The organism is Variovorax sp. V15, from assembly GCF_041154425.1.
Classification (GTDB): Bacteria; Pseudomonadota; Gammaproteobacteria; order Burkholderiales; family Burkholderiaceae_C; genus Variovorax; species Variovorax guangxiensis.
In genome coordinates this window covers 5,927,069-5,982,999 of record NZ_AP028659.1, presented here as the reverse complement: position 1 = coordinate 5,982,999, position 55,931 = coordinate 5,927,069, and the positions used below count along the sequence as shown (strand labels likewise).

Genomic DNA, 55,931 nt, shown 5'->3' with positions numbered 1-55,931 from the left:
GCAGCGCGAGTGCTTCGGGGCCGTCTTGAGGGAATGACTTCGACGACGCGCCGGAGGGCGCAGCGGGTTCTTCGTTGGAATGAGGGAGCGAGGATGTGCGCGTGAATGCGCGAGCGGATCTAGCCATGAATGGCCTCCAAGAGCTTCGGTTTGCAAAAGCCGACGCACTCGCTGCTAAACGGGGGCGGCGGCTCGAACGGGTTAGCAGACCGGGAAGCTCTTGCGAGAACCGGCAGGGCGCGAGCCCTCCCATCCGAGCCGCCAAAAAGGAGGCGCGAACGACAAAGCCGCAGATCCTGCGGAAGAACCTGCGGCGTGCGTCGCAGAGCTTCGTCGGGCTGCTAAACCCGGTCACGCTTTTTTTGACGTGACGAAGGCAGTATAGCCAGCGGGCTTTTCGCAGCCGCCCATCGAGGTAGCGTGACATTTAGGAACGTTCTTCACCGTCCCGATGTGCGCCACACCGCGCAGTCAGGCGTTGGAAGCGCATCAGGGCAGCTTCTTGCCCTTCAGGAGATGAAAGAAATGGCTTTCCCCAAATCCACGCTCAAGCTGGTCGCCGCAGGTTTCCTCGCCGCCGGCGCCTTGTTCGCCGCCGCATCCGCCAACGCGGGCACGAGCTGGTCTGTTGGCATCAACGTACCCGGCGTGGTCGTGACCGAGCCCGCACCGGTTTACTACGAGCCGGCACCCGTGTACTCGCGGCCGGCACCGACCTACTACCAGCCGGCCCCGGTGTATTCCGCTCCGGCGCCTGTCTATTACGAGTCCGGACCCAGCTGGGAAGAGCGTCGTGCGCAGCGCTGGGAAGAGCGCCGCGAGTGGCGCCGCCGCCAGTGGGAGCGCGAGCAGCATCGCCGCTACTACGAAGACCGCTATTGAGATCGAGCGAATGCGCAGCCGCTGACGCGGCAGTGCACCTCAGTCGAGCACCAGCTGCGTCTGCGTGACGACAGCGCACAGCTTGCCGTCCGCGTTGGTCACCGAGGTCTGCCACACCTGGGTCGTGCGTCCGCGATGCAGCGCCACGCTGGTGCCGGTGACCGTGGTGCCCACGCGCGCTCCGGCGATGAACTTGGTGCTCGAATCGGTCGTCGTCGTTCGCTTGCCTTCGGGCAGGTTGACGATGGTGCCGACCGCGCCCAGCGTGTCCGCGAAGGCCATGTAGGCGCCGCCGTGGAGGATGCCGCCGGCGGTGCACAGGTCGGGCCGCACTTCCATTAGCGCGACCACGCGCTCGGGCGCCAGCTCGGTGAGCCGCACGCCCATGAGGCCGGGGAAGATGGTGTCCAGCAGCTTCTGCATCGCGGCGATGTCTGGCATGAATGTCTCCTTGCTTGTATCTAGGACCGAAGGCTCAGCCGGTGGTAGTAGCGCGCCGCAGCGCCGCGCGGGCCAGCAGACGTGTCGAGTCCAGCGTGGGCAGTGATGAGTTGCCGTCGTTCAGCACCAGCGGCAGTTCGGTGCAGCCCAGCACGACGGCATCGCAGCCGCGCGCCTTCAGCCCGTCGATCATTCGTCGCAGCACGTCGGTGGACTCCGGCTTCATCACGCCGCGCACCAGCTCGTCCATGATGATGCGGCCCATCTCCGAACGCTCCTCGGCGCTTGGCCGCACGGCTTCGAGTCCGGCTGCCGACAGCGCCTGCGGATAGACCTCGCTGTTCACCAGCCAGTGCGTGCCCAGCACGCCCACGCTGCGGAAGCCCCGCGACACCGCCTCGGCCGCAACCACCTCGGCGATGTGCAGCCACGGCCTCGGCAAGTGCGGAAGCACCAGGTGCATCGCCTGGTGGATGGTGTTGTCGGGGCAGATAAGAAAGTCGGCGCCGGCTGCGGCGAGCTTGCCCGCCGACGACAGCATCAGCTGCGCGACGCCGCCCAGGTCGCCGCGGTCCAGGCAATCCACGTACGCCGCGAGCGAATGCGTGTGCATCGAGACCTCGGGGTGTGCATGGGCCTGGCCCATGTGGCTGGCGCCTTCGACGCACAGCGTGCGATAGCAGAGCGCAGCGCCTTCGGCCGAGCAGCCGACGATGCCGATGTGAAGTGGCATGAAGCAGGTCTCCGTCTGGGAAATCAGCAGACGATGTTCTCACGCCCTGCGCGACACCGCCACGCCCGCATGGCGGTCGAGCCGCAGCATCATCAGCGTCGCGATGGCCATCAGCAGGCCGACCACGTACCAGGCGTGGTGGAAGTCGACCAACTCCACGGCCGCCGCGCCGCGCAGCGCCTGCGATGCGCCGAGCACCATCGCGCCCAGCGCCACGCCGAGCGCGAGCGACACCTGCTGCAGCATGGTGCCGAGCGTGCTGGCGCCCGCGCGGGTCTCGTCGGGCACGTCGGCAAAAGCCAGCGTGTTGATGGCGGTGAAGTTCATCGAACGCGCCATGCCCGCCACGAAGAGCAGCACGCACATCCACGGCAGCGGGTCGCCGGGCGACAGCAGCGCGCAGCCGAACAGCGTGGCGGCGCAGATCGCGCCGTTCACCGTCAGCACGCGGCGAAAGCCGAAGCGCCGCAGCACCGCGGTGGTGGCGCTCTTCATCACGAGGTTGCCGGCCATGTAGACCAGCAGCATTGAGCCGGCCTGGAAGGCGCTCATGCCGAAGCCGATCTGGAACATCAGCGGCAGCAGGAAGGGCGATGCGTTGATCGCGACGCGCGAGATGAAGCCGGCCGTCGCGGTGGCCAGCGCATAGGTCGGCACCGCCAGCGCGCGAAGGTCAAGCAGCGGCGCCGCCACGCGCCGCGCGTGGCGCACCGCGGCGATCGTGGCTGTCACGCCTGCGGCCAGCAGGCCGAGCGTGGCGGCCGAGCCCGGCTGTGGCCCGCCCAGCCGCGTGAGGCCCTCGACCAGCGCGGCCAGCGCGATGGCGGTGAGCACGAAGCCGGTGGCGTCGAAGCGCACCGGCGCCGTGTCGGCCCGGCGCGGAAAGAGCCGCATGATCAGCCACAGGCCGGCGAGGCCCAGCGGCACGTTCAGCAGGAAGATCCAGTGCCACGAGGCATGCGTGGCGATCAGCCCGCCCAGCGGCGGCCCGATCACCGGCGCGATGAGCCCCGGCCAGGTGATGGTGCCGATGGCCTCGATCAGCCGGTGCTTCGGCGTCTCGCGCAGCACCACCAGCCGGCCCACCGGCGACATGAAGGCGGCGGCCGCGCCCTGCAGCACGCGCGCCGCGACGAAGAACTCGAAGCTCGGCGCAAGCCCGCAGGCGAGCGAGGCGAGGGTGAAGGTGCCGACCGCCAGCGCGAACACACGCCGCGCGCCGAAGCGCCCCGCGCACCAGCCGGCGGCAGGCACCAGCGCCGCCATCGCGATCAGGTAGACCGTCACGCCCAGGCTCGCGTCCAGCGCGCCGATGCCGAAGGCCGCCCCGATGGCCGGTAGCGCCGTAACGATGACGGTGGCGTCCAGCGTCTCCATGAAGAAGGCGGCCGCCACGGTGAGCGCGATGCGCCTGGAGGCGCTTTCCGTGGCCGCGGCGGACGGGGCGTTGTCGTTCATGCGCCGAGTCTGACACCGCCGGGTGTTTAGGGTTTACCCGGAGTCAACGATCCGGAAGGTCGGACGGGGCCGGTCGGCGGCATCCGGATCGTCGGCGGGGCGCCTCGCGCCGCGTGAAGAAAAGCCCCGTGAAATCAAGGACTTAGGGCGCGCCCCAACCCTTGCCGGCCGTGGCATGTCGATTGCTGAATCACCGGCCGGCCGTGCGCCTCCGTCGTGGGGCCCGGTCACGAACCTGGAGACAAACCAATGAGCACCCCCATGGAACACCAGACCGCCCCCAAACCTTTTTACAAATCCCTGTACTTCCAGGTCATCACGGCCATCGTGCTCGGGGTGCTCCTGGGCCACTTCTATCCCGACACCGGCGCTTCGATGAAGCCGCTGGGCGACGGCTTCATCAAGCTGATCAAGATGATCATCGCGCCGATCATCTTCTGCACGGTGGTGGTGGGCATCGCCGGCATGGAGGACATGAAGAAGGTCGGCAAGACCGGCGGCATGGCGCTGCTGTATTTCGAGATCGTCAGCAGCATCGCGCTCATCGTGGGCCTGGTGCTGGTGAACGTGCTCAAGCCCGGCGCGGGCATGAACGTCGACGTGAGCCTGCTCGACACCAAGAGCATCGCGGCCTACACCGGCCCGGGCAAGATGCAGAGCACCACCGACTTCCTGCTCAACATCATTCCCAACACCGTGGTCGACGCCTTCGCCAAGGGCGAGATCCTGCAGGTGCTGCTGATCGCCGTGATGTTCGGCTTCGCGCTGCACCGTTTCGGGGGGCGCGGCACGCTGGTGTTCGACGTGATCGAGAAGGGCTCGCACGTGCTCTTCGTGATCGTCGGCTACATCATGAAGGTCGCGCCCATCGGCGCTTTCGGTGCCATGGCCTTCACCATCGGCAAGTACGGCGTGAGCTCGCTGCTGCAGCTCGGTCAGCTGATGGCGACCTTCTACGCCACCTGCCTGCTCTTCATCTTCGTGGTGCTGGGGCTCATTGCGCGCTTCCACGGCTTCAGCATCTGGAAGTTCATCAAGTACATCAAGGAAGAGCTGCTGATCGTGCTGGGCACCTCGTCCAGCGAATCGGTGCTGCCGCGCATGATGGCCAAGATGGAGAACCTGGGCGCGAAGAAGTCGGTGGTCGGCCTCGTGATTCCGACCGGCTATTCGTTCAACCTCGACGGCACCTCCATCTACCTGACGATGGCGGCGGTGTTCATCGCGCAGGCCACCAACACCGACATGACGCTGACGCAGCAGCTCACGCTGCTGGCGGTGCTGCTGCTGACCTCGAAGGGCGCGGCCGGAGTTACCGGCAGCGGCTTCATCGTGCTGGCGGCCACGCTGTCGGCGGTGGGGCACGTGCCGGTGGCGGGGCTGGCGCTCATCCTGGGCATCGACCGCTTCATGTCGGAAGCCCGCGCGCTCACCAACCTGATCGGCAATGGCGTGGCCACCCTCGTGGTCGCCAAGTGGACGGGCGACCTCGACACCGTGCGCATGAACCAGCACCTGAACCAGGAAAGCACGGCCGAGGCCGACGAGCCCGAGCGCGTGCTCGACGCCACCGAGACGCACATGCCCGCCAGCGGCGCGCGCCAGGCTTCCTGATCTTTTTTCCGCTCCCTCCGGCCCCGCCCTGGGGCCATCGGGCTGCCACTAATGCGGGCGGCCCGGCCTTGTGCAATAACGGGCCCATGAATCCAAGGGAGCCGGCCCGGCGTCTAGACCCACACTCCGACCAGGCGACGAGAGGATGGCGCGGCCTGCCCCGATGGGGCGGCGCGCTGGCCCTGGTGGCCGTGGCCGCCTTCGCGGGCTATCAGGTCGCGATGCAGACCGGCCTGGCCCGGCTGCGCGAAGCGGCCGACCACCGGCTCGACATGCTCGCCACCGGCCTGGACGCCGACCTCGCCCGCTTCGACTACCTGCCCGCGCTGCTGGAGATGACGCCCCTGGTGCCGGCCCTGCTCGGCACGCCGTCGGACATGCGGCTACGCGATTCGGTCAACCGCTACCTCGACGGCGTCAACGCCGCGGCCGGAGCGGAAATGCTCTACGTGCTCGACGCCTCCGGCACCTCGCTGGCGGCTTCCGACTGGGACAAGCCCGGCACCACCGTGGGCCAGGACCTGTCGTTCCGGCCCTACGTGATCGACGCGCTGGGGCAGGGCAGGGGCCGCTTCTACGGCGTGGGCATCACCAGCAAGAAGCCGGGCTACTACCTGTCGTATGCGCTGCGACGCGGGCAGGCCTCGCGCGGCGTGGTGGCGGTGAAGATCAACCTCGAGGAAGCCGAGCGCGCCTGGCGCAAGCTGCCGGGCGACGTGGCGCTGATCGACCAGCGCGGCGTGGTCATTCTCTCGACGCGCGAGGACATCAAGTTCAGGCCGCTGCTGCCGCTGGACGCACTGCAGCGCGCCGAGGTGCTGCGCTCGCGGCCCTACGGCGAGGCCGCGCTGCAGCCGCTGCAGTGGACGCAGAAGGAAGCGCTGGACCGCGACGTGCAGGTGGTCTCGCTCGACGGCGTCGATCAGCTCGCCTCCGCCCGCACCCTGCGCGGCGCGCCGTGGCAACTGGTGGTGCTCGACAACCTCGCGCCGCTGCATGTGGCGGCGCGCAACGCGGCCATCACCGCCGGCCTCGCGATGACGGTGCTGCTGCTGGTGGCCGTGGCGCTGTGGCAGCGGCGCCGCGCCGTGCGCCAGAAGCTTGCGAACCAGGCCGCGCTGCAGGCGGCGCACGACACGCTCGAATCGACCGTGGCCGCGCGCACCGCGCAGCTTCGCGCCGCGCAGGGCGAGCTGGTGCACGCCGGGAAGATGGCTGCGCTGGGGCAGATGTCGGCCGGCGTGGTGCACGAGCTCAACCAGCCGCTCACCGCGATGCGCACGCTCTCGGAAAGCGCGTCCATCCTGCTCGACAAGAACCGCCTCGAGGACGTGCGCGGCAACCTCGAGCGCATCCGCGGCATGGTCGACCGGCTCGCGCGGCTGACCTCGCAGCTGCGCACCTTCGCCTACAAGAGCGAGCTGCCGCTGGCGCCGGTGCTGTTGTCGCATGCGATCGCCGACGCGCAGGTGATCGTGGCCGAGGCTTCGCGCAAGCAGCGCGTCGCCATCGAGGTCGACGTGCAGCCGCCCGCGCTGAGCGTGATGGCGGAGGAGGCCGCGCTCGGCAGCGTGCTCGCCAACCTGATGCGCAACGCCATCGACGCGATGCAGGACGCGCCGGTACGCAAGCTGCGCCTGGAAGCACGGCCGAAGGAGGGCCGCGTGCTGCTGTCGGTGACCGACACCGGCCCGGGCATCCGCCCGGACATCCTGCAGCGGCTGTTCGAACCCTTCGTCACCGGCAAGGCGGCGGGGTCGGGGCTGGGACTGGGGCTCGTGATCTCGGCACAATTGGTGCGGTCCATGGACGGCACGCTGCGCGCGGCCAACCTGGACGGCGGCGGGGCATGCTTCGTCGTCGACCTGCCGGCGGCGATTGCCGTGATCCACGACAGCAGCAGCAACCCGCCGGTTGCCGACGCCCTTTCCATTGCACAACAGGAGTGATCCCCAAGTGAGCGAAGCCCCTGCCATCCGGGTGATGCTGATCGAGGACGACGAAGACGTCCGCGTCAGCACCACCCAGGTGCTGACCCTGGCCGGTTTCGAAGTCGAGTCCTTCCCGAGCGCCGAGCGCGCGCGGGCGCACATCTCGTTCGGCGTGCCGGCCGTCGTCATCAGCGACGTGCGCCTGCCGGGCCTGAGCGGCACCGAGTGGCTGCCCGAACTGCGCAATGTCGACCCCGAGCTGCCGGTGATCCTGGTCACCGGCCACGGCCACATCGCGATGGCCGTGCAGGCCATGCGCGAGGGCGCCTACGACTTCATCGAGAAGCCCTTCAGCTCCGAGCGGCTGGTGGCCATCGTTCGCCACGCCATCGAGCGGCGGCAGCTCAGCCTGCAGGTGCGCGCATTGCGCGACGCGCTGGAGAACTGGCAGGGCATCCAGTCGGTGCTGATAGGCCGTTCGGCGCAGATGCAGCAGGTGCGCCAGACGGTGAAGACGCTGGCCGAAACGTCGGCCGACGTGCTGGTCTACGGCGAGACCGGCACCGGCAAGGAGCTGGTCGCGCGCTGCCTGCACGACCACAGCGCGCGCCGGCGCCAGCATTTCGTGCCGCTGAACTGCGGCGGGCTGCCCGAGTCGCTGGCCGAGAGCGAGCTCTTCGGCCACGAGGCCGGCGCCTTCACCGGCGCGAGCCGCATGCGCGTGGGCAAGTTCGAATACGCCAGCGGCGGCACGCTCTTCCTCGACGAGATCGAGAGCATGCCTATGGCGGTGCAGATCAAGCTGCTGCGCGCGCTGCAGGAGCGCAGCATCGAGCGCATCGGCTCCAACAAGACCATTCCCTTCGACTGCCGCGTGGTGGCCGCGAGCAAGGACGACCTCAAGGCCATGAGCGACCAGCAGAAGTTCAGGGCCGACCTGTACTACCGCCTGGGCGTGGCCTTCATCGAGCTGCCGCCGCTGCGCGAGCGTCGGGAAGACATCCCGCTGCTGTTCGAGCATTTCACGCTCCAGGCCGCGACCCGCTACGACCGGCCCGCGCCGCTGCTGAGCAACGCGCAGCTGGCCGACCTGATGGCCTACGCCTGGCCCGGCAATGTGCGCGAGCTGCGCAACGTGGCCGACCGCTTCGTGCTGGGGCTCCTGGGGGAGCGCCTGACGCAGACGCATGGCAGCGCGCAGGGTGTGCCTGCTTTGCCGCGGGGTCTGCCCCAGCAGGTGGAATCGTTCGAGCGCGCGGTGATCGTCGAGGAGCTGCGGCGCCAGCGCGGCGACCAGCCCGCCACGGCCGCCGCCCTGGGCATCGCGCGGCAGACGTTGCACGACAAGGTGCGCAAGCTCGGGCTGACGGTCGACGAGTTCAAGTAGGGCTGCAGCCGCATCCTGCGGGCGGCCCGCTCTTGAGCTCAGGTCTGGAATTGGTAGCCGGTGCCTCTCACGGCATGCAGCGGCAGTGAAATGCCCGCCGCCGTCGCCTTGCGCCGCAGCCGGCTGACCACGGCATCGACGCGCTGCAGGTCGAAGTTCTCGAGATCGCCGCCGCCCAGCGCGGCTGCGAGCTGCGTCCGGTCGACGGGCTTGTTGCGCTGCTTGAACAGGCTGGTGACGATGGCGCGCTCCGACATCGTGAGGCGCAGCGCCCGGCCATCGGGGGCGTACAGGATCCAGTCGCCTTCCTTGAGCACCCAGCGCCCCGTGCCGCGCGGCGCCTCGGGTTGATGCGGCTGCAGCGCCCGGCCGGCGCTCGCCTCGGCTGCCTTGATGCGTCGGTAGATGGCTTCGATCGAGGCCGCGAGCTCCTCGGCATGCACCGGCTTCACGAAGTAGGCATCGGCGCCGCCGCGCAGGCCGCGTACCCGGTCGCTGAGGTCGCCGCGCGCGGTTGCGAAGACGATCCCGACATTGCTGGCGGAACGCAGGTGCTGGGCGATCGAAAAACCGTTCTCGTCCGGCAGTTCGATGTCGATCACTACCACGTCGCATCGATTGACCGCGTAGGCCCTGTAGAACTCCGCCGCCGTCGAGAAGCCGGAGGCCTTGAAACCCAGTTGCTCGAGGCTGTAGACCAGTGCTTCCTGAAGGTCTTCTTCGTCCTCGATCAGGTAGACGGTTATCTTTTTATCGGTATTGGAGTTCGGAATATTCATGATGCACCTCTCCTCGGTCTCGGCTGCGACGCGCTGCTGGCGCCGAAGATTCGCCGGACAATATCAACAACATGAAAAGAAATAGATGTCTTGTTTTGATCGCGGGGATGGCGCTGTGGCTGATTTCGCTTTGTTCACATGCTCTTGTGCTTCGCAGCGATCAAGGGCTGAAAGAACCCGTCTCGTTGCTCGGCCAAGAGGAAATATTCATTGATACATCCGGAAATACTTCCATCGAGGACATTATTTCAGCCCGCGGCGGCGTGGAGTTTATAGCCGGAGATACCCGCCTCGGCCGACTTCGGGCAGGCGAGATTTACTGGATCAGGTTTTCCTTGCAGCAGGAGCCCGGCACGCTTTCGCAATGGGCCATCCAGATATTCCCCAACTGGGTCGACGACGTGGAGGTCTACCGGCGCGATGCCTCCGGCAGGATTTCGGTCGAGCGGCTGGGCTGTTGATTTCCATCCAGAAGTGACCCAGTTGGCCCGGTGATTTCCATCTAAAACTGACCCACGTAGTAACCCTAACCTGCTGCTTTTAGCGGCAGGAGCACAGGAGTGATTGACGTGGCGACACTGAGTGTCATCAGACGTTGGGCATTGCGTGAGCAACTGTCCATCCGAGAGATAGCCCGGCGCACGGGCTTGTCTCGCAACACCATCCGCAAGTACCTTCGCGAGGGCGAGGCAGAGCCCAGCTACGCCAAGCGCATCAGCCCGAGCAAGCTCGACGCCTTCGCCGAGAAGCTCAGCGGCTGGCTCAAGAGCGAAGCGTCCAAGTCCCGTAAACAACGACGCACGCTCAAGCAGATGCACGCCGACCTGGCAGCGCTGGGCTATCAGGGGTCGTACAACCGCGTGGCGGCCTTCGCACGCGCGTGGCACGCGCAACGCCACGCGGTCCAGCAGACCACCGGGCGAGGCACCTTTGTGCCCCTGGCCTTCGGTCCCGGCGAGGCATTCCAGTTCGATTGGAGCGAGGACTGGGCGGTCATCGCCGGCGAGCGCACCAAGCTGCAGGTGGCGCACTTCAAGCTCAGCCACAGCCGCGCGTTCATCGTGCGCGCCTACCTGCTGCAGACCCACGAGATGCTGTTCGATGCACACAACCGGGCCTTCGAGGTGCTCGGCGGCGTGCCGCGACGGGGCATCTACGACAACATGAAGACGGCCGTGGACAAGGTGCGCCGCGGCAAGGAGCGCGATGTCAACGCGCGCTTCAGCGCCATGGTCAGTCACTACCTGTTCGAGGCCGAGTTCTGCAACCCGGCCTCGGGCTGGGAGAAGGGCCAGGTGGAGAAGAACGTGCGCGATGCGCGGCACCGGCTGTGGCAGCCCGTGCCGGCGTTTGCCACGCTGGCGCTGCTCAACGACTGGCTGGAGGAGCGCTGCAAGGCGTTGTGGGGCGAGATCATCCACGGCAAGCTGCCCGGCACGGTGGCGGATGTATGGGCGCAGGAGCGGCCCTTGCTCATGCCTGTGCCACGGCCCTTCGACGGCTTCGTGGAACACACCAAACGCGTCTCTCCGACCTGCCTGGTGCACTTCGAGCGCAACCGCTACAGCGTACCGGCCTCGTATGCGAACCGCCCTGTAAGCCTACGGGTGTACGCTGCCCGGCTGGTCGTCGCGGCCGAGGGGCAGGTGATCTGTGAGCACGAGCGGGTGTTCGAGCCGGGGCATCGCCACGGTGGTCATACCGTCTACGACTGGCGCCACTACCTGGCGGTCGTGCAGCGCAAGCCCGGGGCGCTGAGGAACGGCGCGCCCTTCAGCGACCTTCCGCAGGGCTTCCGTCGCCTGCAGGCGGTGCTGCTGAAGCAGCCAGGCGGGGACCGCGAGATGGTGGAGATCCTGGCGCTGGTGTTGCACCATGACGAGCAGGCGGTGCTGACCGCAGTCGAGCTGTCCCTGGAAGCTGGCGTGGCCAGCAAGACCCATGTGCTGAACGTGCTGCACCGGTTGCTGGACGCCAAGCCCGTGGCGCCTGCGCCGGTCACGGCGCCACAGGCGCTGCGCCTTGTGACCGAGCCGAAGGCCGACGTGCGGCGCTACGACACCCTCAGAGGCCGCGCAAGCGCTGCCAACACGATGATCACCCGGGAGGTGCGCCATGCGACATGATCCAGCGAGCGGGGCCATCGTGATCATGCTGCGTGAGCTCAAGATGCACGGCATGGCGCAGGCCGTGGCGGAGCTGGCCGAACAGGGATCGCCCGCCTTCGAGGCGGCCCAACCGATGCTCTCGCAATTGCTCAAGGCGGAGATGGCTGAGCGGGAGGTGCGTACGGTGGCCTATCAATTGAAGCTCGCGCGCTTACCCGTCTACCGCGACCTCGCAGGCTTCGACTTCGCCCACAGCGAGGTCAATGAAGCCCTGGTGCGCCAGTTGCATCGGTGTGAATTCATGGACGATGCACAGAACGTGGTCCTCGTGGGAGGACCGGGCACAGGCAAGTCCCACCTTGCTACGGCCTTGGGCGTGCAAGCCATCGAGCATCACCGTTGCCGCATACGCTTCTTCTCTACGGTCGATCTGGTCAACGCGCTGGAGCGGGAGAAGGCCAGTGACAATTCCGGGCGCATCGCGCACAGGCTGATGCATATGGACATGGTGGTGCTTGACGAATTGGGCTACCTGCCGTTCAGTGCTTCAGGTGGTGCGCTGCTGTTCCACTTGCTGTCCAAGCTCTACGAGCGCACGAGCGTGGTGATCACTACGAACCTGAGCTTCAGCGAGTGGGCCAGTGTGTTCGGCGATGCGAAGATGACCACTGCATTGCTGGATCGGCTTACGCATCGCTGCCATATCCTGGAAACTGGAAACGACAGCTTCCGGTTCAAGCACAGCACCGCGCAATCCGTTCAGCAAGTCCAACCAAAGAAGGAGAAAACCAAGAACTTATCCACATCGTGAGCCACCAGGCTCACAAAGAGGGTGGGTCAATATTCGATGGAAATGCCGGGTCAGGATTCCATGGAAATCAACAGCAGGAGCTTCCCGATCGTGCCCGGGATGATCGCCTCGGTGGACATCCACACCGGCAGCAAGTCGGTGCTCGACTACCTGATCAAGCCGCTCAACAAGGCGCGCGAAGCGCTTCGCGAGCGCTGAAGCCAAGCGACAACAGGAGGGCGACAATGGCCAGGAAGGGCACGACCAAGACGAAGGCACCGGTTCCGGCGCGCAGGCCGGCGATCACTCAGCAGGCGCTCGATGCGCTGGGCACGCGGTTCCGCGCGGCCTTTGCGCAGGGAGACTACGAGAAGGCGCGGGGCTTTGCGGCGCAGGCGTGGGAGGCCACGCACAGCCCGCAGCCGCTGGCCGACGTGGCGCTGTGCCTGCTGCGGCTCGGCCGGCCGCAGCAGGCCTACCACCTCTACCTGCGCATCGTCGGCGAACTCGGGACCGCCAATACCTGCGACGGCCTGGCCGAGGCGGCCGGGCAGCTCGGCAAGCGCGACGAGGTGCGCAGGTTCGGCTCCGAGTCGCTGCGCCTGAAGATGCTGGAGGCCGACAAGGAGCAGGCCGCCGCCACGGTGGGCCTGCCTGCGCCGCGCTGCTTCGACGAGCGCAACCGCCATCGCAACCTCATCGCCTTCAGTCTCTTCGGCGGCGACCCGCGCTACTGCGAGATGGCGGTGCTCAACGTGCGGGCCGCGCGCGAGTTCTTCCCGGCGTGGCTGTGCCGCTTCTACGTCGACGACTCGGTGCCGGCCGACGTCTGCGGCCGGCTGATGCGAGAGGGCGCCGCGGTGATCGACGTGCGCTCCATCGGCGGCCAGGACCTGCCGGGGACCATGTGGCGCTTCCTCGCGCTCGACGATCCCGCGGTCGACCGGGTGCAGTTCCGCGATGCCGATTCGCTGCTGTCCACGCGCGACCAGGCGGCGGTGCGCGCGTGGTGCGCGTCCGACCGCTGGTTCCATGTGATGCGCGACTATCACTCGCACACCGAGCTGATGCTCGCCGGCATGTGGGGCGCGTGCGCGGGCGTGCTCTGGGACATGGCGGGCGACATGCGCGCGTACCTGCGCAGCCGGCCTTTTTCGTCGCGTTATGCAGACCAGCATTTCCTGCGCCACCGGGTGTGGAAGGTCGCCCAGCGCAGCCTGCTCATGCACGACGAGTGGTTCGACCTGCCGGGCAGCCAGCCTTTTCCGCCCCACGTGCCGATGACGGTGGACGCGCGCTACGCCCACGTGGGCGCCAATATCGGCGCGCCCTCGATGCATGTGCTGCACGATGCACCCGACGGCACGCAGGTGCGCTGGACCCTGTACGACGCCGCGGGCCAGGCCGTCTGCAGCTACGACGCCGTCGTGCGCGGCAACGGCTACGAGGCCAGCATTCCGGCACCTTACGCCGCCGAGATCTCGGCCGGGCGCTGGAAAGTTGTCACGCGCTGACGCGGCGCGGCGAGGAGGGCGCCGCGGTCAGAAAGGCTCGACCGGCAGCGCGCGCTTGTGCGCGCTCTTGCGATGCGTGGCGAGGATGATGCGCCGCGCCTCGGCCGACACCGGCTTGCCTTCGAGGAAGTCGTCGATCTGCTCGTAGGTCACGCCGAAGGCGTCCTCGTCGGGCTTGCCAGGCACCAGCGATTCGAGGTCGGCCGTGGGCACCTTGTAGACCAGCGCGTCGGGCGCGCCCAGCAGCTGGGCCACGGCGCGCACGCGGCGCTTGTTGAGGCCGGTCAGCGGCGTGATGTCGGCCGCGCCGTCGCCGAACTTGGTGAAGAAGCCCATCAGCGCCTCGGCCGCATGGTCGGTGCCGATGACGATGCCGTCGTGCGCGCCCGCCACCGCGAACTGCGCGATCATGCGCTGGCGCGCCTTGATGTTGCCCAGCACGAAGTCTTCGTGCGCCGCGTCGCGGAACTTCAGGTCGCCTGCCTTCAGCGCCGCGAGCATGGCATCGGCGGCGGGGCGGATGTCCACCGTGACCGTGCGGTCGGGCTTCATCACCACGAGCGAGGCCTGCGCCTCGGCCTCGTCCTTCTGCACGCCGTAGGGCAGCCGCATCGCGATGAAGCTCGCGTCGTAGCCGGTGGCGCGCAGCTTCTCGACCGCGCGCTGCGCGAGGCAGCCGGCGGTCAGCGAATCGACGCCGCCGCTGATGCCCAGCACCAGCGTCTTCAGGCCGGTCTGCTTCAGGTAGTTCGCGAGAAAGTCGACGCGCCGCTCCAGTTCGCGGGCTGCGTCGAAGACGGGCGCGACATGCAGCGCCGCGATGATTTCGCGCTGCGTGTCGTCGACGGGAGACAGATCTGCACTCATGGGGTTTGCTCGTGTGAAAGGGATCAGAAGTCCACAAGGCTGAGGCCGATGCTCAGCACGGTGCGCTTGCGGTTGTAGTCCACCAGCGTGTCGCCGTAGCCCGAGAACAGCTGCGTGTGGAAGCGCAGGTTGCTCTTGGTCGGGTCGCCGATGGCCTTGAGCCACTCGAGGCGGATCGAGCCTCGGCCGCTGTCGCGCAGGTTGTTGCGCACGGTCACGGCGAGCTGGTTGTCGCGGTTGAGGTTCCAGCGGCCGGTGATCTCGGCGCGGCCGTAGTAGTCGGCGATGTCGGGGTTGTCGTCCTTGGCGGCGCTCTCGTTGATGCGCTTCCAGATGCGGCCGGTGATGGTGAAGCGGTCGTCCAGCTCGGCGCCGCCCATCAGGTAGACGCGGTTCCAGCTGCGCGACAGCGGCAGGCTCTGGCCGTTCGACTGGTGCACGATGCCCAGCCCCGAATAGCGCCAGCGCCAGCCGCCCGGCAGCTTGAAGTCGGTCGGGTAGACGTACATCAGCTCGGGCTCGTGGTCGGTGGTGCGGAAGGGGCGCGAGATGGAGCCGTTGAAGAGTTGCCAGGTCGACTGCTGGCTGTAGGCGAACCACAGCGAGTCTTTTTTCACCGGGTCGTTCTGCGTGAGCATGCCCTGCGCGAGCTTGGTGCGCACCGACAGGCCGATGCGCATCTCGTTGGCCTGATAGGCCACCGGGTCGGCGGTGTGGCCGGCCGAAGGCGAGGTGGGCGTGTCGGGCTTCCTGGTGGCGGCCGATGCCGACACGTTGAGCGGGCGATAGCCGCGGAAGCCGAAGGTGCCGCAGTCGGTGGCGTTCTCCAGTTCCCAGAAGCGCGAGAGCGCCGAGTACTGGCGGTCGCGGCAGCCCTCGGTGGTGGCCACCGAGACCACGCGCGTGGCGGGAACCGTTCCATCGACCGGCGGCTGCGTGCTCGCGAGCACCGGCGGGGCGGCCGGCACCGCCGCGGCGGGCAGCGTCTGCTGCTGCGCCCATCGGTCGAAGCAGGCCAGTCGCGCCTCGTTGTTGGCGCCCAGCGCGGCGCACTGTTGCCAGGTGAGCTGCGAATCCGCCAGCGGGCTCGCGGGCTTGTCCACCGCCTGCGCATGGGCCATGCCCGCCGCGCCGCCGAAGCATGCGGCCACGGCCGTGAGCATGTTGAACCTGAAGCGAGATCGCGGCGAGATGGTGGTCGTCTTCGTCATTGCTTCTTTCCTTCCTGTGACGCCGGCGGCGCCGTCTTGCTGAGCACGAACGGGTGCGTGCTCTCGTCGGCCGCATTGCGCCACGTGCCCCTGAATTCGCGACCGCACGATCCGGTCTGCAGCTTGCCCGACCACACGCCGCTGATGGCGCGGCCGTCCTGCGACTCGTCGATGGAAAGCGCGCCTTCGTCGTCCACGTCGCCCGCGAGCTGCGCGACCGTGGCCTTCGCCGCGTTGGCGCCGTTGCGCGTGATGGTGCCGCGCACGCCGTCGTAGTCGGGGTGCTTGCCCAGCTGCACGACGGCCACGGCGGGCAGGTTGTCGAAGCGCGCTTCCCATTTGCCGTAGAGCGATTCCAGCGGCAGGTCGCGAGCGTCCGCGGGGCAGTCGGCGCTGCCGCCGCGCATCGAGGCGCAGCCGGCCAGCGCGATGAGCGCGCCGGCCAGCAGCGCGGCGGTTGCGGTGGTCTTCTTCGTCGTCATCGTCTTCATCGTCGTCATGACCCCGCCGCGGCGGCGGCGGCCTTGGCAGCGCTGTCCTGCGCCTTGCGCGCGAACTCGGCGCGCAGTGCCTTGAGCTTCTCGCGCGGGTCTTCCTTGGTGGTGGTCTTGTCCAGGCCCATCTCGGCAATGAAGCGGCTGGGCACGCAGGGCACCATCTCGCGGCCCTGCTTGCGTTTCTTGGTCCAGCTCACGGCCAGGCTGCGCTGCGCGCGGGTGATGCCCACGTACATCAGGCGGCGCTCTTCCTGCAGGCGCTGCAGCGTGTCTTCGCTCACCTGCTGCTGGCGGCCGTTGTCGTCGTCGAGCTTGAAGGGCAGCAGGCCCTCGCTCACGCCGATGAGCATCACGTGCGGCCATTCGAGGCCCTTGGAGGCGTGCAGCGTGGAGAGCGTGACCACGTCCTGGTCCTGCTCGCGCTCGCTGATGGTGGACAGCAGCGAGATGGTCTGCGCCACCTCGAGCAGGCTCTTGCGCTCGCTCTCGATGCCGCCGCTGTCGGCGCCCGAGGCGTCGTCGAGCGTGCCGCCGGCGCGCTGCGACATCCAGTCGACGAACTCCAGCACGTTGGTCCAGCGAGAGGCCGCGGCGGCTTCGCTGTCCTCGCCGTCGTACAGGTGCTTCTCGTAGTCGATCTCCTTGAGCCAGTCGAGCATGAAGGTGCGCGAGTCTTCCGCGCCCATGGTGCGGCGCGCGCGGTATTCGAGGTCGTTGATGTAGCGGCCGAACTCGTGGATGCCCTCCAGCGTGCGCTTGGGCATCACGCTGGGCAGCGAGGGGCTGAAGAGCGCCTCGAACAGGCTCAGCTTGTACTGGCTCGCGAAGGTGCCGAGGCTGGCGAGCGTGGTGTGGCCGATGCCGCGCTTGGGCGTGGTGATGGCGCGCAGGAACGCGGGGTCGTCGTCGTTGTTGACCCACAGGCGGAACCAGCCGCACAGGTCCTTGATCTCGGCACGGTCGAAGAAGCTCTGGCCGCCGGAGACCTTGTACGGGATCTGCGCCTTGCGCAGCGCCTGCTCGAACACGCGCGCCTGGTGGTTTGCGCGGTAGAGGATGGCGAAGTCGCGGTACTCCTTGTACTGCTTGCCCTGCGTTGTGGCCTCGCCCGCGCGGATGCTCACGATGCGCGCCACCGCGCGCTCGGCCTCGTGCACCTCGCTGTCGGCGTCGACGATGCGCACCGGCTCGCCTTCGCCGAGCTCGGAGAACAGCGTCTTCGGAAAGAGCTTGGGGTTGGGCCCGATCACGTTATTGGCCGCGCGCAGGATGGCGCTGGTGGAGCGGTAGTTCTGCTCCAGCTTGATGACCTTGAGCGCCGGGTAGTCGACCGGCAGCTTGCGCAGGTTGTCCAGCGTGGCGCCGCGCCAGCCGTAGATGGACTGGTCGTCGTCGCCCACCGCGGTGAAGTGGCCGCGCTCGCCGGCCAGGGCCCTGAGCACGTCGTACTGCGTGGCGTTGGTGTCCTGGTATTCGTCGACCAGGATGTGGCCCATCATCGCCTGCCACTTGGCGCGCACTTCCGGGAATTCGTAGAGCAGCTTCAGCGGCATGCCGATGAGGTCGTCGAAGTCCACGCTCTGGTAGGCCAGCAGGCGCTCCTCGTAGCGGGCCATGATCTTCGCGGTGATGCGCTCGTTGTCGTCGGCGGCCTGCGCCTCGGCCTGCGCCGAGGTCAGGCCCATGTTCTTCCACTTGCTGATGGTCCACTGCCAGATGCGGGCGGTGGCCGCGTCGGTGGTGCCGCCGGCGTCCTTCAGGATCTTCGTCACGTCGTCGGCGTCGAGGATGCTGAACGCGTTCTTCAGGCCCAGCACGCCGCCGTCCTCGCGCATCATGCGCACGCCCAGTGCGTGGAAGGTGCACACCACCACCTTGCGCGCGTCCTTGCCGATGAGGTCTTTCGCGCGCTCGCGCATTTCGGCCGCGGCCTTGTTGGTGAAGGTGATGGCCGCGATGCGTTGCGGCTCGATGCCCGACTGGATCAGCCGGCCGATCTTGTGGGTGATGACCCGCGTCTTGCCCGAGCCCGCGCCCGCGAGCACCAGGCAGGGACCGCTCATGTAGTTGACCGCTTCGAGCTGCGCGGGATTGAGTCCGTGAGACATGGGAGAAAAAGAGAACCGAGGGAACCGGGAGAGCCGAGAAAAACGCCGTGGGGAACGGCTGGCGCAAAGCGGCCAATGATACGGGGCCGGCCCCACCGGGGTTGTAGGCCGGCGGCGCCGATCCGGCCAACCGGCGGTGGCAACGACAATGGGGCGTGCTGCCTGTATTCCTTGTTACTTTCCCTTTCTTCGCGCTGATCGCGGCCGGCTACGGCGCTGCGCGCGCCCGCATCCTGCCGCTGGACGCCATTCCCGGCCTCAACACCTTCGTGCTGTATTTCGCGCTGCCGTGCATGCTGCTGCGCTTCGGCGCGGGCACGCCCATCGGGCAGCTGCTGGACGGCAGCGTCGCACTGGTTTGGGGCATCTGCGCGCTGGCGGTGGTTGCGGGCGTCGTGGCCTTCACACGCAACGCGCGCGTGGGCTGGAACGACGCCGCGTTCGGCGCGCTGGTGGCGGCGTTTCCGAACACCGGCTTCATGGGCGTGCCGCTGCTGGTGGCCATCCTCGGCGCGCAGGCGGCGGGGCCGATCATCATCACGATCGCGTTCGACCTGGTCGTCACTTCGTCGCTGTGCATCGCGCTGTCGCGGCTCGACGGGGCCGGTGGCGCCGGGCGGCACGGCGCCATGCTGGCCGCGCGCAAGGCGCTGCGCGGAATTCTCGTGAACCCGATGCCGTGGTCGATCCTGCTGGGCGTGCTGCTGTCGGCCGCGCGCTGGCCGCTGCCGGGGCCCGTCGAGCGCACCATCGCCATGCTGGCCGACGCGGCCTCGCCGGTGGCGCTCTTCACCATCGGCGCGGTGCTGGCCCGCTCGGCGCTGCTGGCGCGCGAGCACGACGCCAGCGCGGCGGTGGCCGAAGCGATGGGCGCCACCGGCCGCATGGGGGCAGCCAAGGCGCTCAAGGCCCCCTGGAGCGACGTGCTGCCGGTGGTGGCGGTGAAGCTGCTCGCGCATCCGCTGCTGGTGTGGGCCCTGGGGCTGGGCGCCATCGCGCTGGGGCTGCCGCTCTCGCAGCCGGCGCTGGTCACCATCGTGCTGGTCGCGGCGCTGCCGAGCGCGAGCAACGTGTCGATGCTGGCCGAGCGCTTCGGCGCGGACAACGGGCGCATCGCCCGCATCATCCTGTGGACGACGGTGATTGCCTTCCCGAGCTTCCCGCTCGCCGTGAGCGCGCTACGGGGTTAGCACGCCGAGCTTGAAGGGGTCGGCATCGGCGAGCCGCTCGCACTTCGAGAAATCGCGGCCTTGCGTGCCGTCGCAGTAATAGGTGTTGTAGACGCGGCCGAAGAGCGTGGGGCTCGCGGTGAAGAGCACGCCGTGGTCGGGCTGCCAGTTGTCCCTGGCCGCCGCTGGCGCCGCGCTGGTCTCCATGGCCTTGGCGGAAGCCGACGTGGGCGTGAACTCGGCCAGCGTCTTGTGGGCCTCGTCGCCGCGCCAGCGTATTGCCAGCTCGGCGGGGGTGGGGCGCTGCGCCACGGGCAGCAGGATGCCGTTGACCTGCAGGCCGTAGCCGAAGCGGTGGGTCCTGCCGGCCAGGAAGGCGTAGGCGCAGGCCGCCATGCACTGGCCGCGCACCTCGGTCTGCACGCCGCTCGCGCGGATGGCGTCGGCGAATGCGCCGGCTGCTTCGGCGGTACCGCCGAAAGAGTCCTCGAAGACCACGGTATGGACTGTTCCGCTGCCGAGCTGCTCGGTGAACTCCTTGATCATGGTGCCGTCGAGCATGCCCGACACCACGAGGCGGCTGCCCTGCAGCTCCAGCTCGGCGGCCGGGGCCGATGGCACGGCGAAGGCAAGGACGAGGCCGGCGAGGCCCGATGCCAGCGAGAGGGACCAACCAGGGAGGAACGGCGGTTTCACGGTGACCTACCTTTGCAACCAGTGAGCGAGGCAGTTTGGAGTTCGCAATCCGCGGCGGGTTCGCGTCTTTACAGCTTGAGCAGCGCCGGGGTGCGTCGTCAACTCTTTTTTCACAAATTTGCGGTAGTTCCGGGCATGTCGTAAGACATAGCTATCCGCTACCACTTCAGATGAATGCTTGGGTTTGCAGGTGCGCTGCTACAGTGCTTCCAAGTCAAAGATGTGAATGGGGCGCGCGATGGCAATTCTGGTTCGCATCCTTCTGTGGCTGGCCTGGCTCTCGGCGGTCGGCTGGTTCTGGCATGCCGGCAAGTTCGGCACCGCCACGGCGATCGCGCTCGCCGCGCTGAGCCTTGTGGTGTTCGCATGGCCCGTGAGCGTCGCGCGGCGCAGGCACAACGAACTTCGCTACGTGGACATGGGCAAGGAGCCGACCGGCTACCACTGAAACCGCGGTCTGAGGGCCGACCGCGCCCGCACGCTCAGATGCTGTGCGGATCGACGTCGATCAGCCAGCGGATCACGCCCTTGCCCTGCGGCGTTCGCCTCAGTTCGTGCAGCAGCGGCTGCCACGCCGCAAGCAGCTTCTGCAGCGCGGCGCGCGAGGGGCTTTCGATCAGCATCTGCGCGCGCTCCACGTTCGCCACGCGCTGTATCGCCAGCGGCACCGCCGGATAGCGTGTGACCACGTCCGCGCCCGGCAGCGACTCGGACTGGTCGGCCGCCGTGTTCAGGAAACCCTGCGCCACCGACTGTTCGCGCGCGTCGGCCCGCAGCAGCGCCTGGAACGCGAAGGGCGGCATTCCGGCGGCGCGGCGCTCGTCGAGCTGCTGCGCGGCGAAGGCGGTGTAGTCGTGCCTGCGCAGCGCCATGAAGAGCGGGTGCTGCGCGTGGTGCGTCTGGATCCACATCTCGGCCGTTGCGCCCTGCGCCGCGAGGTACGCGGCGTCGCGGCCCGCGCGGCCGGCCGACTGCATCAGCAGGCTGAAGAGCCGCTCCGGCGCGCGGAAGTCGCTGGAGAACAGCGCGCCGTCGGGGTTCACCGCGGCCACCAGCGTGATGCGGCGGAAGTCGTGGCCCTTGGCGATCATCTGCGTGCCCACCAGCACGTCGACCTCGCCCGCGTGCACGGCCGCGAGCTGCGATTCGAGCGCGCCCTGCTTCTTGGTGCTGTCGGCGTCGATGCGCGCGATGCGAACCGCACTGCCGTCGGGCCGCTTCACCGACGAGAACAGCTCTGCCAGATGCTCCTCGAGCCGCTCGGTGCCGCGGCCCACGGGCGCGATGTCGGGGTTGCCGCAGGCCGGGCAGGCGCGCGGCACGCGCTCGGTGAAGCCGCAGTGGTGGCAGCGCAGCGTGCGGTCCATCTTGTGGAACACGCGGTACGCGCTGCAGTGCGGGCATTCGCTCTTCCAGCCGCAGTCGCCGCACGCCAGCACCGGCGCATAGCCGCGCCGGTTGAGGAAGATCATGCTCTGCTCGCCGCGCGCGATGCGCTGGCCGATCGCGTCGAGCAGCGCGCCCGAGATCACCGTCTTCGGCGGCTGCAGGTTCATGTCGACCAGCCGCACGGCCGGCAGCTCGCCCGCGCCGATGCGCGAGGGCATGGCCAGCCGCACGTAGCGCCCGCCGGGGTCTTCGCCCTCGGCGGGGCGGCTCTGGTGCCAGCTTTCGAGCGAGGGCGTGGCCGAGCCCAGGATCACCCGGGCCTTTTCGCGCTGGCCGCGCCACACGGCGAGGTCGCGCGCGGAATAGCGCGCGCCTTCCTGCTGCTTGTAGCTGGGGTCGTGTTCCTCGTCGACCACGATGAGCTTCAACGCCGGTATCGACGCGAACACCGCCATGCGCGTGCCCAGCACGATGCGCGCCGCGCCGCTGTGCGCCGCGAGCCAGCTCGCCAGGCGCTGCGGGTTGGTCATGCCGCTGTGCAGCGACACCACCGCCTCGTCGCCGAAGCGCGCCTTGAAGCGGGCTTCGAGCTGCGGCGTGAGGTTGATCTCGGGCACCATCACCAGCGCCTGAGCCCCGGGCTCGCGCGCGAGCAGGTCGGCCACGCAGCGCAGGTACACCTCCGTCTTGCCGCTGCCGGTGCTGCCGGCCAGCAGGAAGGTGCCTGTTCCCTCCTCGATGCGCGCCAGCACGGCGGTCTGCTCGGCGCTCAGCGCCACCGGGTTCGACGACTCGGCCGTCTGCGCCACCGGCCCGGCCGCGCTCTTGCGCTTGAGCCGGCGCGCGAGCTGCGCCGTCGACAGGTCGCGCAGCTGCGGCGGCAGGGCGGCCAGCGCGATCTCGCCGATGGAGCGCTGGTAGTAGCGCGCGGCGAAAGCCACGAGGTCGCGCCAGCCCTCTCCCAGCGGCGCGAGCGCGTCGAGCGCCGCGCCCACCGGCTTGAGTGCCATGTCGGGCTCGGCGCCCACGAGCGATACCGGCTCGTTCCAGACCACGCCCAGCACCTCGCGCTTGCCCAGCGGCACCCGCACCAGCGTGCCGGGCGGCATCGGCTCGGCGCCGGCGTAGCTCAGCAGGTCGCCGAGCGCGGCGTGCGCGGGCGTCTGCACGGCGATGTCGAGCCGCCACGGCAGCGCCGGCGGGGCGCCGTTCGTCGGCTGGAGGGGCTCGTCGAGAGGCAGTCCGGCGGTGGAGATGGGAAGTCCTTCTTGGGGCGGTTTGTTAAAAAGTCTTCGAGCAAGGGCGCTTAAGTCGTTGATTTTTCAGCGCTTTGGGCCTCATCCAGAGTTCCTGTGGATAACTTTGTTGACAAGCGGGCTGGACTCGCTGCCAAGCCTTGAAAATCAAGGCTCCGGCTGGATTGCCCGGAAAAAAAGCAAAGTTCAAACTCTATATAAATCAACGACTTAGCTTTGCTATCTCTTTGGAAGCAAGGAAGATGGGTAACCCGGAAATCTTGCGCACTGCAACACGTGTTTTGTGCATAAGTGCGGATGCATATACCGTTTTTGCGCTTGACAAACGGCCGCGGGCCGACTTCTCAAGGCTGCTGCGCCTGCGCCGACCGGTTCAGGCCGATAACAATTTCAGCCACGCATCGCCCGCGACTTCGCGTGCACCGCGGCCACCAGCGCCGCCACGTGCTCCGGCGGCGTGAACTGGCTGATGCCGTGGCCCAGGTTGAAGATGTGCGTCGGGCCCTGGGTCGTGCGGTCGGCATGCGGCTTGCCGAAGGCTTCCAGCACCTTGGCCACTTCGGCCTCGATCTGCGCGGGCGGCGCGAACAGCACGTTCGGGTCGATGTTGCCCTGCAGCGCCTTGGCCGTGCCGTCCGTGCCCTCTGCGACCCTGCGGCGCGCGGCGCCCAGGTTGACGGTCCAGTCCACGCCCAGCACCTCGCAGTCGAGCGCGCGCATGTCGTCCAGCCACAGGCCGCCGCCCTTGGTGAAGACGATGCGCGGCACCGGCTGGCCGTCGGCGCCGGTGCGTTTCAGGCCGGCCAGCACGCGGGCCGTGTAGGCGAGGCTGAATTCCTGGAAGGCGCCGTCGGCCAGCACGCCGCCCCAGCTGTCGAACACCATCACGGCCTGCGCGCCGGCGTCGATCTGGGCGTTGAGATACGCGGCCACCGAGTCGGCGTTGACCGCGAGGATGCGGTGCATCAGGTCGGGGCGGCCGTAGAGCATGCTCTTGACCAGCCGGTAGTCGCTGGAGCCCGCGCCTTCCACCATGTAGCAGGCCAGCGTCCACGGGCTGCCCGTGAAGCCGATCAGCGGCACCCGGCCGTTCAGAGCCTTGCGGATCGAGGCCACGGCGTCGAACACATAGCGCAGCTTTTCCATGTCGGGCACCTCTAGCGCCCCCACCGCCGCCTCGTCGCGCACCGGGCGCGCGAAGCGAGGGCCCTCGCCGGCCTCGAACGACAGGCCGAGGCCCATCGCGTCGGGCACCGTCAGGATGTCGGAGAAAAGAATGGCAGCGTCCAGCGGATAGCGCTCCAGCGGCTGCAGCGTGACCTCGGTCGCGTAGCCGGTGTTGGTGGCAAGCCCCATGAAGCTGCCCGCCTTGGCGCGGGTGGCCACGTACTCCGGCAGGTAGCGGCCGGCCTGGCGCATCAGCCAGACGGGCGTGTGGTCGGTGGCCTGGCGCCAGCAGGCTCGCAGGAAAGTGTCGTTTTGCAGGGGGGCGAAGGGCATCGGGCGATTGTCGCAGGGGTGTGTCCTGGCCTCCCAGGCGACCGATTTGGCCACTGCAACCCCGGATCGCCGTCGTGCGCGGCCTCCCACGGCAGCGACGCCTCGCAGGCCGGCGACTCGAGAACGGCTACACCACGGGGACGGTCGTCGAGTGCGATGGGGGGCTGCGGCTGGTGTGATGCCCGCCGGCCTTTGCCCGGGCCTCGGCATTGGCCTACGGCACGGGTGCGACCGAGCCGACCCGCGATGCGTGAAGGCGCTCCTAGCCTGCGGCGGATGAATCAACCCGGCACAGGAGATCACGCATGAACACACGTCAGGTGGATACCCGCGTGCGGCATCGCCGCATCCAGCTGGGCGAGGTCGACACCTTCTATCGCGAAGCCGGTCCGGCCGATGCGCCCGCCGTGCTGCTTCCGCACGGCTACCCATGCTCGTCCTACGAGTTCCGCGAGCTCATGCCGAGGCTGGCCGACCGCTGGCGGCTGGTCGCGCCCGACTATCCGGGCTTCGGCTACAGCGCCACGCCGGAAGACTTCGACTACAGCTTCGACGGCTACGCGGCCTTTCTCGACCGTTTCGTGAAGGCGCTGGATATCCAGCGCTTCGCGCTCTACCTGCACGACTTCGGCTCGCCGATCGGCGCGCGCCTGGCGATCATGGCGCCCGAGCGCGTGGCGGCCCTCGTCATCCAGAACGGCGACATCCCTTACGAGGACGCGCTGGGGCCCAAGTACGCCGAGATCGAGCAGACTTGGACGCTGCCCGCGCGGCAGATGCGCGAGCAGCTGTCCAAGGCGATCACCGAAGAGATCTTCAAGGAGGAGTTTCTGAACGCGGTGCGCCCCGAGCTCGCGCAACGCATTCCGCCCGACCTGTGGAAGCTGCACTGGTCGCTGATGACGCCGGAGCGCAAGGAGGTAGCGGTCGACCTGATCGCGGGGCTGAAGGAGAACCGCGCCTGGTTCCCGCGGCACCGAAAGTACCTCGCCACGCACCGCCCACCCACGCTGATCGTGTGGGGCCTGCAGGATCACTACATGCCGGAGCAATCAGGGCGCGCGTACCTCCGCGACTTGCCCGAGGCCGAGTTCCATCTGCTCGACGGCGGCCATTGGCTGCTGGAAACTCATCTCGACGAGGTGGAGGCGTTGATGCGGGCCTTTCTGGGGCGGGTGCACGCCCCTGCATGACGCACTCGTGAGCGCGTCGGCTCATCGGCACACGGGCCCGAAGAACGAAATGTTTTGTTGAAAAGACAGCGGCAGATACACAGCGATACGCAGGGCCGGGAGAACGGCGGTCGGAGGGGCGACATTCGGGTCCGCCAACCCCTCCACCCTCAGTCACTCAGGAAATTCCAATGTCAACGTCGTTCCAACTGCCCCGCAGAAACTTTCTCGCCGCAACGGCCCTCGGTGCCGCGGCCGCGCAGCTCGCAGCGCTCACGCCGGCCTTCGCGCAGGCGGCCACAGGCTCGTCTTCCAGGCGCCTCGAGCCGCTCAAGAGCATCGATGCCGGCACGCTCAGCATCGGCTACTACGAGGCGGGTCCGGCCGACGGCGCGCCGGTGATCCTGCTGCATGGCTGGCCCTACGACATCCACATGTTCGTCGACGTGGCTCCGGCACTCGCGGCGGCGGGCTTCCGGGTCATCGTGCCGTACCTGCGCGGCTACGGCACCACGCGCTTCCTGTCGGCGGACACGCCGCGCAACGGGCAACAGTCGGTGGTCGCGGTGGACATCATCGCGCTGATGGACGCGCTGAAGATCCAGGTCGCCACCGTCGCCGGCTGCGACTGGGGCGCGCGCACGGCCTGCATCATGGCCGCGCTGTGGCCGCAGCGCGTGAAGGCGCTGGTGTCGGTGAGCGGCTACCTCATCGGCAGCCAGGAGGCCGGCAAGGTGCCGCTGCCGCCGCAGGCCGAGCTGCAGTGGTGGTACCAGTACTACTTCGCGACCGAGCGCGGCCGCGCGGGCTACGAGAAGAACCGCCACGACTTCGCCAAGCTGATCTGGCAGACGGCGTCGCCCAAGTGGAACTTCGACGCGGCCACCTTCGACCGCAGCGCCGTGGCGCTGGACAACCCCGACCACGTGGCGATCACGGTCCACAACTACCGCTGGCGACTCGGCCTCGTCGAAGGCGAGGCGAAGTACCAGGCGCTGGAGGACCGGCTCGCCAAGGCGCCGGTGATCGGCGTGCCCACCATCACGCTCGAAGGCGACGCCAACGGCGCGCCGCATCCGGAGCCCAGCGCCTATGCGAAGAAGTTCTCGGGGCGCTACGAGCATCGGCTGGTCAGCGGCGGCATCGGCCACAACCTGCCGCAGGAAGCGCCCGAGGCCTTCACGAAGGCCGTGATCGACGCCGCGCGAGGCTGATGAAGCCTGGAACTCAGGAGCAATCGCCATGTGGAACATCCATCAGGCCTACATCGACGGCGCCTTCGTGCCCGTGCAGGGCAGCGAGCGGCTGGAGATCGTCAGCCCGGCCACCGGCCAGCCTATCGGCACCGTGACGCTGGCGAACCGAGACGACGCGAAGCGCGCCATCGAAGCCGCGAGCCGGGCGCAGCCAGTGTTGGCGGCCAGTACCAAGGCGCAGCGCATCGACATGCTCAGGCGCCTCGAAGCCGCCGTGCTCGCGCGCACCGAGCAGATCTGCGAAGCCACCATCGAGGAGTACGGCGGTCCGCTGGCCCGCTCGCGATGGGTCAGCAACTACGCCTCGCAGTGTTTTGCCGACACGGCGCGGATGCTGGAGGGCTATGAGTTCGAGCGCCGCATGGGCGACGCCATCGTGCGCATGGAGCCGGTCGGCGTCGCCGGCCTCATCGCGCCCTGGAACAGCACCGCCGGGAGCATCTGCAGCAAGCTGGCCTCGGCCATCGCCGCGGGCTGCGCATCGGTGATCAAGCCCAGCGAGTTCAGTCCGCTGCAGGCACAGGTCGTGACCGAGGCGCTGCACGAGGCCAGCCTGCCGGCGGGCGCGGTCAACGTGCTGCTCGGGCGCGGCGGCGACGTGGGCGACGAGATCGCCACCCATCCGGCCATCGCCAAGATTTCGTTCACCGGCTCCACGGCCACCGGCAAGCTCATCGCACGCGCGGGCCTGGACACGCTCAAGCGCGTGAGCCTCGCGCTCTCGGGCAAGTCGGCCACCGTGGTGCTGGACGATGCCGACCTGCCGACGGTGCTGCCCATGGCGCTGGGCGCGGCCTTCATGAACAACGGCCAGGCCTGCGTGGCGGGCACGCGGCTGCTGATTCCGAACGCGCGGATGGCGCAGGCCATCGAGCTCTTGCGCGCGGCGGCTGAAGCCATGCGCGTGGGCGATCCGCGGGACCCCGCCACCGCGGTCGGGCCGCTGGCGAGCAAGGCGCAGTTCGAGCGCGTGCAGCGCTACATCCGACGCGGGCTCGAACAGGGTGCGACGCTGGTGGCCGGCGGCGAAGGGCGCCCGGAAGGCTTCGACAAGGGCTGGTTCGTGCGCCCCACCGTGTTCGCGAACGTGCGCAACGACATGGACATCGCGCGCGAGGAGATCTTCGGGCCGGTGCTCTCGGTGATCGGCTACGACGGCGAGGACGAAGCGGTGGAGATCGCCAACGACTCGCCGTACGGCCTGCAGGCTTATGTCTTCTCCTCGCAGCAGCAACGCGCGTTGAACGTGGCTTCGAGGCTGCGCGCCGGCACGGTGCTGGTCAACCGCGTCACGCCCGAGCTGAGCGCGCCCTTCGGAGGCGTGAAGCAGTCGGGCATCGGCAGGGAGTTCGGGCTCTTCGGCATGGAGGCTTTCCTGGAGCCGAAGACGGTGGCTGTCGCGCAGCCGGGCTGAAGCCGCGCGGGGGCGGCAAGGAGGGTTGGGGCAGGCGCTATCCTGCCTCATGCTTTCTACAAAATCCGCTTCCGTCGCGTTGAACGCCGGCAGGAGGCAATCGAGGGCCTGGGCATGGCTCTTCTGCGTCCCGATCTTGCTGTGCATCGCGCTCGGCTCATGCCCGGCATTCGCGCAGACGAAGACGGCCCTCGTGCCCGTGCCGCCGATGAAGACGCGCGTGGTCGATCTCACGAACACGCTGAGCGCGGGCGATGCCGACGCGCTGCGCAACGACATCTCGGAGCTCGAGAGCAGCACGCAGGCGCAGCTCGCGGTGCTGATCGTGCCGACGACGGGCCAGGAGGCGATCGAGCAATACGCCACGCGCGTGTTCGCGCGCTGGAAGCTGGGCCGCAAGGACGAGGACGACGGCGTGCTGGTGCTCGTCGCGCTGAAGGACCGCAGGATGCGCATCGAGGTCGGCAAGGGCCTCGAAGGCACGATCACCGACATCCAGGCGTCCTCCGTCATCGACCGGCAGATGGTGCCGCGCTTTCGCGAGGGCGACTACGCGGCCGGCCTGAAGGACGCGGTGCGCGCGCTGTCGCGGTTGATCGGCGCGCCGGCGGCATTGCCGGACACGCTCGCATCGGACAGCTCGCCCTCGCCGCTGCCGGTGGACGAAGGCCCTGTGCCGGCGGCATCCGGCGGGGGGCTCACGCCCGAAGGCAAGGCCTTCCTCGGCGTCATGCTGTGGAGCATCGGCGTGGGGGCGTGGCATGGGCTGGGCGCGGGGCCGCTGGTCGGCACGCGCCGCCGCGCCGCGCGGCCGTCTTCGCGCGGCAAGCGTTCGGGCAAGCGCGGTCGCCGTGTGCAGCGGCCCGAGCCCTGGGCGCAGGCGCTGCGGGAGATCGAACCCGAAGCGCCCGCCAGGCCGCGCGACTGGCGGCTCGTTCTCGGCCTGGTCGGCGCGGGTCCGCTGGGCGGGGCGGCCATGCTGCTGAACCCGTTCATGGCAATGGCCCTGGCGATTCCCGCGCTCTTCCTCTACGGCCTCGGCTACCTCTGCGGCCGCGTGAAGGAGGTGGCCTATGTGCTCGGCGGCATCGCGGCGGTGATCGCGGCGCTGGCGTGCATCGCCTTCATGGTCGGCGGCGAGGCCTTCTGGCCCGGCTTCCTGTGGGCGCTGGGCATCGGCGGCGCGGGCCTGCTGGCCACGGTCATCGTCTTCGGCGTCCGCAACACCTGGCGCGACGGCAGCGCGTGGGGCTTCGTGATCCGCTGGATCGTGGTGGCGGGCGTGGCCGTTGCAGCGGTGGCGATCACCGAGCCCGGACCGTTCCCAGGCGAGACGTGGATCCCGGTGGCCGTCGCGACCGTGCTGGCGCTGCTGTTCATGTTCGTGTTCCCGATCTTCGGCTCGGGCAGCAGCGATGGCGACAACTCCGACAGCGGCTGGAGCAGCGGCTCGTCGAGCAGTTCTTCGAGCAGCAGTGGCAGCAGTTCGTCGGGCAGCTCCTCGTCCGGCGGAGGCGGCTCCAGCAGCGGAGGCGGCGCCTCGGGCAGCTGGTAGTAGCCGTCGATCAGACCACCGGTACGCGCCCGGCGTCGGCCGGATTCACGTTGCGGCGGTACAGCACCAGCGTGGCGATCAGGCCGCACACTGCGGCGCCCGTCATCCACAGGCCCGGCGCGCCCTTGTCGCCGGTCATCTCGATAAGCCCCGTGGCGATGGCCGGCGTGAAGCCGCCGAAGATCGCGGTGGCCAGGCTGTAGGCCAGCGAGAAGCCGGCGGTGCGCACGTTGACCGGCATCACCTCGGTGAGCGCGACCACCATCGCGCCGTTGTAGCTCGCGTACAGGAACGACAGCCACAGTTCCACTTCGAGCATGCGCGCGAAGCTCGGCGCGCCCACCAGCCACTTGAGTGCCGGGTAGGCCGTGAGGATGGTCAGCACCGTGAACACGATCAGCAGCGGCTTGCGGCCCACGCGGTCGGACAGCGCGCCCATGACCGGCAGCCAGAAGAAGTTGGAGATGGCCACGCACAGCGTGACGATCAGCGCGTCGGTGGTGCTCAGGTGCAGCACGGCCTTGCCGAAGGTGGGGGTGTAGACGGTGATCAGGTAGAACGACACGGTGGTCATCGACACCAGCATCATCCCGGCGATGACCAGGCCCCAGTTGGCGACCATCGAGCGGAAGATCTCGCGCGCGTCGGGGCGGTGCTTGCGCGCCATGAACTCCTCGGTCTCCTGCAGCGAGCGGCGGATGATGAACAGCACCGGCACGATCAGGCAGCCCACGAAGAAGGGAATGCGCCAGTAGAAGTCGCCGATCTCCTGCGGCGTGAAGGTCACGTTGAGCCAGTAGCCCAGCGCGGCCGCCACGACGATGGCCACCTGCTGGCTGGCCGACTGCCAGCTCACGTAGAAGCCCTTGTGGCCCGGTGTCGCCATCTCCGACAGGTACACCGACACGCCGCCGAGCTCCACGCCGGCCGAGAAGCCCTGCAGCAGCCGGCCGATGAGCACAAGCACCGGGGCCGCGAGGCCGATGGTCGCGTAGGCTGGCACGCAGGCGATCAGCAGCGTGCCCAGCGCCATCAGCGCGAGCGTGACGATCAGGCCCTGGCGGCGGCCCACGCGGTCGACGTAGGCGCCCAGGAAGATCGCGCCCAGCGGCCGCATCAGGAAGCCGGCGCCGAAGGTCATGAAGGTCAGCATCAGCGAGGCGAACTCGTTGCCGGCCGGGAAGAAGGCCTTCGAGATCTGCGTGGCGTAGAAGCCGAACAGGAAGAAGTCGAACATCTCCATGAAGTTGCCGCCCGTCACGCGCAGGACGGTGGCGAACTTGGAGGAGGAAGCGGTGGAGGCGCGGGCAGCGTTGCCCTTTTGCGCGGCGCTGGGCGCAGGATTCATCTTGTTGTCCCCTTGGGCAGTACTGGCGATGTGCTCGCCCAAGGGTAGTAGCGGCTCCCCGACCGCTACCTGACTGCGGCGGTCAGGTAGCTGTCACCCGCCGCGCGGCGGGTGTGGCCAATTGCCCGGCCGTCAGGTCTTGTACTTGATCGAGCAGCCGTAGGGCCGCGTGGCGGCAGCCGAGATCGGCCTGCCGCCGAAGGCCTCGCCCAGGGCCTGGTTCACGTAGTTGGTCGCGGTCTTGATGTCGTCCACCCGCGCCGAGGCGATGCTGTCGATGCCGCCCGCGTACACCAGCGTGCCCTTGGGGTCGATGATGAAGATGTGCGGCGTGGTGCGCGCGCCGTAGACCTGGCCGATGAGGCCGTCCTCGTCCATCAGCACGGCGGTGGGCGCGGCCTTCTGCGACTTCATCCAGGCATCGAGCGCCTCGGGCTTGAGGTAGTCGGTGGCGGCGCGCTCGGTGGAATTGATGGCCAGCCACACCACGCCCTTGTCGGTGGCGGCCTTCTGCGTGGCGGGCATGTTGCCGCTGCCGTAGTGCTTGCGCACGAAGGGGCAGCCGGGGTTGGTCCATTCGAGCACCACGAACTTGCCCGCGAAATCGGACAGCTTGTGCTTGGCGCCGGTGGTGTCGACGGCCACGAAATCGGGCGCCTGCTGGCCCACGGCGGGCGCTGCGGCGGCATTGCCGCCCATCAGGAAGGTGGCGCCCAGCGCCACGGCGGCGGCGACGACGGCACGGCGGGAGGCCCGGCTCAGGGCGGCGCGGGCGTTGCGCGCGGCGCGGAAGGAACGCGAGTCGGCGGTTGGCGAGAGAGACATGGCCAGCTTGAACTCCAAGACAAAATTCCAAACAACAACTGCAGCTTAGAACGGTTCCTTCAAGTGCTTGTGACAACCCATGTCACGCTGGTGGTCAAAGGGCGGCGTCAAAGGGCGGCGATAGCGGCGCGGACCTCGTCCTTGCCCAGTATCTCCGTCAGCACGACGGGCGGCTTGCCCGGCGCCTGCAGCACGTACACCGGCACGCCGCTGCGGCCCAGCGCGGTGAGCGCGGCGGTGATGGCGGGGTCGCGGCGGGTCCAGTCGGCGCGCAGCATCGCGACCTTCTTGGCGTCGAAGTCGGCCAGCACCTGTTCGTCGGACAGGGTGCTCTTCTTGTTGTACTGGCAGGTCACGCACCATGCGGCGGTGAAGTCGATGAAGACCGGCCGGCCCGCATCCGACAACTGCGCCACGCGCTCGGCGGACCAGGGCTGCCAGCGCTGGCCGGCCCCGTCCTTCGTGGCGGCCGATGCCAGCTTCGCGGGCTCAACCACCTGCAGCACGTTGCGGCCGATGGCGGCGGTGAGCACGGCGGTGAAGGCGATCAGCACGCCCGCGATCACCAGCCGCGTGCGCCCGCGCAGCGTGAGCGCCCAGACGATGGCGGCCATGCACACCAGCAGCGCCAGCAGCGTGCCGGCGCCGTCGATGCCGCTTTGCTGGCCGAGCACCCACACCAGCCAGGCCACGGTGGCGAACATCGGGAAGGCCAGCAGGCGGCGCAGCGTGCCCATCCACGGGCCGGGCTTGGGCAGCAGGTAGGCAACGGCAGGCACGAAACCGGCCACCAGGTACGGCAGCGCCAGCCCGAAGCCCAGCGCCACGAACAGCAGCAGCGCCTGCGCCGCCGGCAGGCCGATGGCGAAACCGAGCGAGGCCCCCATGAACGGCGCGGAGCAGGGCGATGCGATGACCACGGCGAGCACGCCCGAAAGGAAGTCGTTGGCCAGCGGATGCCTGGCCTGCGCGCTGCACACCGAGGAGGGCGCGGCGCGGCCGAATTCGAAAACGCCCGCGAGGTTCAGCCCGATCAGCGTGAAAAGTGCGGCAAGAGCAGCCACCACGCCCGGCGACTGCAGCTGGAAGCCCCAGCCCAGCCCGGCGCCGGCCGCGCGCAGCGCCAGCATGCCGCCGCCGAGCGCGAGGAATGACAGCATCACGCCGCCCGTGTAGGCCAGCCCGGCCTTGCGGTGCGCGCTGGCGTTGCCGGCCTGCCGCGCGAAGCCCAGCACCTTGATCGCGAGGATCGGGAACACGCAGGGCATCAGGTTCAGCAGCAGGCCGCCGAACAGGGCGCCCAGCAGCGCGGCCAGGAAGGTGGTGGAAGACGGGGCGGGCAGTTCGGCGGCCTTTGCCGCACCGGCATTCGCGGCATTGGCCGCGAGCGCGGCCTGCAGCGCTGGTGAAACCTCGGCTGCCCGCGGCGCGGCGGCCGCGGGCCAGGCGCCCGAAACCGGCGGCTCGGCGCGCCATGCCACCGGCTGGCCGGCCTGCCGGTCGGCCTCGGGCAGCGTCACCACCACCGGCATGACGGTGGGGCTGGCACTGCGCTGGTCGGCCAGCGGCATCGTGGCGGTCCAGGTGTCGCCTTGCCAGGATTGGGACCAGTCCTTGCCGGAGACGGCCGCGGTGCGGATCACCTCGGGTGTCTCGGGGAAGAACTCCAGCGTCTTGCCCTGCGCGGCGGCGGGCAGGCCCTCGAGCCGCACCTTCAGGCTGTGGCCGTCGACCTCGACGGCGCCCGGCCTGGCCAGCGGCTGCGGGCGGGCGGCGAGGGCGGTGTCGAACTCGGCCTTGTGCAGCGCGGTTGAGCCCTGCAGCGGCAGCGCCAGCGTGAAGGTGCCCTCCTCGGGAATGCATTCCTTGCGGCAGACCAGCCAGGAGGCCTTGAGCTGGATGTCCATCGCCGGGGTGCCGCCCAGCGCCACCGGCGGCTTGTAGAGCGTGGACACCTCCAGCGGCACTGGCAGCAGCACGGTGTTCTCGTAACCGTAGTTGGCGAGGCTGCCGACCGGGATCTTCTTCGGCGCCGGCCATGCGATCTCGCCGGTGGACACGCCCGCCGGCAGCGTCCACGTCATCTCGGTGGGCAGGCCGGAATCGCCGGCGTTCTTCCAGTAGGTGTGCCACTCGGGCTGGTGCGCGATCTGCAGGCCGACCCAGACCGGGGCGCCGGGTGTCACGCCGTCGGGAGCATGGGCGACGAGTTCGGCGCGCACATGGGGGGTGGTGACCACGGCGCCCGGCCTGGACCCCAGTTCGGGTGTCGATTGCGCCAGCGCCGGCATGCTGGCTGCGGCTGTTGCTATCAGAAGCGTAGCGAATTGGATGCGCGGGAAGATCATGCCGTCAGTCGGAGCAATCGGTGGGGGCGAAGTTCCGGGGCTTGGTTCAGGCCGCCGTGGCGGCTTGCGAGCCCCAGCCCAGCACCACGCGTCGGCTGTTGGCGCTCTTCTTCTCTATCTTGGTGACCACCACCGCCCCGATCTCGGCGGTGTTTGCAACATGCGTGCCGCCGCAGGGCTGGAAGTCGATAGCCGTCTGGCCCTCGCCGGTTCCGCCGATGCGGATGGTGCGCACCGTGCCCGTGCCGCGCGGCGGCTGCACGCTCATGCTCTTGACCAGCGCCGGGTTGGCGTCGAGCTCCTCGTCGGTAATGGCGCCGACCGTCAGCGGATGGGCCGCCTCGACCAGCCGGGCCAGGCCGGCCGTCAGCGAGTCCTTGTCGAGCGGATCGGTCATGTGGAAGTCGAGCCGCGCGTACTCGGGCGTGATGGAGCAGCCGTTCACCGGCTGGGGCACCAGGTGGCACAGCAGGTGGGTGGCGGTGTGGAAGCGCATCAGGCGGTGGCGGCGCTCCCAGTCGATGCGGGCGGTGAGCGCGTCGCCGGGCTTCAGCGCGGCCAGCAGTTCGTCCTGCCCCGGGGCCGGCACGTGGATGAATTCGTCGGTCGGCTGGCCTTCCGCGTCCTTGGCCTTGCGGGTGTCGGCAACGACGACTTCGCGCCCGTCGGCCAGGGCCAGCACGCCGCTGTCTCCGGCCTGTCCGCCGCCCAGCGGGTAGAACACGGTGCGGTCCAGCACGATGCCGGTGTCGTCGATTCGCACGATGCGGGCGTCGCAGCTGCGCAGGTAGGCGTCGGCGCGGAACAGGTCGTCGGTCATCCGGCGATGGTAGCGGCGATGCGCGAATGAGGTGCGCCCACGCCAGAAAGCGCCCACGGCCGACACTCCCGGGCCCGCCGGGCTGGGGAAGATGGCGATGTGCGGCATGCCGTCGCGCGAAGGATCACGCATGGAAAAACAGCAGCAAGCACCCACCCGCATGCCGTATTCATGGCCGCAGGCCGGCGCCCTGGCCCTGGCGGCCGCGTTGCTCGTGGCCGGCTGCGGCGAGGCCGCCAAGCTCTCGCCCGAGCTGACGACCGGCCCCCGCCCGCAGCTGGCCGAGCCGAACAAGACCCTGATTCCCACCGTCAATGTCGCCCCCGCAGTCGGCTGGACCGACACCGCGACGCCCGTTCCCGCCGAAGGCCTGAAGGTGACGGCGCTGGCGCGCGGCCTCGACCACCCGCGCTGGGTCTACACGCTGCCCAACGGCGACATCCTCGTGGCCGAGAGCAACAAGCCGCCCAAGCCCGCCGACAGCAACGACGGCGGCAGCGGCCCCGTCGCGAAGATCCGCAACTGGGTCATGGGCAAGGTCATGGGCCGCGCCGGCGCGGGCGTGCCCAGCGCCAACCGCATCACCCTGCTGCGCGACGCCGATGGCGACGGCGTCGCCGAGGTGAAGCAGGTGTTCATGGCCAACCTCCGCTCCCCCTACGGCATGGTGCTGGTGGGCAACGAACTCTTCGTCGCCAACGCCGATTCGCTGGTGAAGGTGCCCTACACCGAGGGCCAGACCTCCATCACCGCCAGCCCGACGCTGGTGACGCAGCTGCCCGCCGGCATCAACCACCACTGGACCAAGAACGTCATCGCCAGCGCCGACGGCAGCAAGCTCTACGTGACGGTCGGCTCCAACAGCAACATCGGCGAGAACGGCCTGCCGGCCGAGGAGGGCCGCGCCGCCATCTGGGAGGTCGACACGAAGTCGGGCGAGAAGCGCCTCTTCGCCAGCGGCCTGCGCAACCCCAACGGCATGGGCTGGGAGCCCGACACCCAGGTGCTGTGGACCGTGGTGAACGAGCGCGACGAGATCGGCAGCGACCTCGTGCCCGACTACCTCACCTCGGTGAAGGACGGCGCCTTCTACGGCTGGCCATGGAGCTACTACGGCGGCGTGGTCGACGCGCGCGTGCAGCCGCAGAACCCGCAGATGGTCGCCAAGGCCATCGCACCCGACTACGCGCTGGGCTCGCACGTCGCGCCGCTGGGCATGGCCTTCTCGCGCCCGGGCGGCATGCCCGAGCAGTTCGCCAGCGGCGCCTTCATCGGCGAGCACGGCTCGTGGAACCGCAAGCCCAAGTCGGGCTACAAGGTGGTGTTCGTGCCCTTCATCGGCGGCAAGCCCAGCGGGCCGCCGATCGATGTGCTGACCGGTTTCCTGAGCGCCGACGAGAAGGCGCACGGCCGGCCGGTGGGCGTGGCGCTCGACAAGGCCGGCGCGCTGATCGTGGCGGACGACGTGGGCAACACCGTGTGGCGGGTGTCGAAGGCCAAGTAGCCTTCAAGTTCACCCCCGGCGGGCCGACGACAGCCGCGGCACGAGCTGCGCCGCCGGCCCGTCGACCTTGCGCGTCGCCGTGTCTCCGCGCAGGTGGTCGAAGAGCAGCGCGATGGCCTGCTGCGCCACCTCGTCCAGGTGCAGGTCCACGGCAGTGAGCGGCGGCACGCTGGTGCGGGCGCGCAGGCCGTCGTAGCGGGTGGCGACCATCACGTCCTCGGGAATGCGCCGGCCGGTCTCCAGAACCGCCGCGACCGCGCCCGTGGCGAACGCATCCACCGGCACGCAGAAGGCGTCGATGTCGGGGTGGGCCGCCAGCAGCGCCAGCGCGGCGTCGCGGCCGCCGCTTTCGCCCTTCGCCTCGTCGACCAGCGACAGCAGCGGCGCCTGCCGGTGCGCGGCGGCGAACGCGAGGTAGGCGGCCTGGCCTTCCACGTAGGAGTTGCGCTGCGCCGAGCCCAGGATCATCGCGATCCTGCGCGCGCCCTGCGTGTGCAGATGCTCCAGCAGCAGCCGGGTGGTGTCGCCCGAATGGATGTCGACGTAGGGCGGCAGGGCCGTCCCGCTTTCGGCGCCTCCGGCCGCCTCGGCGGGCTTGCCGATCGCGACCACCGGCAGGCCGCGCCGCAGCAGGTAGTCCATGTTCGGGTCTCCGGCGGAGGGCTCGATGACCAGCGCTCCGTCCACGTCGAGCAGTTCCATCGGCACGCGCCCCGTTTCCATGGGTGGCGCCAGCACCAGGGCCAGGTTCCGGTCGAGCGCGGCCGAAGCCGCCACGGCCGCCACTTCCATGAGGAAGCCGAGCCTCGAAGGGCCGCCCGCCACGGCAAACGGCATCGACGACAACAGCACGATCATGTGCGCCTCGCCCGTGCGCAGCCGCTGCGCGTTGCGGTTGGGCCGGTAGCCGAGCTTCAGGGCGGCCTTCTCGACGCGCGCGCGGGTTTCGGCGTCCACCTGGCCGCGGGCGTTGAGCGCATGCGAGACGGTGGTGGGCGATACGCCCGCTTCGCGCGCCACGTCCTTGATGTTCGCTCGCGGCGATGGCTCGGTACTCATCCCGTTGACCTTTTCAAAAACCGATGCTTCAATTCCCAAATCGTTTTGGGCGCGTTGTCCCGGAATGTACTTCACCCGCCTCGGCGGATTTTTTTGCGAGCACGCCCAAATCGATTTGGGCGCCAATCCGGTCAAAGGATTCGATCATGTCCCGTGTATCCGACGCTCCTGCCGTCGACGCCGTGCTGCCCGTTTCGCAACTGCTCCTGTTCGGCCTGCAGCATGTGCTGGTGATGGCTGCCGTGCCCATCACCTCCGTTTTCCTGGTGGCCAAGGCGTTGGGCCTGACCGCCGCCCTCACGGTCAACCTGATCAGCGCCACCTTTCTGCTGTGCGGCGTGGGCACGCTGCTGCAATCCTTCGGACCGTGGAAGTTCGGGGCGCGGCTGCCCTTCGTCATGGTGCCGGGCGGGGCGCCCATCGTGATGTTCGTGACCATCGCGCAGCAGCGCGACCTGCAGACCGCCTCCGGCGCGGTGATCCTCACCGCGCTGTTCTATTTCCTGGTGCTGCCGGTGTTCGCGCGCTGCCTGCGCTACTTTCCGAAGATCGTCATCGGCACCTTGCTGCTGCTGGTGTCCATCAACCTGGTGAAGGTGTACGGCGGCATCATCGCGGGCAAGGCCGGCTCGCCCACTTTCGCCGATCCCGCGAACATCGGGCTGGCCTTGGCGACCATCGGCTTCACGGTGCTGTTCGCGCGGCTTTTCAAGGGCATGCTCGGCCAACTGGCGGTGCTGCTGGGGCTGCTGGCGGGCACCTTGCTGGCGGCGGCCTGCGGGCTGATGGATTTCGGCTCCGTCGCGGCCGGCCCGCTCTGGAGCGCCCCGACGCTGCTGCCCTTCGGCATGCCGCATTTCGACGTGGTGGCGGCCGTGCCGCTGCTGATCTTCAGCGTGATCTCGATGGTCGAGGCCACGGGCCAGACGGTGGCGGTGGCCGAGGTGGTCGGGCGCAGGATCGATCCGCGCGAAGCCGTGCCGCGCACCATCCGCGGCGATGCGCTGGTGTCGCTGGCGGGCGGGCTGTTCGGCACGTCGATGATCATCACCAGCGGCGAGAACATCGGCATCGTGCGCGCCACCAATGTGCGCTCGCGCTACGTCACTGCCACGGCGGGTGCGATCCTGATCCTCATCGCGCTGTCGGCGCCGCTGGGCCGGCTGGCCAGCGCCATTCCCTCGGCCGTGGTGGGCGGCACCGCGATGGTGGTGTTCGCGATCATCGGCACGATGGGCATCGACATGCTGCGCAAGGTCGACCTGCACGAGCGCGGCAACATGTTCGTGCTGGCCGGCGCGTTGACCATGGGCCTGCTGCCCATCGTCGTGCCGGGGCTCTACAGCCGCTTTCCCGACACGCTGCAGCTGGTGCTGGGCAACGGCCTGGCGATGGGCTCGCTCACGGCGGTGGTGCTCAACATGGTCTTCAACCGCGTCCACGCGGAGCGCACCGAGATGGCGCCTGCTTCGCAGGCATGAGCCGGGCCACGTTTCCTCTTTCTCTTTCTCCTCTCTTCACCATGTCTCCTGAACTCGATGCCGCGATGCTCGCGGCCGACGAGCTGCTGCTCGTTCCCGACCACCTGATGCTGCGCGACGGCCCGGCCACCGGCCATGCCGTGCTGGTGGCCGGCGGACTGTTCCGCGATGTCGGCCCCGCCGGCGTCCTTGCCGCGCGCCACCCTCATCTCACGCCGCTGGCCTTTCCCGGCAAGCTGCTCATGCCCGGCATGATCGACGCGCACCATCACCTGACGCAGTCCTTCGGCAAGTCGCTGGCCTATGGCGAGCCGTCCGAGATCTTCCGCCGCGTGTGGGTGCCGCTCGAATCCAGCCTGGACGACGAGTTCGTCTACCTGGCCTCCAAGCTCGCGGCGCTCGAATCGCTGCGCGGCGGCTTCACCACCGTCTGCGACGCGGGCACGCGTGCGCCGGGCGACATCGGCGCGATCGCGGCCGCCGTGCAGGAAGCGGGGCTGCGCTGCGTGCTCGGCCTGATCTGCAACGACGGCGGCAACGACAGCAGCGCCGGCGAGCGTCGGGAGATCCTGGCGCGGGCCGAACACTTCCTGGGCCGCTGGCCGCGCGAGGGGCTGGTCCATCCGTCGCTCGCCATCTCGGTGCCCGAGGCTGCCTCCGACGAGATGCTTGCCGGCGTCTCGTCCCTGTGCGCCGAAGCGCGCGCCATCTTCCAGACGCACGTCAACGAGCACCTCGCGTCGGTCGAGCGCTCGGTGGTCCAGCGCGGCTGCCGGCCGCTCGAGTTGCTCGCCCGGCTGGGCGCGCTGGGCCCGCAGGTGCTGATCGCGCACGGCACGCTCGTCACGCCGTCCGAACTCGTGCTGCTGCGCGACACCGACACCGCCGTGAGCTACAACCCCGTCGCCAGCCAGTGGAAGGGCAACGCCGTGGCGCCCGCGAACCTGATGGCGGCCATGGGCATCCGCTTCGGCCTCGGCACCGATGCCACGCGCAGCGACGCCTTCCGCCTGATGGACGCGGCCGAGGCCGCGCAGAAGCTGGCCTTCGGCCTGGCCATCGGCGATGCGTCGAGCGGGGGCGGCTGGATCTGGTTCGACCACGCCACGCACGAAGGCGCGCGCGCCGTGGGCCTGGACCACCTGACCGGCGAGATCGCGGCGGGCAAGCACGCCGACTTCCTGATCGTCGACGTCGACACGCCCGAAATGTGCACTTCCGTCGATCTCACCTGGGACCTGGTGCGCCTGGGCAACCGCGACCAGATCAGCGCCGTATTCGTGGCCGGCCGCCTGCGCCTGTGGGAGGGATGGCCGCCCGACTGGGACGCCCGGGCGCTGCAGCGCCGGCTCGCGGAGATCGCGCATGCGGCGATGGACCGCGCGCCCATCCTGCGCCTGCATCCGACGGCGGCCGAGCATCGGCGCCTTTGCCGCGCGCGCGCCGAAGGTGGGCTTGGGCTGGGTCTGCAGTGAGCGCGCAGCACCTTCTTCTCGTCTCCGCAGCCGTGCTGTTCGCCGCCTTCGTGCAGGGCGCGACCGGCGTCGGCTTCGCGCTGATCGCCGCGCCGGTGATCGGCATCGTGCGCCCCGACCTGCTGCCGGTGTGCGTGCTGGTGCTGATGCTTCCGCTGAATTTCTACGTGATGTGGCGTGAGCGCGGCGCGATCGACCGTGTCGGCGCCGGCTGGATCAGCGGGGGGCGCCTGCTTGGCACCGCCGGCGGGCTCTGGGTGCTGGCGGCGTTGAGCGCGAGCCACCTGTCGCTGTTCGTCGGCGCATCGACCATCGCGGCGGCGCTGGTGACGCTGCTGATGCCGGCCTTCTCGCCGGGGCGCGGCGCTTTCGTGGCGGCCGGCCTCGTCACCGGCATCACCGAAACCGCGACCGGCATCGGCGGTCCGCCGCTGGCGCTGGTCTACCAGCACCAGCCGGCGCCCTCCATGCGCTCGACCATCGCGCTGTGCTTTCTCGTCGGCGAGCTGGTGTCGCTGGTCACACTGATGGCAGCGGGACGCATCGACGGCTCCCAACTGCAGGCTGCCGCGCAACTGCTGCCCGCACTGGTGGTGGGCGCCGTGCTCAGCCGCGTGGTGCACCGGCACATCAACGGGCGGGTGCTGCGCGTCTTCGTGCAGGTGTTCGCGATCGTGTCGGGCGCGGCCCTGCTGCTGCATTCATTCTGAATCGCCGTGCGCGGCCCGCCAGGCTGCGCGGCCCAGCCTGTAGAGCCTGTGCCGCCGCAGCGCGTGCCCCTCGGGCACCAGCGGATGGTCGAAGGCGCCGTCCGCGTCCTCCGTCATGCCGATGCGCTGCATCACCGCCGCCGAGCGGGTGTTGTTCCAGGCGGTGAAGGCGACGATCTCCTCCAGCCCGAGCCGCTCGAAGCCCACCTGCAGCGCGGCGCGCGCCGCTTCGCTCGCATAGCCGTGGCCCCACCACTTGCGCGCGAAGCGCCAGCCGATCTCCACGCAGGGCGAGAAGGGCAGCTCGGCCGACGGCGAGTTGAGGCCGGTGAAGCCCATGAACTCGCCCGATTCCCTGTGCTCCACCGCCCAGAAGCCCCAGCCGTTCTCGTCGATGCGCGAGCGCGTGCGCGCGACCGCCGCGTCGCTGTCGGCGCGCGTGGGCAGCGGCAGCAGGAACTCCATCACCAGCGGGTCGCCCGCGAGTTCGAAGAAGGGGGCCAGGTCGCTGTCGCGCCATTGGCGCAGACGCAGGCGGGGCGTGTCGGTTTCGATGATGCGGGTGGTCATGCGGCCGATTGTGTCGCACGGCATTTATGTCATGACGTGATATATTCGCGGCCGTTCCGCCCACCGCACCGCCATGGTTCCCACACCCCGCAAGCTCGCCAAGAAGGACTTCGAGGCGCTTTCCCAGTTCCGCTACCAGATGCGCCGTTTCGAGCGCTTCTCCGAGCGCGCCGCGCAGGCCGAGGGCCTCACGCCGCAGCAATACCTGGTGCTGCTGCACATCAAGGGCGTGCCGGGGCGCGACTGGGCCTCGGTGGGCGAAATCGCCGAGCGCCTGCAACTGCAGCCCCATGGCGCGGTCGCGCTGGTCACGCGCTGCGAGGCGCTCGAACTGGTGCAGCGCAGGCCCAGCGAAACCGATCGCCGGCAGGTGGAAGTGCATCTCCTCGCCAAGGGCGAGAAGCTGCTGTCGAGGCTGGCTGAACTCCACCGCGCGGAGTTGCGCTCGCTGAAAGGCGTGTTCGACGTGCCGCAGATCGATCTTCCGGAAAATCCATGAGCTCCAAGGCCACCTCCCATCCGCCGCGCGGCGACTTCGCGCTCAACACGCGCCTGATGCGCATCACCGTCATGGCCGCCGTCATCGGCGCCGTGAGCACGGTGGCCGCGCGCGTGCTGCTCGACCTGATCCGCTTCTTCACCAACCTGTTCTTCTTCCAGACCTTCTCGCTGGCCGACCGCTCGCCGGCCACGCACACGCTGGGCGCCTGGGTCATCGTGGTGCCGGTGATCGGCGGGCTCATCGTCGGGCTGGTGGCGCGCTACGGCTCCGACAAGATCCGCGGCCATGGCATTCCCGAGGCCATCGAGGCGATCCTGTTCGGCAAGAGCCGCATGTCGCCGAAGGTGGCGCTGCTCAAGCCGCTCTCGTCGGGCATCGTCATCGGCAGCGGCGGGCCCTTCGGCGCGGAGGGGCCGATCATCATGACCGGCGGCGCCATCGGCTCGCTGATCGCGCAGCACTTCCACCTCACCGCGGCCGAGCGCAAGGCGCTGCTGGTGGCGGGCGCCACCGCGGGCATGACGGCGGTGTTCGGCACGCCGGTGGCGGCCGTGCTGCTGGCCGTGGAGCTGCTGCTCTTCGAGCTGCGCCCGCGCAGCCTGCTGCCGGTGGCCGTGGCCTGCGCGGTGGCGGGCTTCGCGCGGCCGCTGCTGATGGACCCGGGCCCGCTCTTTCCGCTGCAGACGGCCGCGCCCGGCCCGCTCGCCATGCTGTCGTGCGTGATCGCGGGCGTGCTGTGCGGCGCGCTCGCGGCATCGCTGTCGATCTCGCTCTACAAGGTGGAAGACTGGTTCGGCAAGCTGCCGGTGCACTGGATGTGGTGGCCCGCCATCGGCGGCCTCGCGGTGGGCATCGGCGGCTACTTGCAGCCGCGCGCGCTGGGCGTGGGCTACGACGTGATCGGCGACCTGCTGCACAACCACCTGGCGCTCGGCGTGGTGGTCGCGCTGCTGGCGGTGAAGGCCGTGATCTGGGTCATCTCGCTGGGCTCGGGCACCTCGGGCGGCGTGCTCGCGCCGCTGCTGATGATGGGCGCGGGCCTCGGCGTGGTGCTGTCGCACGTGCTGCCCGGCAACGACCCGATGCTGTGGCCGCTGGTCTGCATGGCGGCCACGCTGGGTGGCGTGATGCGCGCGCCGCTCACCGCCACCATCTTCGCCTTCGGGCTCACGCACGACAGCAACGCGCTGCTGCCCTTGCTGGCCACTTCGGCCGTGGCCTACGGCTTCACCGTGCTGACGATGCGCCGCTCGATCCTCACCGAGAAGATCGCGCGCCGCGGCTATCACATCTACCGCGAGTACGGCATCGATCCGCTGGAGCGGCACTCGGTGGAAGAGGTGATGACGCGCGAGGTGCGCAGCATCGACGCCGCCATGCCGCTGGCGCAGGCGATGTTCGAATACTTCGGCGAGGGGCAGGCGCACCGCGCCTTCCCGGTGCTGCGCAATGGCGCGGTGATCGGCGTGGCCGATCGCGCCATGCTCGCCGCGCGCGGCACGCGCGACCCCATCGCCACGGTGGGCGACGCCTGCGCCGACGTGCCGCTCTATTTCGCGCTGCCCGGCGAGAACTGCCGGGCCGTCGCCACGCGGCTCGCGCGCCACCGGCTGGAGCGCCTGCCGGTGGTGAAGGACGCGCAGTCGTTCGCGCTGGTGGGCATCGTGGCGCGCAGCGACCTCATCAAGCCGTCGCTCGCGCACTTCGACGAAGAGGAAAAGCGCGAGCGCATGCGCGGGCTGCCCTGGCAGTCCTAGTTCATCAGAACCCCGCCAGCACCACCTTGCCCTGCGCCTTGCCGCTCTCGATGAGCGCGTGGGCGCGGCGCAGGTTCGCGGCGTTGATGGTGCCGAAGCTTGCGTTGGCCGTGGTGCGGATGCGGCCCGCGTCCACCAGCGCGGCCACCTCGGCCAGCAGCGCGCCCTGCTCGGCGATGTCGGGCGTCTCGAAGCGCGAGCGCGCGAACATCATCTCCCAGTGCAGCGAGATGCACTTGGTCTTCAGCGGCATCGCGTCGAGCACCTTCATGTCGTCGATCACCGCGAGCTGGCCCTGGGGCTTGAGGCTTTCGATGATCTGCGCGTAGTGCTGGTCGGTCTGCGTGAGGCTGGCGACCATGTCGACCTCGCCGATGCCGGCGGCCTTCAGCTCGGCGGCCAGCGGCTTCGAATGGTCGATGACCGCGTGCGCGCCCAGCTCCAGGCACCAGGCGCGCGTCTCGGCGCGCGAGGCGGTGGCGACGACGCGCAGCTTCGTCAGCTGGCGCGCGAGCTGGATGAGGATGGAGCCCACGCCGCCGGCACCGCCGGTGACCAGCAGCGTCTGGCCTTCGCCGCCGCTCTTGGGTACGCGCAGGCGGTCGAACAGCAGTTCGTACGCGGTGATGGTGGTCAGCGGCAGCGCGGCGGCTTGCGCGTCGTCGAGGCTCTTTGGGGCGAGGGCGGCGATGCGCTCGTCCACCGCGTGCAGCTCGGCATTGGTGCCGGGGCGGATGATCGAGCCCGAGTAGTACACGCGGTCGCCGACCTTGAAGTTCTTCACGCCGGCGCCGACGGCCTCGACCGTGCCGACCGCATCCCAGCCCAGCACCTTGGCCTGGCCGGCCTCGGGCGCGGCGTTCTTGCGGACCTTGGTGTCCACGGGGTTGACCGACACCGCCTTCACGCGCACCAGCAGGTCGCGCGCGACGGGCACGGGTGCGGGCAGCTCGATGTCCTGCAGCGATTCGGGGTTCTCGATGGGGAGGGACTGGTAGTAGCCGATGGCTTTCATGGGAGGGCCTTTCTGTGACGATGATTGAACTGTAGGATCGCAAGGCTGGTTTGATAAGTAGGCTGAAATCAGCAACAGTTTCAAATGAAAATTGAAAATATCTCCGATCTGCAGGTGCTGGTGCATACGGCGCGGGCGGGCACGCTCACGGCTGCCGCGCATGCGCTGGGGATCACGCCGGCTGCGGCCAGCGCGACGCTCAAGCGGCTGGAAGCGCAGCTTGGGGCGAGGCTGTTCGAACGGTCGACGCGGGCGATGCGGCTCACGCCTCAAGGGCAGACGCTGCTCGACTACGCGGTTCGGGCCTTCGAACTGCTCGACGAGGGGGAATCGCTGGTCACGGCCGATCGCGGGGAGCTGGTCGGCACCCTGCGCGTGGCTTCGCCTTCGGACCTGACGCGCAGCACGCTGCTGCCTTGGTTCGACGAATTCCTGGCGCTGCATCCGGGGGTGCAACTGTCGCTGTCGGTGGGCGACCGGCCGCTGGACGTGATGCGCGACGAGGTCGACGTGGCGCTGCGGTACGGGGCGCTGGCGGATTCGCGGCTGGTGGCGCGGCCGTTCGCGCTCACCAATCCGCTGCTCACGGCTTCACCCGACTACCTGCGGAGGCATCCGGCGCCTCGGGTGCCGCAGGATCTGGTGCATCACAACTGCCTGATCTTCAATCGCTCCGGACGTCGGCACAGGGTCTGGCGGTTTGCGCAGAACGGGCAGTGGACGGAGGTGCGGGTGAATGGGAACCGCAGCGTGGACGATGCTTCGCTGGCGCGGGAGTGGACTGTGGCGGGGTATGGGATTTCTCTGAAGTCTGCGCTGGATGTGCGTGATGACATTCGCGAGGGGCGGCTTGTTCGGTTGCTGGCGGATTGGGAGACTGAGCCTTATCCGTTGCATGCGTTGTTGCCTAGTGGGAGGTTTGTGCCGGCTCGGGTTCGGGCTTTTGTCGAATTTCTTGCTGTGAAGTTCGATGCTTTGTTGGCTTTGTCTTGAGGTTTTTTCCCGGGGCCGGGTCTCGGCCCGGCAGCCGACCTACTTTTCTTTGCTTCGCCAAAGAAACGTAGGCAAAAGAAAGGCGACCCCACTGTCTGCGACCCTCCGCTTCGCTGCGGGCAACCTGCGGTGCTCGCGTTTCGCGGGGTCTCGCCCAAACTCGCTTCGCTCAGACAAGGGCGAGCCCTGATCCGCGAAACGCTGCGCTCCTCGGCGCAGCCAGAGGGGAGCGACCCGGGCCATTGCTTCGCTCGGCCTTCGGATTGGCTCCCTCTCCCGCTTGCGGGAGAGGGCCGGGGTGAGGGCAGCGGCGCTTATGTTGCCGTGCTTTCTCGTTCCCTCAGATCATCGGCGTCACCGCACCATCCATCGCCACGATGGCACCGGTCACATAACTCGCCTTCGGCGACGCCAGGAACAGCACGGTGTTCGCCACTTCCTCCGGCTTCGCGATGCGGCCCAGCGGCAGCCTTGCCTTGGCTCGCTCCAGGGCCTCGTCGGTGCCGATGCCCTGCAGCCTGGCGTCGGCCTTCATGCCTTCCTGCAGGCGTTCGGTGAGGGTGAGGCCGGGGTTCACGGCGTTCACGCGCACGCCCTTGCCGGCGTAGGCGGCGGCCATGCCGGCGCTCACGAGCATGAGGGCGGCGTTGGCGGCGCCGCCTGCCATGTGCACGGGGCTGGCGACCTTGCCGCCCTGGCCGATGACGTTGACGATGGCGCCGCGGCCGCGCTGGCCCATGCGCTTCACGACGGGGTCGATCATGTGGATGTAGGTGAAGTACTTGGCGTCCATCGCGTCGTGCCATGACGCGGGCGTGAGATTGTCGGGCGGGGTGCGGCGCGCGGCGCCGGCGGAGTTGACGAGGACGTCGACGGGGCCGAAGGCCTGTTCAGCGGCATCGAGCGCGGCGAGCGCGCCGGCCGGGTCCTTGAGGTCGGCTGCGTGGACGGACACGCGGCCTTCGGCCTGCGGGAACGACTCGGCCAGCGTCCTGCGGCCCTGTTCGAGGTTGGCGAGGTCGCGCGAGACGAGGCTCACGCGCGCGCCTTCGCGCAGGAAGCCGAGCGCGCAGGCCAGGCCGATGCCCTTGCTGCCGCCGGTGACGAGTACGTGCTGGTCCTGGAGCTGGAGGTCCATGAAACGGGTCCTTGGTGGGAGATTGCAGGATGGGTGCGGCGATTCAATCACCACCGCGAAACCCCTGCACGCGCTCAGCGCTTCTTCCTTGCTGGACGTGGCTCGGGTTCGAGGGCGGCCGGCGTGGTATCGATGGCTTCGCGCAGGTGGCCGTTGTTGTCGTGGTGCACCAGCAACTGGCGCGTGCGCTGCCAGGTCGACAGGCGAGCGGGGGGCACCTCGATGTAGGTGGCCAGGGCGGAGAGAGAGGATTTCTCCTTCACCGGAGCCGGCTCGCGGCGATGCTGCCGGCGGCGCCATGGCGCGATCACCAGCATCGACAGCAGGATGCCGCAGATCACCAGGCCGTACAGGCTCAGCAGGTGCATCACCTCGGGCTGCGAGCGCGCGCCCAGCACGTAGGGCCATGCGTACCAGAGCGCGCAGAACCAGATCGCGATGGTGACGGCGGGGCGCAGCAGGCGCAGCCACAGGTACATGGCCAGCGCGCGCTGCGGGGAGCGGCCGCTGCCGAAGGCGCGCAGCGGGATGCGCGCGGCGTCGATGATGGGCTCCTCCACCGCGGGCTGCCCCCAGGAGCGGCGGCGGCTGGGCGGCGCCGCGTCGGTGTGCATGTCTGGCGGATAGCTGGAGGGGAACACGGACTCATGGGACATCGGAAACTCCTCGGTCGGGGCTTGTCCACACCGCGCGTTTGCCCCGGCGGCGTATCAGGGCTTTGGGAAAGGCGATCACGGTGGTGGCCATCGTGATGGTCCAGAAGGCGATCGGGTACCAGATCGTTCCGGCGAAGTAGCGCATCAGGTCGCGGTCGTAACGGCGGTCGATCCACAGGCTCAGCAGCATCTGCAGGATGCAGGTCATCGCCAGCAGCGTGCCCTGCCAGTGCGGCAGCAGCGCCGAGTGCCAGGAGGAGTCGGACGGCAGGAAGGGCCGCACCAGGCTGACGACGAGCACCAGAGCCATGGCGTAGGCCCAGAAGATGCTCGTCATGTACTCGATGTAGACGGGCCACATGCGCCAGTGGCGCGGCCGCAGGATGTGCGAGCTGCAGCGCAGCATGGTCTGGATGCCGCCCATGGCCCACCGCAGGCGCTGCTTCCAGAGACCGCGCAAGGTCTCGGGCATCAATATCCAGCACAGCGCGCGCGGCTCGAAGCGCAGCTGCCAGCCGGCGATCTGCAGCTTCCAGCTCATGTCGATGTCCTCGGTGAGCACGTCGGGGCTCCAGAAGCCCACGTCGATCACCGCGCGCCGGCGGAACATGGCGATCACGCCCGACACCGTGAAGAGCGTTCCCACCAGCTGCTGCGAGCGCTTGATGAGGCCGATGATCGAGGAGAACTCGCCCACCTGCATGCGCCCCAGCAGCGTGGTGCGCGTGCGGATGCGCGGGTTGCCGGTGACGGCACCGATGCGCTCGGAGGCCAGCATCGGCAGCAGCATCCACGCGATGGCGTCCTCGTCGATCAGCGCGTCGCCGTCGATGCCCAGGATGTACTCGCCGCGCGCGAGCTGGCAGGCGGTGTTCAGGCCCACGGCCTTGCCCTGGTTGCTGGCGTTGTGGATCACGCGCAGGCGGCCGTATTCCTTGGTCATCTCGTCGAGCAGCTCGCCGGTGCCGTCGGTGCTGCCGTCGTTCACCGCGATGACTTCGCAGTACGGGTAGCGCGTGCGCATCAGCTGCTCGATCACCTCGCGCAGGTGCGGCGCCTCGTTGAAGCAGGGCACCACCACCGTGACCAGCGGGCGCGAGGGCAGCAGGTCGAGCGGGTTGACGTCCACGTCCTGCCTGCGCTCGAACACCCACGCATGCGAGAGGCCGCCGGCCATCCAGACATAGGCCATGAAGAACGGGTAGTAGAAGACGAAGCCGAACAGCAGCGAGGGCAGCGTCTGCGCGAGGAACTGCATGGCGGGGCTCATGGCGAACGCTCTCCTTGCGCCGGACGCGGCGGGGTTTCGGTCTCGGCCGGCGTGCGCAGCGCGCGCGGCAGCAGGGTGCGCACCGAGATCGCGCGGCGCACGGTGTCCAGCCCCGGCTGGTCGTTGAGGAAGTCGTCGGGGTAGTAGCCCAGGTGGCGCACGCCGGCGCGCTGCAGCAGCGTCCACTGGCGCGAGAGTTCGGCATCGGGCACGGGCTTGCCGGTGCGCCAGTCGCGCGCCTGCAGTTCGAAGACCGTGCCGTCGAGGCCGCGAGGCGTGTCGGCGGCGCGTTTGGCCAGGCGCGCGAGCCAACCCTGCGCATCGGCCTCTCGCTCCATGCGCGGCATGGCCATGAGCGCGACGTAGTCGTAGGCGGCGAGCGAGGCCTCGTAGTTCTGCGCGAACCACTGCTCGGCCTGGGGCTCGAGCACCGGCCGGGCGTAGAGGTTGCGCGCGGTCTCCAGCATGGGCCGCCAGGCGCCGGTGCGCGCGGCGAGCTCCTGCGTGAAATCGATCAGGTAGCGCGTTCTGGCCGCGGTCCAGCGCGCCATCAGCTCCGGGCTCGCGCGGATCGCGGCCACGTCGGCAGGCAGGCCCCATCCGGCATACGTGGCCAGCGCGGCGGGGCTCGCGTCCTCGTCGTCGGAGAGCGTCGCGTCGTCGTGGAACAGCAGCCCCTCGAAGAAGGCGTGGCGGCCCAGGTCCTCGTAGATGTCGCCGACCAGCGCGCGCACCGCGGGGTCGAAGGGCGTGAGGCGGTGGTAGCGGTCGGCGTGCGTTGTGCCGTCCTGCGCCGTCACCGTGTGCGTGGCGAGCGGGTTCGACGCAGGCAGCCTGAAGGCCATGACCGGCATCCAGGCGTAGACCTTCACGCCGGCGCGGCTGCGCAGCTGCCAGGCCGCGCGCCCGAACAGGTCGGCGCGCACCGGCAGGTGGCGGTTGGGAAAGTACAGCGCGTCGGCCACGCCGTCGCCGTCGGGGTCGGCGTACGCCTGCAGGAACACCGCGCGCGGACGCACGGCGGCCACGCGGTCGATCAGCATCGAGAGGTTGCGCTCCTGCTGGGCGGGATCGGGGTCGTACACGTAGTCGAGGTCCACGTGCATCACGCGGTTGACCGGCCGCACCTCGCCGCCCACGGGGCTGCGCAGCATGCGGTCGAAAGCCGGTGCCTCGTTGTCGTAGGCGGCCAGTGCGCGGCGGATGCGCGCCAGCGGCACGGCGGGCGCGTTGGGGCCGTCGTCGAGCGTGAAGGTCACGGGCATGCCCGCGCGCTTCGATGCCTCGATGGCCGCGCTGTTGTAGGCGCCGTAGGGCCACACCATCGAGCGCACCTTCGCGCCGGTGCGCCGCTCGATGATCTCGCGGCTGCGGCGCAGGTCGGCCTCGACGCGCCGCACGTAGGCATCGTCGTCCTCGTAGCGGCCGGTCTTCGGGTCGTAGCGGTGCGTGGCCGCGGCCGGCAGCAGGTTGCCCTGCGGGTTGGCGAGGACGCCGGTGTGCATCGCGTCGCTGTGGCTCGCGAACTCGACCAGGCCCGAGCGCGCCATCTCGGCGGCTTCGCTCCACAGCAGGAAGTTCTCGCGCGGTGCGGGCCTGTCGCCCCAGTGCACCTGCTGTCCTTCGGGCACTTCGAGCCAGCTCGTGACCAGCGCCATCACCGCCGGATAGTTGTAGCGCCTGAGCAGCGGGAAGACCTTGGTGTAGGCGCTGCGGTAGCCGTCGTCGAAGGTCAGCAGCACCGGCTTGGGCGGCAGCGGCTTGCCGCCCGCGCGCGCGTCGACGATCTGCTGCAGGCTCACCGGGTGGTAGCCGTTGTACTGCAGCCAGGCGAGGGTGCCGGCAAAGGTGCGTTCGTCCACTGCGGTCTCGTCGGGCGATGCCTCGAAACTCTCGCGCACGTTGGCGCGCACGTCGTGGAAGGAGATCACCCGGAAGCTCAGGCCGTCGTCGGGATCGGCGGGCGGCAGCGGCTGCGCGACGGCCGGCAGCGAGCAGGCCGCCAGCAGCGCCAGCAGCGCCAGCAGCCAGGGCAGCGCCGCGCGCAGGAAGGCGAGGGGAGGAGGCTTCGTCGTCGTTCTTCTCATCACGGCAGGGGAGTCGAGAGGTTCAGGAAGACGCCGCGCTGTCGCTCGCGCACGCCGTCGTAGGGATGGCCGCCGACCAGCAGCCCGTAGCGCAGCGTGAGCTTCGGCCCGAGGTTCCAGCGGTGCTCGTAGCGCAGGCTCCAGGTCGGGCCGCTGCCGAAGCCGGCCTGCCGGTAGCTGCCTCCGCCGAGCTCGACGACCTGGAAGAACTGCCGGTCGTCGCGCTTCCAGTTGAGCCACTGCGCGCGCACGCTGAACTGCACGCTGGAGTCGCTCGACGGGTTGAAATAGGGCGCGTCGATGGCACGGCCGCGGCTCGCGTCGGCGCCGAGCCGGGTCTCGAGCTGGAAGGCCGGCGTGCTGATCCAGCGCTCGCGCCAGCCGATGTCGACGCCCTCGCGCCGGTTGCCGTCGCTGAATTCCAGCCGCTGCCACTTCAGGTCGAAGCGGCGCGATTCGTCGACCACGTAGCCCACGCTCGCGCCGAACTCGTGCGCGCCGATACCGGCCGCGCGTGCCTTCCACGGCAGCTCCCGGCTGTCGCCGTCGTAGGTGGCCGACAGCCGCCACGCATCGCCCGCTCGGTAGTCGAGCCGGCCGGCCACGCTGTTGCGGTAGGGGCCGGTGTTCGCGTGCTGCACGATGCCCTCGGCCAGCCAGCGGCCCTGCTCCCAGCCGATGCCGATGCCGCCGCGCGCCCAGTTCGCGTTGCCGATGTCGGTGCTGCCGCGTCCCAGCGTCTGCTCGTAGAACACGCGCCAGCGATCGTCGATGAGGCCCGAGCTGAGGCGGCTGTCGATGCGCCATTCATGGTTGGCGATGGCCGCGCCGCCGGAGGAGGCTTCGGCGTCCACGTCGAGCCTGGGGCCGACCAGGGCGCGCCTCTTGCGTTCCATCTCGCGTACCGGCACCGAGTCGGGCATGTCGGCGTAAAGCGATTCGGCGCGCCGGCGGGCCTGCGCGAACTCGGACGCATCGAGCAGCGCCTCGACGTGGCCGATGCGCGCGCCGCTGTCGTAGGGCGAATCGGCGGCCAGCGCCTCGTAACGCGCCAGCGAAGCCTCGGGGTGCTCGCGCAGCCGCTCGGTGAGGGCCGCGCCGTGCACATAGCCGGCATTGAGCGGCGCTTCCCGCGTCAGCACCGAGAAGCTCTGCTGCGCGAGCGCCGGGCGGTCGGAGTAAAGCTGCACCAGGCCGCGCAGGCCGCTGACATCGCTGTACTCGCCGTTCGGGCGGCCGGCCTCGGGCGCGAGCCGCAGATGCGCGGGCGTGGCGGCCTCGATGCGCTGCAGCAGCGCATCGGCGTCCGCGAAGCGACCCACGTCCAGATAGGCGTAGACCAGCCCGAACCAGGTCTCGTCGGGCATCGGCATGTCGGCGCCGCGCCAGGCGAGGGCCGCTTCGTAGACCGGCACGGCCTCGATGGAGCGGCGCTCCTGCGCGAGCGCGCGGCCCACGGCTGCCAGCCCATAGGCGGGGATGTTCGTGTCGGTGGCGCGCAGCGTGTCGTAGAGCGCGATGGCCTCGGCCGGGCGGCCGCGTTCGACCAGCGCCAGCAGGCGGTCGGACTGCAGCCTCGCCCGCACGGTGCGCCATGCGTCGGCGTCCACGGGCTCGGCCTGCGGGGCGGCGGCGTCGACGCGGGCGAGCGCGGCTTCCTGATCGGCCAGCACGCGGTCGAGCGCGGCGACGCGCTCCATGCCAAGGCGCTGGTCGCGTGCGCGTATCGCCCAGCGCAGCCGCTGCGCCAGCGCCTCCTGCTGCAGGGTGGAGAGCGCCAGCGGCGAGAAGCTGCCGGGATCGGCGCGCTGCGCGGCCTCCGCGCTTTCGAGGGCGCTCGACGCGGCGCCGCTGGCCGCGAGCAGGAAGTCGGCCTCGCGGCGCAGGTCCACGCGCCCGGGCCGCAGCGCGCCGGCCTCGGTGTAGGCGCCGAGCGCCTGCAGCGTGTCTTTACGGGCGCGCGCGAGGGCGTCGCGCAGTTCGAGCAGCGCGACGCGGTCCTCGATCCGCGTCGGGGCCGGCTGCGACAGTTCGCTGTACAGCGCCTGTGCGGCGGCGAGGTCGCCACTTTCGAGGCGCCACCAGGCTTCGTGGACGCGCGGCTCGCGCGCAGCGGGCTGCCGCGCGCGCCAGACGCCGATGACTTCGCCCCGCAGGTCGGAGTCATGGGCGCGCCGCGCGGCCACCGCGAGCGGGCCCAGGGCATAGGTGCCCAGCGTCGAGGGCGCGAACTGTCGGCCCAGCGCCACGGCCTCGGCGTACTGACCATCGGCGGATGCGATCGCGATGGCGTCGGAGGCCACGCGCCGGCGGGCCTCGCCGTCGTCGATCGGCGAGGTGAGCCATGCCTTCAGCCGGCGCAGCGCCTCGGCGCCGGTGACGCGGCCTTCGCGGCGCGCGACGATCAGCGCGTCGTGCTGGCGCGCGTCGTAGGGCGACGCGCTCTGGCCGACTGCGACCGGCAAGGCAGGTGCCGGATGCGGCTGTGCAAGCGCCACCGGTGCAGCGAAGGCCAGCGTGCACGCCAGAGGCAAAGGGGGAAATCTCTGCGCGGTCTGCGCGAATCGACGAAGCAACGAACAGGTCGGCGCGGGGCTGCGCGTGACCATGGCCGTGCCTCCAGTTTTTTTCTGGATGAACACCTTGCTCCCTTGGAAATCCGGAAAAGAAACCCCGGCACCCATGACGGCGCCGCAAGGACCGGGGTTGCCGATGTGACAGGCCGGCAGCCCCGATCAGGAATTCAGATCTGGAATCACTTTAGACATCATTGTTAACAGGGGCAAACAAAAGACCGAGGAATTGGTTATATGTGTGAACAGATTCGCGTTTTGGGCGTTCGCGGCTATCGCTTTTGTCGGACGGACTCCCAAGCGACCGACGGGCGCCAGGCTCCGCCCCGGCCTAAGATCGCGTGATGAACGCACCTCAGGCCTCCCCGGCGACTCCGCTGCCGCCGCTCCCTCGCTTCTGGTCGCAGCTCACCACGCGCGACTTCGCCGCGCTCGGCGCGGCGGCCACCGTCGCGGTGCTGCCGCTGGGCGCGACCGAGCAGCACGGACCGCACCTGCCGCTGGGCGTGGACACCATGCTGGCCGACGGCATCGTCGCCGCCTCGCTGCCGCTGCTGCCGGCCGCGCTGCCGGTGCTCTTCCTGCCGACTCAGCAGATCGGCCTGAGCCCGGAGCACGCGCGCTTCGCGGGCACGCTCACGCTGTCGGCCGAAACGCTGATCCGCATGTGGAAGGAAATCGGCGCGTGCGTGGCGCGTGCCGGGGTGAAGAAGCTGGTGCTCTTCAACGCGCACGGCGGCCACGTGGGCGCGATGGACATCGTGGCGCGCGAGCTGCGCGCCGAGCATGGGCTCATCGTCTACAGCGTGAGCTGGTTCAACCTGCCGCTGGGCGACGCGGGCGCGCAGTTCAGCGCGCAGGAGCACCGCTTCGGCGTGCACGCGGGCGAGATCGAGACTTCGATGATGCTGGCGCTCTCACCGCAGCTGGTGCGCATGGGCGAGGCGCGGGATTTCGATTCCACCTCGCGCCAGCGCGCCGCCGACTACGCGATCCTTGGCAACGGCAGGAGCGCCAAGCTCGGCTGGGCCATCGAGGACTACAACCCGCACGGCGCCGCCGGCAACGCGGCAGCCGCCACGGCAGCGCACGGGCAGGCGGTGGTCGACGAGGCAGCTCGTCAGCTCGCGCTGCTGCTGGAAGAGGTATCGCGGCTGCCGCTGGAAACGGCCAACACCGGCCCTCTTCCCTGATTGACGATCAGGCGGCCAGTACCCCGGCGAACATGCCGGAGTCGACATTGCCGCCGCTCACGCACACGCCCACCGTCTTGCCGCGCCAGCGTTCCTGCTGCTGGAGCGCTGCGGCCAGCGCGGCCGCGCCGGCGCCTTCGGCCACGTTGTGCGTGTCGCTGAAGAGGATGCGCATCGCCTGCGCGATCTCGTCGTCGGTGACCGTCACCACGTCGTCGGCCTCGCGCAGCATCACCTCCACCGATTCGGGCACCGGCGTGCGGCAGGCCATGCCGTCGGCCAGCCGCGTGGTCACGGGCGACTCGACCGGTTTGCCCGCGCGGAAGGAATCGCGGTAGGCCGTCGCATGCGCCGACACCACGCCGATGAGCTTCGTCGACACGCCGCAATGCGCGCGTGCCGCCGCAGCGGCCGCGAAGCCCGAGCCCAGGCCGATGGGCACGAACAGCACGTCGGGCGGCTCTGCCGAGAGCGCCTCGAAGAATTCGACATACGCCGTCGAGACGCCGCGCACCAGCTCGCGGTGAAACGAGGGCACGCGGTGCAGGCCGTCGCGCTCGGCCAGCGCGGCCGCATGCTCGGAGGCTGCCTGGAAGTCGTCGCCGTGCTCGATCAGCGTGACGCCGAGCGCGCGCATCGCGGCATTCTTCTCGGTCGAGTTGCCGTGCGGCACGACGATGGTCGCGCCCAGCCCGTGGCGCCGCGCCGCGAAGCCGACCGACTGGCCGTGGTTGCCGCGCGTGGCGCTGATGGCGTGGCGCACGCCCGGGTGCTCGCGCGCCAGGGTCTCGAAGTAGGTCAGCCCGCCGCGGATCTTGAAGGCGCCGGCCGGCGTGTGGTTCTCGTGCTTCGCCCACACGGTTGCGCCCAGGCGCTGCGA

47 protein-coding genes and 1 pseudogene (2 of these 48 running past the window's edge) are annotated in these 55,931 nt (G+C 69.3%); 23 read left to right on the top strand and 25 right to left on the bottom strand.

Going from position 1 to position 55,931, the window contains the following annotated elements; genetic code table 11:
* Positions 1-127: the start of a hypothetical protein gene (locus ACAM57_RS28395; RefSeq protein WP_369659762.1), read on the bottom strand. Its footprint begins 230 nt before the window's first position; only the first 127 of its 357 coding nucleotides appear in the window; it begins with the start codon at positions 125-127; the stop codon falls past the left edge of the window.
* A gap of 398 nt (positions 128-525) precedes the next feature.
* Here ACAM57_RS28395 and ACAM57_RS28390 point away from each other — a divergent pair, with 398 nt between their 5' ends.
* Complete coding sequence (locus ACAM57_RS28390) at positions 526-882, top strand: hypothetical protein (RefSeq protein WP_126021626.1); 357 nt, start codon at positions 526-528, stop codon at positions 880-882.
* Positions 883-921: 39 nt separating this feature from the next.
* Here the strand turns inward: ACAM57_RS28390 and ACAM57_RS28385 are convergent, their stop codons facing one another.
* From ACAM57_RS28385 to ACAM57_RS28375, 3 genes are read right to left on the bottom strand one after another with little or no spacing between them, the layout of a single operon-like run.
* On the bottom strand, positions 922-1,323 hold the full coding sequence (locus ACAM57_RS28385) for a PaaI family thioesterase (RefSeq protein ID WP_126021625.1): 402 nt from the start codon (positions 1,321-1,323) through the stop codon (positions 922-924).
* A 34-nt stretch (positions 1,324-1,357) separates the two neighbouring features.
* Complete coding sequence (locus tag ACAM57_RS28380; RefSeq protein WP_369659761.1) at positions 1,358-2,056, bottom strand: aspartate/glutamate racemase family protein; 699 nt, start codon at positions 2,054-2,056, stop codon at positions 1,358-1,360.
* Between the two features lie 39 nt (positions 2,057-2,095).
* Positions 2,096-3,514, bottom strand: a complete 1,419-nt coding sequence (locus tag ACAM57_RS28375) for an MFS transporter (protein WP_369659760.1) — start codon at positions 3,512-3,514, stop codon at positions 2,096-2,098.
* A 261-nt stretch (positions 3,515-3,775) separates the two neighbouring features.
* Here ACAM57_RS28375 and ACAM57_RS28370 point away from each other — a divergent pair, with 261 nt between their 5' ends.
* The 3 genes from ACAM57_RS28370 to ACAM57_RS28360 all read left to right on the top strand — a co-directional run bounded on the left by ACAM57_RS28370 (position 3,776) and on the right by ACAM57_RS28360 (position 8,446).
* Positions 3,776-5,128 (top strand): dicarboxylate/amino acid:cation symporter, encoded by a 1,353-nt coding sequence (locus ACAM57_RS28370; RefSeq protein ID WP_126021728.1) that lies wholly within the window; start codon positions 3,776-3,778, stop codon positions 5,126-5,128.
* A gap of 86 nt (positions 5,129-5,214) precedes the next feature.
* Positions 5,215-7,077 (top strand): ATP-binding protein, encoded by a 1,863-nt coding sequence (locus ACAM57_RS28365; RefSeq protein WP_369659759.1) that lies wholly within the window; start codon positions 5,215-5,217, stop codon positions 7,075-7,077.
* 7 nt (positions 7,078-7,084) lie between these two features.
* Positions 7,085-8,446 (top strand): sigma-54-dependent transcriptional regulator, encoded by a 1,362-nt coding sequence (locus tag ACAM57_RS28360; RefSeq protein WP_369659758.1) that lies wholly within the window; start codon positions 7,085-7,087, stop codon positions 8,444-8,446.
* Between the two features lie 38 nt (positions 8,447-8,484).
* On the opposite strand, the gene ACAM57_RS28355 is transcribed toward ACAM57_RS28360, so the two are convergent.
* Positions 8,485-9,225, bottom strand: coding sequence for a response regulator transcription factor (locus tag ACAM57_RS28355; RefSeq protein ID WP_369659757.1), 741 nt, complete (start codon positions 9,223-9,225; stop codon positions 8,485-8,487).
* Between the two features lie 71 nt (positions 9,226-9,296).
* On the opposite strand from ACAM57_RS28355, the gene ACAM57_RS28350 reads away from it, so the two are divergent.
* From ACAM57_RS28350 to ACAM57_RS28330, 5 genes and pseudogenes are all read left to right on the top strand, one after another.
* Positions 9,297-9,686, top strand: a complete 390-nt coding sequence (locus ACAM57_RS28350) for a 7TM-DISM domain-containing protein (protein WP_369659756.1) — start codon at positions 9,297-9,299, stop codon at positions 9,684-9,686.
* Positions 9,687-9,785: 99 nt separating this feature from the next.
* A complete protein-coding gene (istA, locus tag ACAM57_RS28345) occupies positions 9,786-11,351 on the top strand; it encodes an IS21 family transposase (protein ID WP_369659755.1) in 1,566 nt (521 codons plus the stop codon).
* Positions 11,341-12,144 carry an IS21-like element helper ATPase IstB gene (gene istB, locus ACAM57_RS28340; RefSeq protein ID WP_369659754.1) on the top strand — a complete coding sequence of 268 codons (804 nt, stop codon included), beginning with the start codon at positions 11,341-11,343 and terminating at the stop codon, positions 12,142-12,144. Before istA ends, istB begins: the two co-directional genes overlap by 11 nt.
* Before the next feature lie 69 nt (positions 12,145-12,213).
* Positions 12,214-12,342: pseudogene (locus tag ACAM57_RS28335) on the top strand (secretion protein HlyD); the annotation flags it as partial.
* A 26-nt stretch (positions 12,343-12,368) separates the two neighbouring features.
* A complete protein-coding gene (locus ACAM57_RS28330) occupies positions 12,369-13,637 on the top strand; it encodes a tetratricopeptide repeat protein (RefSeq protein WP_369659753.1) in 1,269 nt (422 codons plus the stop codon).
* Positions 13,638-13,664: 27 nt separating this feature from the next.
* Here the strand turns inward: ACAM57_RS28330 and nadE are convergent, their stop codons facing one another.
* Genes nadE through ACAM57_RS28310 form a run of 4 tightly spaced genes read right to left on the bottom strand, consistent with a single transcriptional unit; the run spans position 13,665 to position 18,320 of the window.
* Positions 13,665-14,504, bottom strand: coding sequence for an ammonia-dependent NAD(+) synthetase (nadE, locus tag ACAM57_RS28325; RefSeq protein ID WP_369659752.1), 840 nt, complete (start codon positions 14,502-14,504; stop codon positions 13,665-13,667).
* A gap of 23 nt (positions 14,505-14,527) precedes the next feature.
* A complete protein-coding gene (locus ACAM57_RS28320) occupies positions 14,528-15,715 on the bottom strand; it encodes a phospholipase A (RefSeq protein ID WP_369659751.1) in 1,188 nt (395 codons plus the stop codon).
* Positions 15,712-16,215 (bottom strand): hypothetical protein, encoded by a 504-nt coding sequence (locus ACAM57_RS28315; protein WP_369659750.1) that lies wholly within the window; start codon positions 16,213-16,215, stop codon positions 15,712-15,714. The genes ACAM57_RS28320 and ACAM57_RS28315 overlap by 4 nt, the downstream gene beginning before the upstream one ends.
* Positions 16,212-18,320 (bottom strand): ATP-dependent helicase, encoded by a 2,109-nt coding sequence (locus tag ACAM57_RS28310; protein WP_126021612.1) that lies wholly within the window; start codon positions 18,318-18,320, stop codon positions 16,212-16,214. Before ACAM57_RS28310 ends, ACAM57_RS28315 begins: the two co-directional genes overlap by 4 nt.
* Before the next feature lie 155 nt (positions 18,321-18,475).
* Here ACAM57_RS28310 and ACAM57_RS28305 point away from each other — a divergent pair, with 155 nt between their 5' ends.
* Positions 18,476-19,510 carry an AEC family transporter gene (locus tag ACAM57_RS28305; RefSeq protein WP_369659749.1) on the top strand — a complete coding sequence of 345 codons (1,035 nt, stop codon included), beginning with the start codon at positions 18,476-18,478 and terminating at the stop codon, positions 19,508-19,510.
* Here ACAM57_RS28305 and ACAM57_RS28300 read toward each other — a convergent pair.
* Positions 19,499-20,185, bottom strand: a complete 687-nt coding sequence (locus tag ACAM57_RS28300; RefSeq protein WP_240650585.1) for a hypothetical protein — start codon at positions 20,183-20,185, stop codon at positions 19,499-19,501. The genes ACAM57_RS28305 and ACAM57_RS28300 overlap by 12 nt on opposite strands.
* Before the next feature lie 238 nt (positions 20,186-20,423).
* On the opposite strand from ACAM57_RS28300, the gene ACAM57_RS28295 reads away from it, so the two are divergent.
* A complete protein-coding gene (locus tag ACAM57_RS28295) occupies positions 20,424-20,633 on the top strand; it encodes a hypothetical protein (RefSeq protein WP_126021610.1) in 210 nt (69 codons plus the stop codon).
* Positions 20,634-20,667: 34 nt separating this feature from the next.
* Here the strand turns inward: ACAM57_RS28295 and ACAM57_RS28290 are convergent, their stop codons facing one another.
* The gene (locus ACAM57_RS28290) at positions 20,668-22,743 is read right to left on the bottom strand and encodes a primosomal protein N' (RefSeq protein WP_369659748.1); all 2,076 of its coding nucleotides are present in this window, start codon (positions 22,741-22,743) and stop codon (positions 20,668-20,670) included.
* Between the two features lie 477 nt (positions 22,744-23,220).
* On the bottom strand, positions 23,221-24,330 hold the full coding sequence (hemE, locus tag ACAM57_RS28285; RefSeq protein WP_126021608.1) for a uroporphyrinogen decarboxylase: 1,110 nt from the start codon (positions 24,328-24,330) through the stop codon (positions 23,221-23,223).
* A 305-nt stretch (positions 24,331-24,635) separates the two neighbouring features.
* Between hemE and ACAM57_RS28280 the strand changes: the two genes are divergently transcribed.
* The 4 genes from ACAM57_RS28280 to ACAM57_RS28265 all read left to right on the top strand — a co-directional run bounded on the left by ACAM57_RS28280 (position 24,636) and on the right by ACAM57_RS28265 (position 29,727).
* Positions 24,636-25,523: an alpha/beta fold hydrolase gene (locus tag ACAM57_RS28280; RefSeq protein WP_369659747.1), complete on the top strand. Its 888-nt coding sequence runs from the start codon at positions 24,636-24,638 to the stop codon at positions 25,521-25,523.
* A 170-nt stretch (positions 25,524-25,693) separates the two neighbouring features.
* Entirely contained in the window at positions 25,694-26,716 is a 1,023-nt protein-coding gene (locus ACAM57_RS28275) for an alpha/beta fold hydrolase (RefSeq protein ID WP_369659746.1), read from the top strand.
* A gap of 28 nt (positions 26,717-26,744) precedes the next feature.
* On the top strand, positions 26,745-28,172 hold the full coding sequence (locus tag ACAM57_RS28270; protein ID WP_369659745.1) for an aldehyde dehydrogenase family protein: 1,428 nt from the start codon (positions 26,745-26,747) through the stop codon (positions 28,170-28,172).
* Between the two features lie 193 nt (positions 28,173-28,365).
* Complete coding sequence (locus ACAM57_RS28265; protein WP_369659744.1) at positions 28,366-29,727, top strand: YgcG family protein; 1,362 nt, start codon at positions 28,366-28,368, stop codon at positions 29,725-29,727.
* 10 nt (positions 29,728-29,737) lie between these two features.
* Here ACAM57_RS28265 and ACAM57_RS28260 read toward each other — a convergent pair whose 3' ends face one another.
* The 4 genes from ACAM57_RS28260 to ACAM57_RS28245 all read right to left on the bottom strand — a co-directional run bounded on the left by ACAM57_RS28260 (position 29,738) and on the right by ACAM57_RS28245 (position 35,068).
* The gene (locus ACAM57_RS28260) at positions 29,738-31,075 is read right to left on the bottom strand and encodes an MFS transporter (protein ID WP_184634397.1); all 1,338 of its coding nucleotides are present in this window, start codon (positions 31,073-31,075) and stop codon (positions 29,738-29,740) included.
* Between the two features lie 132 nt (positions 31,076-31,207).
* A complete protein-coding gene (locus ACAM57_RS28255; protein ID WP_184634398.1) occupies positions 31,208-31,900 on the bottom strand; it encodes a thioredoxin family protein in 693 nt (230 codons plus the stop codon).
* Positions 31,901-32,007: 107 nt separating this feature from the next.
* Positions 32,008-34,191, bottom strand: coding sequence for a protein-disulfide reductase DsbD family protein (locus tag ACAM57_RS28250; protein ID WP_369662488.1), 2,184 nt, complete (start codon positions 34,189-34,191; stop codon positions 32,008-32,010).
* A 103-nt stretch (positions 34,192-34,294) separates the two neighbouring features.
* Entirely contained in the window at positions 34,295-35,068 is a 774-nt protein-coding gene (locus tag ACAM57_RS28245; RefSeq protein WP_184636642.1) for an alanyl-tRNA editing protein, read from the bottom strand.
* A 160-nt stretch (positions 35,069-35,228) separates the two neighbouring features.
* Between ACAM57_RS28245 and ACAM57_RS28240 the strand changes: the two genes are divergently transcribed.
* A complete protein-coding gene (locus tag ACAM57_RS28240) occupies positions 35,229-36,572 on the top strand; it encodes a sorbosone dehydrogenase family protein (RefSeq protein WP_369662487.1) in 1,344 nt (447 codons plus the stop codon).
* A gap of 9 nt (positions 36,573-36,581) precedes the next feature.
* Here the strand turns inward: ACAM57_RS28240 and ACAM57_RS28235 are convergent, their stop codons facing one another.
* Positions 36,582-37,631 carry a LacI family DNA-binding transcriptional regulator gene (locus tag ACAM57_RS28235; RefSeq protein WP_369659743.1) on the bottom strand — a complete coding sequence of 350 codons (1,050 nt, stop codon included), beginning with the start codon at positions 37,629-37,631 and terminating at the stop codon, positions 36,582-36,584.
* A 146-nt stretch (positions 37,632-37,777) separates the two neighbouring features.
* Here ACAM57_RS28235 and ACAM57_RS28230 point away from each other — a divergent pair, with 146 nt between their 5' ends.
* From ACAM57_RS28230 to ACAM57_RS28220, 3 genes are read left to right on the top strand one after another with little or no spacing between them, the layout of a single operon-like run.
* Positions 37,778-39,112: a uracil-xanthine permease family protein gene (locus ACAM57_RS28230; protein ID WP_369659742.1), complete on the top strand. Its 1,335-nt coding sequence runs from the start codon at positions 37,778-37,780 to the stop codon at positions 39,110-39,112.
* A 41-nt stretch (positions 39,113-39,153) separates the two neighbouring features.
* Positions 39,154-40,587: an amidohydrolase family protein gene (locus ACAM57_RS28225; protein WP_369659741.1), complete on the top strand. Its 1,434-nt coding sequence runs from the start codon at positions 39,154-39,156 to the stop codon at positions 40,585-40,587.
* Positions 40,584-41,297 carry a sulfite exporter TauE/SafE family protein gene (locus ACAM57_RS28220; RefSeq protein WP_184634408.1) on the top strand — a complete coding sequence of 238 codons (714 nt, stop codon included), beginning with the start codon at positions 40,584-40,586 and terminating at the stop codon, positions 41,295-41,297. The genes ACAM57_RS28225 and ACAM57_RS28220 overlap by 4 nt, the downstream gene beginning before the upstream one ends.
* Here the strand turns inward: ACAM57_RS28220 and ACAM57_RS28215 are convergent.
* Positions 41,289-41,867 (bottom strand): GNAT family N-acetyltransferase, encoded by a 579-nt coding sequence (locus ACAM57_RS28215; RefSeq protein WP_369659740.1) that lies wholly within the window; start codon positions 41,865-41,867, stop codon positions 41,289-41,291. The two genes, ACAM57_RS28220 and ACAM57_RS28215, sit on opposite strands and share 9 nt — an antisense overlap.
* A gap of 73 nt (positions 41,868-41,940) precedes the next feature.
* On the opposite strand from ACAM57_RS28215, the gene ACAM57_RS28210 reads away from it, so the two are divergent.
* Together ACAM57_RS28210 and ACAM57_RS28205 are read left to right on the top strand one after the other, a co-directional pair.
* Positions 41,941-42,366 carry a MarR family winged helix-turn-helix transcriptional regulator gene (locus tag ACAM57_RS28210; RefSeq protein ID WP_369659739.1) on the top strand — a complete coding sequence of 142 codons (426 nt, stop codon included), beginning with the start codon at positions 41,941-41,943 and terminating at the stop codon, positions 42,364-42,366.
* A complete protein-coding gene (locus ACAM57_RS28205) occupies positions 42,363-44,126 on the top strand; it encodes a chloride channel protein (protein ID WP_184634411.1) in 1,764 nt (587 codons plus the stop codon). The genes ACAM57_RS28210 and ACAM57_RS28205 overlap by 4 nt, the downstream gene beginning before the upstream one ends.
* Positions 44,127-44,130: 4 nt before the next feature.
* On the opposite strand, the gene ACAM57_RS28200 is transcribed toward ACAM57_RS28205, so the two are convergent.
* The gene (locus tag ACAM57_RS28200) at positions 44,131-45,141 is read right to left on the bottom strand and encodes a zinc-binding alcohol dehydrogenase family protein (RefSeq protein ID WP_369659738.1); all 1,011 of its coding nucleotides are present in this window, start codon (positions 45,139-45,141) and stop codon (positions 44,131-44,133) included.
* An 84-nt stretch (positions 45,142-45,225) separates the two neighbouring features.
* Between ACAM57_RS28200 and ACAM57_RS28195 the strand changes: the two genes are divergently transcribed.
* A complete protein-coding gene (locus tag ACAM57_RS28195) occupies positions 45,226-46,134 on the top strand; it encodes a LysR family transcriptional regulator (protein WP_369659737.1) in 909 nt (302 codons plus the stop codon).
* 340 nt (positions 46,135-46,474) lie between these two features.
* On the opposite strand, the gene ACAM57_RS28190 is transcribed toward ACAM57_RS28195, so the two are convergent.
* From ACAM57_RS28190 to pgaA, 5 genes are all read right to left on the bottom strand, one after another.
* The gene (locus ACAM57_RS28190; protein WP_369659736.1) at positions 46,475-47,272 is read right to left on the bottom strand and encodes an SDR family oxidoreductase; all 798 of its coding nucleotides are present in this window, start codon (positions 47,270-47,272) and stop codon (positions 46,475-46,477) included.
* Between the two features lie 74 nt (positions 47,273-47,346).
* On the bottom strand, positions 47,347-47,928 hold the full coding sequence (pgaD, locus tag ACAM57_RS28185) for a poly-beta-1,6-N-acetyl-D-glucosamine biosynthesis protein PgaD (RefSeq protein WP_240650581.1): 582 nt from the start codon (positions 47,926-47,928) through the stop codon (positions 47,347-47,349).
* Positions 47,918-49,198 (bottom strand): poly-beta-1,6-N-acetyl-D-glucosamine synthase, encoded by a 1,281-nt coding sequence (gene pgaC / locus ACAM57_RS28180; RefSeq protein ID WP_184634419.1) that lies wholly within the window; start codon positions 49,196-49,198, stop codon positions 47,918-47,920. The genes pgaD and pgaC overlap by 11 nt, the downstream gene beginning before the upstream one ends.
* Complete coding sequence (gene pgaB, locus ACAM57_RS28175) at positions 49,195-51,285, bottom strand: poly-beta-1,6-N-acetyl-D-glucosamine N-deacetylase PgaB (RefSeq protein ID WP_369659735.1); 2,091 nt, start codon at positions 51,283-51,285, stop codon at positions 49,195-49,197. Before pgaB ends, pgaC begins: the two co-directional genes overlap by 4 nt.
* On the bottom strand, positions 51,285-53,750 hold the full coding sequence (pgaA, locus tag ACAM57_RS28170) for a poly-beta-1,6 N-acetyl-D-glucosamine export porin PgaA (protein ID WP_369659734.1): 2,466 nt from the start codon (positions 53,748-53,750) through the stop codon (positions 51,285-51,287). The genes pgaB and pgaA overlap by 1 nt, the downstream gene beginning before the upstream one ends.
* A gap of 452 nt (positions 53,751-54,202) precedes the next feature.
* On the opposite strand from pgaA, the gene ACAM57_RS28165 reads away from it, so the two are divergent.
* Positions 54,203-55,051, top strand: a complete 849-nt coding sequence (locus ACAM57_RS28165; RefSeq protein ID WP_369659733.1) for a creatininase family protein — start codon at positions 54,203-54,205, stop codon at positions 55,049-55,051.
* Positions 55,052-55,058: 7 nt separating this feature from the next.
* Here ACAM57_RS28165 and ACAM57_RS28160 read toward each other — a convergent pair whose 3' ends face one another.
* Positions 55,059-55,931 carry the 3' portion of a threonine dehydratase gene (locus tag ACAM57_RS28160; RefSeq protein ID WP_369659732.1) on the bottom strand. The gene runs 90 nt beyond the window's last position, so 873 of the gene's 963 nt are visible here — the last part of the coding sequence; its start codon lies beyond the right edge, outside the window — the gene reads right to left on this strand; the stop codon is at positions 55,059-55,061.

What these genes read in the sequence shown, in the direction of transcription:
- ACAM57_RS28390 (WP_126021626.1), top strand. Translation starts at nt 526, where the DNA reads ATGGCTTTCCCCAAATCCACGCTCAAGCTGGTCGCCGCAGGTTTCCTC.
- ACAM57_RS28385 (WP_126021625.1), bottom strand. Translation starts at nt 1,323, where the DNA reads ATGCCAGACATCGCCGCGATGCAGAAGCTGCTGGACACCATCTTCCCC.
- ACAM57_RS28380 (WP_369659761.1), bottom strand. Translation starts at nt 2,056, where the DNA reads ATGCCACTTCACATCGGCATCGTCGGCTGCTCGGCCGAAGGCGCTGCG.
- ACAM57_RS28375 (WP_369659760.1), bottom strand. Translation starts at nt 3,514, where the DNA reads ATGAACGACAACGCCCCGTCCGCCGCGGCCACGGAAAGCGCCTCCAGG.
- ACAM57_RS28370 (WP_126021728.1), top strand. Translation starts at nt 3,776, where the DNA reads ATGGAACACCAGACCGCCCCCAAACCTTTTTACAAATCCCTGTACTTC.
- ACAM57_RS28365 (WP_369659759.1), top strand. Translation starts at nt 5,215, where the DNA reads ATGAATCCAAGGGAGCCGGCCCGGCGTCTAGACCCACACTCCGACCAG.
- ACAM57_RS28355 (WP_369659757.1), bottom strand. Translation starts at nt 9,225, where the DNA reads ATGAATATTCCGAACTCCAATACCGATAAAAAGATAACCGTCTACCTG.
- ACAM57_RS28350 (WP_369659756.1), top strand. Translation starts at nt 9,297, where the DNA reads ATGAAAAGAAATAGATGTCTTGTTTTGATCGCGGGGATGGCGCTGTGG.
- istB (WP_369659754.1), top strand. Translation starts at nt 11,341, where the DNA reads ATGCGACATGATCCAGCGAGCGGGGCCATCGTGATCATGCTGCGTGAG.
- ACAM57_RS28330 (WP_369659753.1), top strand. Translation starts at nt 12,369, where the DNA reads ATGGCCAGGAAGGGCACGACCAAGACGAAGGCACCGGTTCCGGCGCGC.
- nadE (WP_369659752.1), bottom strand. Translation starts at nt 14,504, where the DNA reads ATGAGTGCAGATCTGTCTCCCGTCGACGACACGCAGCGCGAAATCATC.
- ACAM57_RS28320 (WP_369659751.1), bottom strand. Translation starts at nt 15,715, where the DNA reads ATGACGAAGACGACCACCATCTCGCCGCGATCTCGCTTCAGGTTCAAC.
- ACAM57_RS28315 (WP_369659750.1), bottom strand. Translation starts at nt 16,215, where the DNA reads ATGACGACGATGAAGACGATGACGACGAAGAAGACCACCGCAACCGCC.
- ACAM57_RS28310 (WP_126021612.1), bottom strand. Translation starts at nt 18,320, where the DNA reads ATGTCTCACGGACTCAATCCCGCGCAGCTCGAAGCGGTCAACTACATG.
- ACAM57_RS28295 (WP_126021610.1), top strand. Translation starts at nt 20,424, where the DNA reads ATGGCAATTCTGGTTCGCATCCTTCTGTGGCTGGCCTGGCTCTCGGCG.
- hemE (WP_126021608.1), bottom strand. Translation starts at nt 24,330, where the DNA reads ATGCCCTTCGCCCCCCTGCAAAACGACACTTTCCTGCGAGCCTGCTGG.
- ACAM57_RS28280 (WP_369659747.1), top strand. Translation starts at nt 24,636, where the DNA reads ATGAACACACGTCAGGTGGATACCCGCGTGCGGCATCGCCGCATCCAG.
- ACAM57_RS28275 (WP_369659746.1), top strand. Translation starts at nt 25,694, where the DNA reads ATGTCAACGTCGTTCCAACTGCCCCGCAGAAACTTTCTCGCCGCAACG.
- ACAM57_RS28270 (WP_369659745.1), top strand. Translation starts at nt 26,745, where the DNA reads ATGTGGAACATCCATCAGGCCTACATCGACGGCGCCTTCGTGCCCGTG.
- ACAM57_RS28260 (WP_184634397.1), bottom strand. Translation starts at nt 31,075, where the DNA reads ATGAATCCTGCGCCCAGCGCCGCGCAAAAGGGCAACGCTGCCCGCGCC.
- ACAM57_RS28255 (WP_184634398.1), bottom strand. Translation starts at nt 31,900, where the DNA reads ATGTCTCTCTCGCCAACCGCCGACTCGCGTTCCTTCCGCGCCGCGCGC.
- ACAM57_RS28250 (WP_369662488.1), bottom strand. Translation starts at nt 34,191, where the DNA reads ATGCCGGCGCTGGCGCAATCGACACCCGAACTGGGGTCCAGGCCGGGC.
- ACAM57_RS28245 (WP_184636642.1), bottom strand. Translation starts at nt 35,068, where the DNA reads ATGACCGACGACCTGTTCCGCGCCGACGCCTACCTGCGCAGCTGCGAC.
- ACAM57_RS28240 (WP_369662487.1), top strand. Translation starts at nt 35,229, where the DNA reads ATGCCGTATTCATGGCCGCAGGCCGGCGCCCTGGCCCTGGCGGCCGCG.
- ACAM57_RS28235 (WP_369659743.1), bottom strand. Translation starts at nt 37,631, where the DNA reads ATGAGTACCGAGCCATCGCCGCGAGCGAACATCAAGGACGTGGCGCGC.
- ACAM57_RS28230 (WP_369659742.1), top strand. Translation starts at nt 37,778, where the DNA reads ATGTCCCGTGTATCCGACGCTCCTGCCGTCGACGCCGTGCTGCCCGTT.
- ACAM57_RS28225 (WP_369659741.1), top strand. Translation starts at nt 39,154, where the DNA reads ATGTCTCCTGAACTCGATGCCGCGATGCTCGCGGCCGACGAGCTGCTG.
- ACAM57_RS28215 (WP_369659740.1), bottom strand. Translation starts at nt 41,867, where the DNA reads ATGACCACCCGCATCATCGAAACCGACACGCCCCGCCTGCGTCTGCGC.
- ACAM57_RS28210 (WP_369659739.1), top strand. Translation starts at nt 41,941, where the DNA reads ATGGTTCCCACACCCCGCAAGCTCGCCAAGAAGGACTTCGAGGCGCTT.
- ACAM57_RS28205 (WP_184634411.1), top strand. Translation starts at nt 42,363, where the DNA reads ATGAGCTCCAAGGCCACCTCCCATCCGCCGCGCGGCGACTTCGCGCTC.
- ACAM57_RS28200 (WP_369659738.1), bottom strand. Translation starts at nt 45,141, where the DNA reads ATGAAAGCCATCGGCTACTACCAGTCCCTCCCCATCGAGAACCCCGAA.
- ACAM57_RS28195 (WP_369659737.1), top strand. Translation starts at nt 45,226, where the DNA reads ATGAAAATTGAAAATATCTCCGATCTGCAGGTGCTGGTGCATACGGCG.
- ACAM57_RS28190 (WP_369659736.1), bottom strand. Translation starts at nt 47,272, where the DNA reads ATGGACCTCCAGCTCCAGGACCAGCACGTACTCGTCACCGGCGGCAGC.
- pgaD (WP_240650581.1), bottom strand. Translation starts at nt 47,928, where the DNA reads ATGTCCCATGAGTCCGTGTTCCCCTCCAGCTATCCGCCAGACATGCAC.
- pgaC (WP_184634419.1), bottom strand. Translation starts at nt 49,198, where the DNA reads ATGAGCCCCGCCATGCAGTTCCTCGCGCAGACGCTGCCCTCGCTGCTG.
- pgaB (WP_369659735.1), bottom strand. Translation starts at nt 51,285, where the DNA reads ATGAGAAGAACGACGACGAAGCCTCCTCCCCTCGCCTTCCTGCGCGCG.
- ACAM57_RS28165 (WP_369659733.1), top strand. Translation starts at nt 54,203, where the DNA reads ATGAACGCACCTCAGGCCTCCCCGGCGACTCCGCTGCCGCCGCTCCCT.